The sequence below is a fragment of the Nocardioides sp. dk884 genome (genome assembly GCF_009557055.1).
Taxonomy (GTDB): domain Bacteria; phylum Actinomycetota; class Actinomycetes; order Propionibacteriales; family Nocardioidaceae; genus Nocardioides.
In genome coordinates, this window is the sequence record NZ_CP045649.1 from 563343 (window position 1) to 618940 (window position 55598).

Here is a 55598-nt window from a genome sequence, read left to right on the forward strand (position 1 = left end):
TCCCTGGACCACATCCGCCACATCATGGGCGAGTCGATGGAGGCCCTCATCCACCACTTCAAGCTGGTCACCGAGGGCTTCCGGGTCCCCGCCGGACAGGCCTACGTCCCGATCGAAGGGCCCCGCGGCGAGCTCGGCGCCCACGTGGTCTCCGACGGCGGCACCCGGCCGGCCCGGGTGCACTTCCGCGACCCGTCGTTCACCAACCTGCAGGCCACGAGCGTGATGAGCGAGGGCGGCATGGTCGCCGACATCATCGTCGCCGTCGCCTCCATCGACCCCGTCATGGGAGGAGTCGACCGGTGAGCGCCACCCACGAGATCGACGACGCGACGTACGCCGAGCTGGAGCAGATCGCGGCGCGCTACCCGGAGGCGCGCTCCGGGCTGCTGCCGATGCTTCACCTGGTGCAGTCGGTGACCGGGCGGATCACCCCGGAGGGCATCGAGGCCTGCGCCGACGTGCTCGGCATCTCCGCCGCCGAGGTCAGCGGCGTCGCAACGTTCTACACGATGTACAAGCGCAAGCCGGTGGGCGACTACCTCGTCGGCGTCTGCACCAACACCCTGTGCGCGGTGATGGGCGGCGACCTGATCTTCGAGCGGCTCCAGGAGCACCTCGACGTCGGCAACGACGAGACCACCGCGGACGGCTCGGTCACCTTGGAGCACATCGAGTGCAACGCGGCCTGCGACTACGCGCCGGTGATGATGGTGAACTGGGAGTTCCTGGACAACCAGACCCCCGAGTCTGCCGTCGGCATCGTCGACGACCTGCGCAGCGGGGTCGAGGTCCGCTCCACCCGCGGCCCGCGGATCTGCACCTGGCGCGAGGCCGAGCGGGTGCTCGCGGGCTTCCCCGACGACCGCGCCGACGAGGGCCCCGCGGCCGGCCCGGCGTCGCTGGCCGGCCTGGGCATCGCCCGCGAGCGTGGCTGGCGCGCGCCGCAGACCGGGTCCCCGGAGCTCGACGGGCACGACGTACCCGAGGAGCCGGCGCAGAAGGAGGCCGCGGCCTCCGAGGCCGACACCTCCCGTGCGGAGTCCGAGACGATCCAGGAGGAGACCCACGATGCCTGACGTGCTCACCCCGGTGCTCACCGACAACTGGGACCAGGAGCGCTCCTGGACCCTCGAGGCCTACGAACGCCGCGGCGGGTACGCCGCCGTCGACCGGGCCTTCGAGATGGGCCCGGACGCGGTGATCGCCGCGGTCAAGGACTCCGGGCTGCGCGGCCGCGGCGGGGCGGGCTTCCCGACCGGCATGAAGTGGTCGTTCATCCCGCAGGACAACCCGCGCCCGAAGTACCTCGTGGTCAACGCCGACGAGTCCGAGCCGGGCACCTGCAAGGACATCCCGCTGATGATGGCCAGCCCGCACACGCTGGTCGAGGGCGTGATCATCAGCTCCTACGCCATCCGCGCCCACCAGGCGTTCATCTACATCCGCGGCGAGGTCCTGCACGTGATCCGCCGGGTGCAGCGCGCCGTGCAGGAGGCCTACCTCGCCGGCCACCTCGGCACCGACATCCACGGCTCGGGCTACGACCTCGACGTGGTCGTCCACGCCGGCGCCGGGGCCTACATCTGCGGCGAGGAGACCGCGCTGCTCGAGGGCCTGGAGGGCAAGCGCGGCCAACCGCGCCTGCGCCCGCCGTTCCCCGCGGTCGCCGGGCTCTACGCCAGCCCGACGGTGATCAACAACGTCGAGTCGATCTCCTCGGTGCCCAGCATCGTCGGCAACGGCCCGGGCTGGTTCTCCTCGATGGGCACCGAGAAGTCCGCCGGCTTCGGGATCTTCTCCCTCTCCGGGCACGTCGAGCGCCCCGGGCAGTACGAGGCGCCGCTCGGCATCACCCTGCGCCAGCTGCTCGACCTCGCCGGCGGCGTGCGCGCCGGGCACGAGCTGAAGTTCTGGACACCCGGCGGCTCCAGCACCCCGCTGCTGACCGCCGAGCACCTCGACGTACCCCTCGACTTCGAGGGGGTCGCCGGCGCCGGGTCGATGCTCGGCACCCGCGCGCTGCAGATCTTCGACGAGACGGTCTGCGTGGTGCGCGCGGTGCTGCGCTGGACGGAGTTCTACAAGCACGAGTCGTGCGGCAAGTGCACCCCGTGCCGCGAGGGCACCTGGTGGCTGGTCCAGACGCTGGCCGCGCTCGAGCGCGGCGAGGGCTCCGAGGCCGACCTGGACCTGCTGCTGGACCAGTGCGACAACATCCTGGGTCGCGCGTTCTGCGCCCTGGGCGACGGTGCCACCAGCCCGATCACCAGCTCGGTGCAGCACTTCCGCGAGGAGTACCTCGCCCACCTCAGCCACGGGGGCTGCCCGTTCGACCCCGTGGCCTCCACCGTCTTCGCGACCGAGGGGGTCTCGTGACGACCACACCGGACAAGGTCCAGGCCGACGCCGACCTGGTCACGCTCACCATCGACGGCGTCGAGGTCAGCGTCCCGCGCGACACCCTGGTGATCCGGGCCGCGGAGCAGGTCGGGGTGCAGATCCCGCGCTTCTGCGACCACCCGCTGCTCGAGCCGGTCGGGGCGTGCCGCCAGTGCCTGGTCGACGTCCCCGACGCCGGCAACGGCCGCGGGTTCCCCAAGCCGCAGGCCTCCTGCACGCTCCCGGTCGCCGACGGCATGGTGGTCAGCACCCAGGCCACCAGCCCGGTCGCCGACAAGGCGCAGCAGGGGATCATGGAGTTCCTGCTGGTCAACCACCCGCTCGACTGCCCGGTCTGCGACAAGGGCGGGGAGTGCCCGCTGCAGAACCAGGCGATGAGCAACGGGCGCGGCGAGTCCCGCTTCGAGGGCGTCAAGCGCACCTACCCCAAGCCGATCAACCTCTCCGCCAACGTCCTGCTCGACCGCGAGCGGTGCGTGCTGTGCGCGCGCTGCACCCGCTTCTCCGAGCAGATCGCCGGCGACCCGTTCATCGCCCTGGTCGAGCGCGGCGCGCTCCAGCAGGTCGGGATCTATGAGAAGGAGCCGCTGCAGAGCTACTTCTCGGGCAACACCATCCAGATCTGCCCGGTCGGCGCGCTCACCTCGGCGGAGTACCGCTTCCGCGCCCGCCCCTTCGACCTGGTCTCCACTCCCTCGGTCGCGGAGCACGACGCCTGCGGCGCCGCGATCCGCGTGGACCACCGCCGCGGCCGGGTGATGCGCCGCCTGGCCGGCAACGACCCCGAGGTCAACGAGGAGTGGATCACCGACAAGGACCGCTTCGCGTTCACCTACGCCACGCGGCCCGACCGGCTCGCCCACCCGCTGGTCCGCGACCGGGTCGAGGACGGTGGCGACGGCGCGCTGCGTCCCGCCTCGTGGACCGAGGCGTTCGCGGTGGCCGCGCGCGGCCTCGCGGCCGCCGGCCCCGCCGCGGTGCTGCCCGGCGGCCGGGTCAGCGCCGAGGACGCCTTCGCCTACGCCACCTTCGCCCGTCTCGCGCTCGGCACCAACGACGTCGACTTCCGCGCCCGGCCGCTCTCGGCGGAGGAGGCGGACTTCCTCGCCGCCGAGGTCGTGCTCACCGCGCCCGGCAACGGCGGGGTCACCTACGCCGACCTGGAGACGGCGCGCAGCGTCGTGCTGCTCGGCCTGGAGCCCGAGGAGGAGGCCGGCACGCTCTTCCTGCGGCTGCGCAAGGCCGCCCGGGCCGGCACCCGGGTGCTCGCCGTGGCGCCGTACCGCAGCCGCGGCCTGCGCAAGATGCGCGGCCGGGTGCTCGTCGCCGGTCCGGGCGACGAGGCCGCGGTCATCGAGTCCCTCGCCGAGCACGCCGACCACGGCGTCGACAGCGACACCGTGCTGCTGGTGGGGGAGCGGCTGGCGAGCTCGCCCGGCGCCCTCACCGCCGCCTCGGCCCTCGCCCGTCGTACCGGTGCCCGGCTGGCCTGGGTGCCGCGTCGGGCCGGGGACCGCGGCGCGGTCGAGGCCGGCTGCCTGCCCAACCTGCTGCCCGGTGGCCGACCGGTCGCCAACGCCGCCGCCCGGGTCGACGCCGCTGCCGCCTGGAACGTCGACCAGGTGCCCGAGACCCCGGGCCGCGACGCCGACGCGATCGTGGCCGCGCTGCTCACCGGCGAGCTCGGCGGCCTGGTGATCGGCGGGGTGGACCCCGACGACACCGCCGACCCGGCCGCCACCCGCGCGGCCATCGACGCGGCGCGCTTCGTCGTGGCGCTGGAGCTGCGCGAGACCGACGTGACCCGTGCCGCCGACGTCGTGTTCCCGGTGGCGCCGGTGATCGACAAGGCCGGCACGTTCGTGACCTGGGAGGGACGCCCGCGCCCCTTCGAGGCGGTCTTCACCAACCCCGCCTCGCTGCCCGACCTGCGCATCCTCGCCGGCATCGCCGAGGAGCTCGCCGCCCTGGGCGTCGGTACGCCGCTGGGGTTCCGCACCGTGCAGGAGGCGCGCGCCCGGATGGCCGAGATGGGCCCCTGGGACGGCACCCGCCCGGTGCTAGACACCGCGCCGGACACCCCGCCGTACCCCGGGCTGCCCGCCGACGCCGGCCCGACCGAGGGACTGCGGCTGGCGACCTGGAAGCAGCTGATCGACAACGCCTCGCTGCTCGACGGCGAGGACCACCTGCGCGCGACGGCGCGGATCCCGGTCGCCCGGGTGCCGCGCGCGGTCTATGACCAGGTCGGCGACCTGATGACGGTCATCGGCGACCGCGGTCGCGCGACGCTGCCGACGGTGATCAACCGCGAGCTGCCCGACGACGTGGTCTGGGTGCCCGCCAACTCCTTCGGCCGCGGCGTCCTGGCCGGTCTCGCCTCACCCGGGTCCCGGGTCCGCGTCACGGGAGGGCACGCATGATGCTCGGCACCCAGCTGGTCTCCAGCGAGATCCCCAGTCAAATTCCCAGCGACGTCGGCCTCGGCGCCTTCGGGGGCGACCCGTGGTGGGTCATCACGATCAAGGCCGTGCTGATCTTCGTGGTCCTGGTGCTGCTGACGCTGTTCAACATCTGGTGGGAGCGCCGGGTCGTGGCCCGGATGCAGCACCGCATCGGCCCCAACGTCAACGGACCCTTCGGCCTGCTGCAGTCGCTCGCCGACGGCGCCAAGCTGATGTTCAAGGAGGACCTGATCCCGGCGGCCGCCGACAAGGTGGTCTTCCTGCTCGCCCCGGTGATCGCCGCGGTCGCGGCGTTCGCGACCTTCGCGGTGGTGCCGTTCGGGCCCGAGGTCACGATCCCGTTCACCGACACCGTCACCCCGCTGCAGCTCACCGACATGCCGGTCGCGGTGCTCTTCGTGCTCGCGATGGCCTCGATCGGCATCTACGGCATCGTGCTCGGCGGCTGGTCCAGCGGCTCGACGTACTCGCTGCTCGGCGGCCTGCGCTCCAGCGCCCAGATGATCTCCTATGAGGTCGCGATGGGCCTGGCGCTGGTCGCGGTGTTCCTCTACGCCGGCTCGATGTCGACCTCGGAGATCGTCGCCGCCCAGGACGACCTCTGGTTCGGCCTGGTGCTGCTGCCCTCCTTCGTGATCTACCTGATCTCGATGGTCGGGGAGACCAACCGGGCGCCGTTCGACCTGCCCGAGGCCGAGGGCGAGCTCGTCGGCGGCTTCCACACCGAGTACTCCTCGATCAAGTTCGCGCTGTTCTTCCTCGCCGAGTACATCAACATGGCCACGGTCTCGGCCCTGGCCACGACGCTGTTCCTCGGCGGCTGGCACGCGCCGTTCTGGATCGATGAGCTGTACGCCGGGTTCAACGAGGGCTGGTGGCCGGTGCTGTGGTTCTTCGGCAAGGTGCTGTTCTTCATCTTCTTGTTCATCTGGCTGCGTGGCTCGCTGCCGCGGCTGCGCTACGACCAGTTCATGGCCTTCGGCTGGAAGCGGCTGATCCCCGCCGCGCTGGTGTGGACCATCGCCGTCGCCACCGTCCGCGCCCTCGAGGACCGCATCGACCTGCGCTGGGCCGCGATCGGGGCCGGCGTGCTGCTGGTCATCTCGCTGGCGCTCTTCTTCTTCGGTGAGGACGAGGAGGAGGAGACCGGCCCGGCGCCGGTCGCCGCGCCGCCGCGGGCGGGAGCCTTCCCGGTTCCGCCGATGCCGAGCGGCGGGGCCGTCCGCGGCGCCGCCGTACCCCTGACCTTCGACCAGCGATCCACCGTCCCGGCCGGTGACACCGGCACGGCCGGACAAGGAGGCACAGCCTGATGGCCACGCTCAAGGAGCAGTTCTGGGACCCGGTCGCCGGGTTCGGGGTCACCTTCCGCACGATGTTCAAGAAGGTGGTCACCGAGCAGTACCCCTTCGAGAAGCAGCCCACGGCTCCGCGCTTCCACGGCCGCCACCAGCTCAACCGCTGGCCCGACGGGCTGGAGAAGTGCATCGGCTGCGAGCTGTGCGCGTGGGCCTGCCCGGCGGACGCGATCTACGTCGAGGGCGGCTCCAACACCGAGGCCGAGCGCTACAGCCCCGGCGAGCGCTACGGCCGCGTCTACCAGATCAACTACCTGCGCTGCATCCTGTGCGGGCTGTGCATCGAGGCCTGCCCGACCCGGGCGCTGACGATGACCAACGAGTACGAGCTGGCCGACGACAACCGCGCCGACCTGATCTATGAGAAGTCCGACCTGCTGGCGCCGCTGCTGCCCGGCATGGAGCAGCCGCCGCACCCGATGCGCCTCGGCGACGACGAGGGCGACTACTACCGGGGCACGTACGCCGCGCGCGACGCCGCCCCCCGCGGGGAGGGCGGCGCATGACCGCGTTCTGGATCCTGGCCCCGGTGATGGTGGTCGCGGCGACCGGCATCCTCTTCGTGCGCAAGGCGGTGCACGCCGCGCTCCTGCTGGCCGTGGTGATGATCAGCCTCGCGGTGCTCTACGCCGTGCTCGAGGCGCCGTTCCTCTTCGCGGTGCAGATCATCGTCTACACCGGCGCGATCATGATGCTGTTCCTCTTCGTGCTGATGCTGGTCGGCGTCGACGCCTCGGACTCGGTGGTCGAGACGATCCCCGGGCAGCGGGTCACCGCCGGTGTCTTCGGCGTCCTGCTCGGCGCGCTGCTGCTGGTGGGCATCGCCCAGATCTCCCTGGGCACCGTCGTCGGTCTCGAGGCGGCCAACAGCGGCGGCAACATCCAAGGCATCGCCAACGTGCTGTTCTCCCACTACATCTTCGCCTTCGAGGTGACCAGCGCGCTGCTGATCACCGCGGCCATGGGCGCGATGGTGCTGGCGCACCGCGAGCGGTTAACCCCGAAGCAGACCCAGGCCGACCGTGCCGCCCAGCGGCTGCGTGAGTACGCCGAGAGCGGTGCGCCGCTCGGCCCGCTGCCGGCGCCGGGCGTCTACGCCCGCCACAACGCCGTCGACACCCCGGCGCTGCTGCCCGACGGCTCGCCGCTGCCCTCGTCGGTCTCCCGGGTGCTCATCGCGCGCGGGACGGTGCGCTCGGCGCCGGACCTGGCCGACGACATCGAGGAGGTCCAGCGCTCGCTCGGCGTCCCCGCAGCGGGCCAGGGACCTGTGCCCGCCACGACCGAGGAGGAGCAGCCGTGAACGACCCGGTCCCGTTCATCGCGCTCTCCGCGATCCTCTTCACGATCGGCGCGGTCGGCGTGCTGGTGCGCCGCAACGCGATCGTGGTCTTCATGTGCGTGGAGCTGATGCTCAACGCGTGCAACCTGGCGCTGGTCACCTTCGCCAAGCAGCACGGCAACCTCGACGGCCAGGTCGCCGCGTTCTTCGTGATGGTCGTCGCCGCCGCCGAGGTGGTGGTCGGGCTCGCGATCATCATGACCATCTTCCGGACCCGTCGCTCGGCCTCGGTCGACGACGCGAGCCTGCTGAAGTACTAGGAGCCCGCCTCGATGTATGCCCTCGCAGAGAGCGTCCCCCTGGTCGACCCGGCCGCCGCGGACGGCGTCCAGTCGCTGATCTGGCTGGTCGTCGCGCTGCCGCTCGCCGGCGCCGTCGTCCTGCTGCTCGGCGGTCGCGCCACCGACCGCTGGGGGCACTGGCTCGGCACCGCGACCATCACCGGCTCCTTCGCCCTGAGCGTGGCGCTCTTCGTCGACCTGCTCGGTCGTCCCGACGACGACCGTCAGGTGGTGCGCCACCTCTACGACTGGATCCAGGTCGGCGGGCTGGACGTCGGGATGGACCTGCTCTACGACCCGCTGTCGGCGCTGTTCCTGCTGCTGATCACCGGCGTCGGCGCGCTGATCCACGTGTACTCGATCGGCTACATGAGCCACGACCCGCGGCGCCGGCGCTTCTTCGCCTACCTCAACCTCTTCGTCGCGGCGATGCTGGTGCTGGTCCTGGCGGAGAACTACCTGGTGCTGTTCCTCGGCTGGGAGGGCGTCGGCCTCGCGTCGTACCTGCTGATCGGCTTCTGGCAGCACAAGCCGAGCGCGGCCGCGGCGGCGAAGAAGGCGTTCGTCATCAACCGTGTCGGCGACATCGGGATGGCGCTGGCGATCGCGCTGCTCTTCGTCACCTTCGGCACCACCAGCTTCAGCGGCGTGAGCGCCCTGGCCGGCGGCGCGTCGGAGTCCACGCTGACCGCGATCGGGCTGCTGCTCCTGCTCGCCGCCTGCGGCAAGTCCGCCCAGGTGCCGCTCCAGGCCTGGCTCCTGGACGCGATGGAGGGCCCGACCCCGGTCTCGGCCCTGATCCACGCCGCCACCATGGTCACCGCCGGCGTCTACCTGGTGGTCCGCTCCAACTTCGTCTTCGAGCGCGCCCCCGACGCACAGACGGCGGTCGTGGCGGTCGCCGTGGTCACGCTGCTGTGGGGCGCGATCATCGGTTGCGCCAAGGACGACATCAAGAAGGTGCTGGCCGGCTCGACGATGAGCCAGATCGGCTACATGATGCTGGGCGCCGGCCTGGGCGCCGCGGGCTACGCCTTCGCGATCTTCCACCTGCTGGTCCACGGCTTCTTCAAGGCCAACATGTTCCTCGGCGCCGGCTCGGTCATGCACGGCATGAACGACGAGGTGGACATGCGGCGCTACGGGGCCCTGCGCCACGCGATGCCGATCACGTTCCTCACCTTCTCGATGGGCTACCTCGCGATCATCGGGTTCCCCGGCTTCTCCGGGTTCTGGTCCAAGGACAAGCTGATCGAGACCGCGCTCGCCGACAGCTGGCTGGTCGGCCTGCTCGCCCTCCTCGGCGCGGGCATCACCGCCTTCTACATGACCCGGCTGATGCTGCTCACCTTCTTCACCTCCAAGCGCTGGCGCGACGACGCGCACCCGCACGAGTCACCCGCCGTGATGACGGTGCCGCTGATCGTGCTGGCCGCGCTCTCGGTCCTCGGCGGCGTGCTGCTGCTGGGCGACTGGATCGTCGACTGGCTCGCCCCCGTGGTCGGGACCGCCGAGCACCACTCGCCGCCGATCCCGGTGCTGGCCGTGACCGCGCTGGCGGTGGCCGTCGTCGCGGTCGGCGTCGCCCTGGCCTGGTTCCTCGTCGGGCGGCACGAGGTGCCGGTGGCCCCGCCGCAGCGGGTCTCGCTCGCCACCCGGGCCGCGCGCGCCGACCTGTACGGCGACGCGATCAACGACACCCTCGTGGTGCGCCCCGGCGGCGCGCTCACCCGCGGGCTCACCACCGCCGACCGCCGCGTCGTCGACGGCCTCTTCACCGGGACCGCGGCCGCGATCGGCGGCCTCGGCCGCGGGCTGCGGCGGGCCCAGAACGGCTACGTCCGCTCCTATGCCCTGTCCGTGCTCGGCGGCGGCCTGCTGGTCGTCGTCGCCCTCCTGGCGGTGACGATCTGATGTCCGACCTTCCCTGGCTCACCGTCCTCTTCGCGGTCCCGCTGCTCGGCGCGCTGGCGGTGGCGCTGATGCCGCGCAGCTCCGCCACCCTGCTCAAGCAGGTGGGCATCGGGGTCGCGCTGCTGACCGCGGCGGTCGCGGTGGCGATCGCCGCGCAGTTCGACGTCGACGGCGGCATGCAGCTCACCGAGACCCACACCTGGATCGAGGCGTTCGGCGTCCACTATGCCCTCGGCATCGACGGCCTCGGGCTGCTGCTGGTGCTGCTGACAGTGGTGCTCGTCCCGGTGGTGCTCCTCGGTGCCTGGGACGACGGCGCGGAGGACCCGCGTGCCTTCGTCGCCTGGACCCTGGCCCTCGAGGGCCTCTCGCTGGCGGTGTTCACCGCCACCGACGTGTTCTTGTTCTACGTGGTCTTCGAGGCCACGCTGATCCCCGCCTACTTCCTGATCGGCGGCTTCGGCCGGGTCGGTCGCTCGGCCGCCGCGGTGAAGTTCTTGATGTTCCAGCTCGTCGGCGGCCTCGTGCTCCTCGCCGCCGTCATCGGGCTGTACGTCGTCTCCGCCGACGCCGGCACCCCGTCGTACCTCCTGAGCGACCTGATGGCGCTGGACATCGACACCACCGCGGGCCGCTGGCTGTTCGCCGGGTTCTTCATCGCCTTCGCGATCAAGGCGCCGCTGTTCCCGGTGCACACCTGGCTGGCCGACACCACCGAGAAGGCGACCCCCGGCACCTCGATCCTGCTGGTCTGCGTGCTCGACAAGATCGGCACCTTCGGCATGCTGCGCTTCTGCCTCGGCATCTTCCCCGAGGCCTCGCAGTGGGCCACCCCGCTGGTGGTGGTGATCGCGCTGATCTCGATCGTCTACGGCGCGCTCGTGGCGATCGGCCAGGACGACCTGCTGCGCCTGATCGGCCTGACCTCGCTGAGCCACTTCGGCTTCATCACCCTGGGCATCTTCGCGATGAGCACCCTGGGCGGCAGCGGCGCCGTGCTCTACATGGTCAACCACGGTCTCGGCACCGCCGCGCTGTTCCTGGTGGCGGGCTACCTGATCCGGCGCCGCGGCACCACGCTGATCAGCGAGATGGGCGGCTACGAGCGCACCATGCCGGTGCTCGCCGGGCTCTTCCTCGTCGCGGGTCTGGCCACCTTGAGCCTGCCCGGCCTGAGCCCGTTCGTCTCGGAGTTCCTGGTCATCGTGGCCGCGTTCGACTACCACTGGCTCGCCGGTGCGGTCGCGGTCACCGGCATCGTGCTCGCGGCGATCTACGTGCTGTGGGCCTACCAGCGGATCATGACCGGCCCGGGCCGGGTGGAGGTCGAGACCGACCCCAGCACCGAGCCCGGCACCCCCGTCCCGGTCGGCGCCCCCGTCGGCGGACCGGCCGGTGCCCCCGAGCCCGGCGCGGCACCCGCCGTCACGCTGAGCCCGGCCCCGGCCGCGCTCACCACCCGCGACCTCGGCGTCCGCGAGGTCGTCGCCGCGGCGCCGCTGGTCGTCGGCCTGGTGCTGTTCGGCTTCTGGCCGATGCCGCTGCTCGACGTCAGCAACCCGACGGTCGAGTCCCTGCTCAGCCACGTCGGGGTCAGTGACGACCCGCCGCAGGTCGACGAGAGCGCCGCCATCGTCGGCGAGACCGAGGAAGGCCACTGATGGAGTTCGTCAAGCCCACCGTCGAGTACGCCGAGCTGGCGCCGCTGCTGATCGTCTTCGGCGTGGCCGTCGTCGGGGTGCTCGTGGAGGCCTTCGCGCCGCGCCCGCTGCGCCGACCGATCCAGCTCGCGCTGTCCGGCGTCGGCCTGGTCGCCGCCTTCGCCACCACCGTCTGGGTCGCCACCGACCTCGACGTGGTCGCCGACGGGGCCGCGCGTGGCCTGGTCGCCGCGGGCGGCACGATCGTGGTCGACGGGCCGAGCGTGTTCTTGTGGGGCCTGATCCTGCTGTTCGCCGCCGGCGGGCTGATGCTGTTCTCCGAGCGCCGCCTCGAGGGCGGGCTCTCGGCGTTCGCCGGCCAGGCCGCGGCGCTGCCCGGCACCGAGGCCGAGCGGCGCGCGTCCAGCCAGGGCCTGGACCACACCGAGGTCTACCCGCTGATGATGTTCGCCGTCGGCGGCATGATGCTGTTCCCCGCCTCCGGCGACCTGCTGACGATGTTCGTCGCCCTCGAGGTGCTCTCGCTGCCGCTGTACCTGCTGTGCGGGCTGGCGCGGCGTCGCCGCCTGCTGAGCCAGGAGGCCGCGCTGAAGTACTTCCTGCTCGGCGCGTTCTCCTCGGCCTTCTTCCTCTACGGCGTGGCGATGACCTACGGCTTCGCCGGGTCGATGCAGCTGGAGCGGATCGCCGAGGCCGTGCGCAACGGGGGCGGCAGCTCGCCGCTGCTGCTGATCGGCATCGGCATGCTGGCCGTCGGCCTGCTGTTCAAGGTGGGCGCCGCGCCGTTCCACGCCTGGACCCCCGACGTCTACCAGGGCGCGCCCACGGCCGTCACCGCGTTCATGGCCGCGTGCACCAAGATCGCGGCGTTCGGCGCGCTGATGCGGCTGTTCCAGGTCGCGTTCGGTGCGAACCGGTGGGACTGGCAGCCGATGCTGTGGGTGGTCGCCATCCTCACCATGCTCGTCGGCGCCGTGCTCGCCGTCGCCCAGCGCGACGTGAAGCGGATGCTGGCCTACTCCTCGATCGCGCACACCGGGTTCCTGCTCACCGGCGTGCTCGGCGTCCAGGCGACCTCCGACCTCGCGGACGGCGAGGTCACCTCGATGCAGGCGGTGCTGTTCTACCTGGCGACGTACGGCTTCGCGATGGTCGCGGCGTTCGGCATCGTCACCCTGGTGCGCGACGCCGGCGGCGAGGCGACGTCGTTCGAGCGGTGGGCGGGCCTCGGGCGGCGCTCGCCGCTGGTCGCCGGCGCGTTCGCGCTGCTGCTGCTCTCGATGGCCGGGATCCCGCTCACCGCCGGGTTCGTCGGCAAGTGGGCGGTCTTCACCGTGGCCATGTCGGCGGGGGCCTGGCCGGTCGTCGCGGTGGCCATCGCCGCGAGTGCGATCGCGATCTTCTTCTACGTCCGCCAGATCCGGCTGATGTTCTTCACCGAGCCGGAGGGGGAGGTGGCCAGCGTGGTCACCCCGTCGCTGGCGACCTCGGCGGTGATCGCGGTCGGCGTGCTGGGGACGCTCGTACTGGGCCTGGTGCCCGGCCCCGTGCTCGACCTCGCGGCCCATGCGGGACAATTCCTCAGGTGAGCTCCACACTGGCCCTGCCCGTCACCGATCCGGCTCTGGAAGCGCGCCTGCGCGAACGCCTCGCCGTGGTCGAGAAGGCCCTCTACGCCCACGTCCAGAGCCGCTACCCCTACGTCACGGAGGCGGCCAGCCACCTCCTCGACGCGGGCGGCAAGCGCTTCCGCCCGTTCCTCGTGCTGCTCGCGGCCGAGACCGGCCCGCGCCCGGCGGACGACGCCGTGGTCACCGCGGCCTGCGTCGTGGAGATCACCCACGTCGGGTCGCTCTACCACGACGACGTCATGGACGAGGCGGCCCTGCGCCGCGGCGCCGACTCGGCCAACGCCCGCTGGGACAACCTGGTCGCGATCCTGACCGGCGACTTCTTGTTCGCGAAGTCCTCCGAGCTCACCGCCACCCTCGGCTCGGAGGCGGTGCGCATCCAGGCGGAGACCTTCACCCGCCTGGTCGAGGGCCAGATCCTCGAGACCGTCGCGCCCGGCCCCGACGAGGACCCGCTCGAGCACTACCTCGAGGTCGTCGCCGGCAAGACCGGCTCGCTGATCGCCACCTCGGCGCGCTACGGCGCCCGCTTCGGCGGCGCGCCGCGCGAGGTGGAGGAGGCGCTCGCCGAGTACGGCGAGATCGTCGGCAGCGCCTTCCAGCTCTCCGACGACATCCTCGACATCGCCTCGGAGACCGCGGAGTCGGGCAAGACCCCCGGCACCGACCTGCGCGAGGGCGTGCCGACGCTGCCGGTGCTGATGGCCAAGGCCTCCACCGACCCCGCGGACGCCCGCCTGCTCGAGCTGCTCGACGCCGACCTCAGCGACGACGCCCTGCACGCCGAGGCGCTGGAGCTGCTGCGCCGCCACCCGGCGATGGAGCAGGCCCGGGCCTACGTCGTCGCGCGCGCCCAGGAGGCCAAGGCGCGCCTGGCCGCCGTCCCCGAGGGGCCGGTGCGCGACGCGCTCGAGGCGTTCGCCGACGCGGTCGCGATCCGCGGCGCCTGACGTCAGGGCCGTCAGGCGGCGGTGCTGGCGTCCACGGCCAGGCGCAGCTGGCGCCGGCGGTGGCGCAGCGCCTCGACGGTGAACACCGCGAGGGCGAGCCAGACGAGCGCGAAGCCGGCCCAGCGCGCGGGCGGCATCTGCTCATCGAAGATCAGCACGCCGCAGGCGAACTGCAGCACCGGCGTGAGGTACTGCAACAGCCCCAGGGTGACCATCGGGATCCGGGTGGCCGCCCCGCCGAAGCACAGCAGCGGCACCGCGGTCACGACCCCGGCGCTCATGAAGAGCAGCGCGTGCCCGATCCCGTGCTGGCCGAACTGCGCGGTGCCGCCCACCCCGAGCACGACCAGGTACGCCGTCGCCAGGGGCGCCAGGAGGGCCGTCTCCACGGTCAGGCTCTCGATCGCGCCGACCCCCACGGTCTTCTTGATCAGGCCGTAGCTGCCGAAGGAGAAGGCCAGCACCAGCGCGACGTACGGCGGGTGCCCGTAGTCCCAGGTCAGCACCGCCACCGCGGCGGCCGCGACGCCGATCGCTCCCCACTGCAGCGGGCGCAGTCGCTCGCCGAGGAGCAGCACGCCCATCAGGACCGTCACCAGCGGGTTGATGAAGTAGCCCAGCGACGCCTCGACCACCCGGTCGTTGTTGACGCCCCAGATGTAGGTCACCCAGTTCACGCTGATCACGATCGCGGCGAGCCCCAGCAGCAGCGCGCTGCGCCGGTCGGCCAGCACCGCGCGCACGGCGCCACCGCGTCGCATCACCAGCACGATCACGCCCATCGTGACCGCCGACCACACCACCCGGTGGGCGAGGATCTCCACGGCGCCGGCGGGCTCGAGCAGCGGGAAGTAGAGCGGGAACGCGCCCCACATGAGGTACGCCGCGGCGCCGAACAGCAGACCCCGACGATGCTCCAGCATCCGAGCAGGATAGGCGGCGACTACGTGTCGTACTCCAGGCCGTCCCACGGAGCGTAGTAGGCGATGAAGTCGCCGGGCTCGATGCGGATGAACCAGGTGCCGTCGTCGTAGCGATCGACCGGCCATCCGAACGTGACGCCGTCGATCTCTCGGGTGAACGGCTCGACCTCGACGGGCTCGAGGACGTGACCGCCCAGCTCCGCCAGCCGGGAGGCGACCAGCCGCTCGGCGTCGTCGTCCGGCCCGACCTCGTCGACCCGGATCTCCTCGAAGACCCCGCTGCTGTCCCACAGGAAGAGCCCGACGTAGGCCGACCGGCCGGGGACGAAGAGCTCGTCGCTGAGGAAGAACCTGCGACCGTCGGCCGCGGTCCCCGCCCAGGGCACGTGGTAGTCGTCGGGGACGAGGGTGAACCGGGTGGGCCGGTGCTCCGTCGTGGGGGCCGGTGAGGCGTCCGGTGGGGTCATCGCAGGGAGCCTAGGGGAGCGCGGCCTCCGCGGACACCCCCTTCGCTGAGCGCGGACAGCCTGCCCGGGACGCACGAGGGCCCCCGCCGGTCGGCGGGGGCCCTCGTGGCTGTGCTGCGGGTCAGGTGACGCTCAGACGACTGTCCAGGTGTCGCCGCCGCCGATGAGGGCGGCGAGGCGGTTGCTGGGGTCGTCGTCCTGGTCGCCCTTGGCCGTGGTGATCTGGGCGCGGGCCTGGTCGTCGTAGGTGGGGCGCTCGACCTGGCGGAAGATCCCGATGGGGGTCTGGTTGAGGTAGCCCATCTCGGTGAGCCGCGAGATCGCGAAGGCGATCGAGGGGTCGGGGTTGTGGGCGTCGTGGACGAGGACCGCCTCGGTGCCGACCTCGGAGACCTCGGCGACGGTGACGCCGCCGGTGGCGGGGTCACGGATCAGGCCCTTGTGGCCCAGGCCGTCCTCGAGGGTGGCGCCGAAGCGGATCGCCTCACCGTGCACGAGCGGGATGATCGCGTCGTGCTTGGTGTCGTTGTTCTTGATCGCATCGAACGCGCCGTCGTTGAAGATCGGGCAGTTCTGGTAGATCTCGACCAGGCTGGTGCCGCGGTGCGCGGCGGCGGCGGCGAGCACCGAGGTGAGGTGCTTGCGGTCGGAGTCGATCGTGCGGGCCACGAACGACGCCTCGGCGCCCAGGGCCAGGGAGACCGGGTTGAACGGGTGGTCCACCGAGCCCATCGGGGTGGACTTGGTGACCTTGCCGGTCTCGGAGGTGGGGGAGTACTGACCCTTGGTGAGGCCGTAGATCCGGTTGTTGAACAGCAGGATCGTCATGTTGACGTTGCGGCGCAGGGCATGGATGAGGTGGTTGCCGCCGATGGACAGCGCGTCGCCGTCGCCGGTGACGACCCACACCGAGAGGTCCTCGCGCGCGGTGGCCAGGCCGGTCGCGATCGAGGGCGCACGGCCGTGGATGGAGTGCATCCCGAAGGTGTCGAGGTAGTACGGGAAGCGGCTGGAGCAGCCGATGCCGGAGACGAACACGATGTTCTCGCGGCGCAGCCCGAGGCCGGGCAGGAAGCCCTGGACGGCCTTGAGGACGGCGTAGTCGCCGCAGCCGGGGCACCAGCGGACCTCCTGGTCGGAGGTGTAGTCCTTGCCGGTCTGCGCGGCGTCGGTGCTGGGGACCAGCTCGGTGCCGGTGCGCAGCGCGGGCAGCCCGAGGTCGGTGCCGGGATCGGTGGTCGTCACTTCTTCGCCTCCGCGATCTGAGCGGTGTGGGTGCTGACGGGGTTGGCGTCGGTGTCGTCGGTGTCGGTGTTGGACAGGTCGACCGGGACGCCCTCGGCCTTCGCCACGAGCTCGGCGATGGCCTCGGCGAGCTCGGCGGCCTTCAGCGGGAGGCCGCGGACCTGGTTGTAGCCGATCGCATCGACCAGGTATTCCGCACGCAGCAGCAGCGAGAGCTGGCCGAGGTTCATCTCGGGGACCAGCACCTTGTCGTAGCGCTTGAGGATCTCCCCGAGGTCCTTCGGGAACGGGTTGATGTGGCGCAGGTGGACCTGGGCGACGTTGAACCCGGCCTTGCGGACGCGGCGGATGCCGGCGCCGATGGGGCCGTAGGTGGAGCCCCACCCGATGACCAGGACCTTCGCGGCACCGGAGGGGTCGTCGACGACCAGCGGGGGCAGGGAGTCGGCGATCCGGTCGATCTTGGCCTGGCGCAGCCGGGTCATCTTGTCGTGGTTGTCGGTGTCGTAGGAGATGTTGCCGTGCCCGTCGGCCTTCTCCAGGCCGCCGATGCGGTGCTCGATGCCGGCCGTGCCGGGCACCGCCCACGGACGCGCGAGGGTGTCGGCGTCACGCAGGTAGGGCCAGAACTCGTCGGGCTCGGCGTCGGGGCCGTTCTCCTTGGCGTTCTTGGCCGAGACGTGGTTGGGGCCGGTGGCGAAGCCGGGCTCGATGCGGGGCAGCTCGGCGACCTCCGGGACTCGCCAGGGCTCCGAGCCGTTGGCCAGCATGCCGTCGGAGAGCAGCATCACCGGGGTGCGGTAGGTGATCGCGATCCGGGCGGCCTCGATCGCGGCGGCGAAGCAGTCGCCGGGCGACTGCGGCGCGATCACCGGGACCGGGGACTCACCGTTGCGCCCGAACATCGCCTGCAGCAGGTCCGACTGCTCGGTCTTGGTCGGCAGGCCCGTGGACGGGCCGCCGCGCTGGACGTTGACCACCACCAGCGGCAGCTCGGTCATCACCGCCAGGCCGATCGCCTCGGACTTCAGCGCCACACCGGGCCCCGAGGTCGAGGTGACACCCAGTGCGCCACCGAAGGACGCCCCGATCGCGGCACCGATGCCGGCGATCTCGTCCTCGGCCTGGAAGGTGGTGATCCCGAACGACTTGTGCTTGCTCAGCTCGTGCAGGATGTCGGAGGCCGGGGTGATGGGGTAGGTGCCCAGGAACACCGGCAGGTCGGCCTGCACACCGGCCGCGACCAGGCCGTAGGCCAGCGCGAGGTTGCCGGTGATGTTGCGGTAGGTGCCTGCGGCCACCGGGGCCGGCTTGACCTCGTAGGAGACCGCGAACGCCTCGGTGGTCTCACCGAAGTACCAGCCGGCCTTGAACGCGGTGATGTTCGCATCCCTGATCGCGGGGACCTTCGCGAAGCGGCGCGTCAGGAACGCGATCGTGGAGTCGGTGGGCCGCCCGTACATCCAGGAGACCAGGCCGAGGGCGAACATGTTCTTGGCCCGCGCGGCGTCCTTGCGCGAGAGCCCGAACTCCTTGACCGCCTCGATCGTCATCCCGGTGAGGTCGACCGGCTGCACGGCGAACTCCGCGAGCGTGTCGTTGTCCTCGTCGAGGGGGTTGACGGTGTAGCCGGCCTTGTCCAGGTTGCGCTTGGTGAAGTCGTGGGTGTCCACGATGATCGTCGCGCCCTTGGGCAGGTCGCCCAGGTTCGCGCGCAGCGCGGCCGGGTTCATCGCGACCAGCACGTCGGGGGCGTCGCCCGGGGTCAGGATGTCGTGGTCGGCGAAGTGCACCTGGAACGACGACACCCCCGGGATCGTGCCCTGAGGGGCCCGGATCTCGGCCGGGAAGTTCGGCAGCGTCGCCAGGTCGTTGCCGAACGACGCCGACTCCTGAGTGAACCGGTCACCCGTCAGCTGCATCCCGTCGCCGGAGTCACCGGCAAAACGGATGATCACCCGGTCGAGCTGCTTGACCGGCTTGGTGGTCTCGCTGGACACCTCGCGCCCACTTCCCTTGCTGTTTCAGTCGCCTGCTGGCCGCCGACACCTCGGTCGGCCAGACGTCCAGCCGATCGTACTAGGAGTAGGTCGTATCGAATATACGATCCCGCGCTCCGGTCGATGCGGCCGTCTCCACGATAGTTCGCCGGCGCCTGCCGACCGATTCGTCTCACCTGTCCGGACGGCTCCGCGACGACGGTGCGCCGTGCTGCCCGCAGCTGCGGTCCAGACCAAATCGACCCCCTTCGGCGATTCGATGTGCATCAGATCCACAAACATGACTAATCTGGCCGAGTTAGTTGTTGAGCCTCGGTTACGCCGTGGCGACGAAAGGGTGCAGATCATGAAGCGGAACCTGAAGACGTGGGTGGCCGGCGGCCTTGCCGGCGGCCTGGCGCTGTCGCTCGCGGCGTGCGGTGGGGACGCCGACGGCGGCGACAGCGACACGCTGAGCATCGTCGGCTTCGCCGTCCCCGAGGCGGCCAACAAGGCGATCGGCGAGGAGTTCAACAAGACCGAGGAGGGGGAGGGCATTCGGTTCAAGACCTCCTACGGCGCCTCCGGCGACCAGAGCCGCGCGGTCGAGAGCGGACTGGACGCCGACTACGTCCACTTCTCCGTCGCCAGCGACGTGACCCGCCTCGTCGACGCCGGCCTGGTCGAGGACGACTGGGACGCGGGGGACAACAAGGGCGTGGTGTCGCGCTCGGTGGTGGTCTTCGGTGTCCGCGACGGCAACCCCGAGGACATCCAGGACTGGGACGACCTGATCAAGCCGGGCGTCGAGATCGTCACCCCGAACCCCGCCTCCTCCGGCGCGGCCCGCTGGAACGCGCTCGCTGCCTGGGGCCAGGTCGTGGCCAACGGCGGCACCGAGGCCGAGGCCAAGACCTACGTCGACAAGTTCTTCGCCAACGTCGTGTCGCTGCCCGGCAGCGGTCGCGACGCGACCACCAGCTTCCTCGGCGGCACCGGTGACGTGCTGATGGCCTACGAGAACGAGGCGATCCTGGCCGCGCAGAACGACGAGGGCTTCGAGTACATCATCCCGGAGACCACGCTGCTCATCGAGAACCCGGGCGCCGTGCTCAAGGACGCCGACCCGGTCGCCCAGGACTGGCTGGACTTCGTGCTCAGCGACGAGGGCCAGCGCCAGTTCGCGCTGACCGGCTTCCGCCCGATCCGCGACGACGTCGACTTCGGCGGCACGGTGGAGGGTGCGAAGGACCCCAGCGACCCGTTCCCGACCGTGCCCAACCTGCTGACGGTCGAGAAGGACTTCGGTGACTGGGACACGGTCTCCACGAAGTTCTTCGACGAGGAGGACGGCCTGATCACCAAGGCCATCGCTGCCTCCGGCAAGGCGGACTGACCAGTCCCTCGGCTGGCGTTCGTCATGGCCACGACCACTATCGCGAGTGGCCGACCGGCGGGGAAGCGTCCCCGCCGGTCGTCCACGCCCACCAACCTGACCAGGGCCTCCGGCCTGGGCCTGGGTGTGGCGATGATCTGGTTCAGCCTGCTCGTCCTCATCCCTCTCTGCGCGGTGATCATCACCGCCGCCGAGGGTGGCTGGGGCAGCTTCTGGGCCACCATCACCAACGAGCAGACCGCCTCGGCGATCCGGCTGACCGTCCTGACCTCAGCCCTCGTCACCCTGGTCAACGTCTTCATGGGAACGCTCATCGCCTGGGTGCTGGTCCGTGACCGGTTCCCCGGCAAGGCGGCCCTCGAAGTCCTCATCGACATCCCGTTCGCGCTGCCCACGATCGTGGCCGGCCTCGTGCTGCTCTCCCTCTACGGCACCGACAGCCCCCTGGGCGTCGACGTCGCCAACCAGCGCTCCTCGGTGTTCTTGGCGTTCCTGTTCGTGACGCTGCCGTTCGTGGTGCGCATGGTGCAGCCGGTGCTCGAGGAGCTGGAGAAGGACGTCGAGGACGCCGCGGCCTCGCTCGGCGCCAGCAGGCTCACGACGTTTCGCCGCATCATCCTGCCCAGCCTCACCCCGGCCATCGCGGCCGGCGCCGCGCTCTCCTTCGCGCGCGGGGTGAGCGAGTACGGCTCGCTCGTGCTGCTCTCGGGCAACCTGCCGTTCAAGACCGAGGTCGTCTCGGTGCGCATCCTCGGCAGCGTCGAGAACGACAACCTGGCCGGCGCGGCCTCGGTGGCCACCGTGCTGCTGGTGATCTCGCTCGCCGTGATCGTCGCCCTCGACATCATCCAGCGGAAGGTGGCGTCCCGTGGCTGACATCGACGTCGCCGAGCGTCCGGTCCGCGCGGCCCCGCCCGCACGCGCGCCGCGGCGACGCTGGCGCCCGAAGAGCCCCGCGACGTACCTGATGCGGCTCGTCGTCGTGACCTACCTGGTGCTGCTGGTCGCCTGGCCGGTGGTGCTGGTCGGCACCAACACCTTCGACGACGGGCTCACCTCGGTGCGCGAGATCCTCGAGGACCCCGACGTCACGACCGCGCTGCGGCTGACCGCGCTGGTCGCGGTCTGCTCGGTGGTCATCAACACCGTCTTCGGGGTGGGGATGTCCCTGCTCCTGGTGCGCTACCAGTTCCCCGGCAAGCGGCTCCTGAGCGCGCTGATCGACCTGCCGCTGTCGGTGTCCCCGATCGTGGTCGGCGTCTCGCTCGTGCTGGTGTACGGCGGGCGCGACGGGTGGTTCGGTCCGGCGCTGGAGAGCGCGGGGTTCCAGGTCATCTTCGCCACGCCGGGCCTCGTGATGGCGACCGCCTTCGTGGCGCTGCCGCTGGTGATCCGCGAGGTCGTGCCGGTGCTGGAGGAGATCGGCACCGAGCAGGAGCAGGCCGCCCGCAGCCTCGGGGCGAGCTCGATGCAGACCTTCTGGCGCGTCACCCTGCCGGCGATCAAGTGGGCGGTCGTCTACGGCGTCGTCCTCAGCATGGCCCGGTCCCTGGGCGAGTTCGGCGCGGTGAAGGTCGTGTCCGGCAACGTCCTCGGCGAGACCCGGACCGCCACCCTCGTGGTCGAGGAGAAGTACCTCAACTTCGACCAGCAGGGCGCCTACGCGGTGGCCTTCCTGCTCGCGATGGTCTCCGTCGCCTGCATCGTCATCGTCGCGATCATCCGTCCCAAGGAGGAGAAGAGGTGAGCGGCGTGAGGAGCACCCGGCCCGGCCCCGCCCCCTCTCTTGCGGGCTACCCCGAAAGGTTCGTGAACCCATGAGCATCGAAGTCAAGGGAGTGAGCAAGCGGTTCGGTGACTTCGTCGCGCTCGACGACGTCAGCGTGTCGATCCCCAGCGGTCAGCTGACCGCCCTGCTCGGCCCCAGTGGTGGCGGCAAGTCCACCCTGCTGCGGATCATCGCCGGCCTCGAGTCGGCCGACACCGGCAGCATCCTCATCGAGGGCGTCGAGGCGACCAACCTGCCCGCGCAGAAGCGCAACGTCGGCTTCGTCTTCCAGCACTACGCGGCGTTCAAGCACATGAGCGTCGCCAAGAACGTCGCGTTCGGCCTGGAGATCCGCAAGCGGCCCAAGGCCGACGTGGCCCGCCGGGTCGAGGAGCTCCTCGACCTGGTGCACCTCTCGCAGTTCGCCCACCGGCTGCCCGCGCAGCTCTCCGGCGGCCAGCGCCAGCGCATGGCCCTGGCGCGGGCCCTGGCGGTCGAGCCGAGCGTGCTGCTGCTCGACGAGCCGTTCGGTGCGCTGGACGCCAAGGTCCGCAAGGAGCTGCGCGACTGGCTGCGGCGCCTGCACGACGAGGTGCACGTGACGACGGTCTTCGTGACCCACGACCAGGAGGAGGCCCTCGAGGTCTCCGACGAGATCGTGGTGATCAACGAGGGGCGCGTGGAGCAGATCGGCACCCCCGACCAGCTCTACGACGAGCCGGCCAACGAGTTCGTGATGGGCTTCCTCGGTGAGGTGACGGTGCTGGACAACCTCCGGCTGCGCCCGCACGACATCGACGTCTCGCTGGTGCCCGGGGACCCGTTGTCCACGTCGGGCACGATCACCCGCCTGCTGCGGGTGGGCTTCGAGGTCCGCATCACCGTCACCACCGCCCAGGGCGACGTCACCGTGCTCATGACCCGCACCGGCGTACGTCAGCTCGGCCTGGCCGAGGGCCAGCAGGTCTGGCTGGCTCCTGCCGCCGGGGCCACCACGGCCCCGGTCCCGGTGGCGGGCTGACGCCCGCCACCCCCCGAACGCCGCCCGCCTGAGGAGACTGCACCCCTTCTCAGGCGGGCGGTCCTGTTCTCGGCCCGGGGGAAGCCCCCGTGCCCCCGGCGTACGGCTCAGCGGTAGTTGGTGAACTGCACCGCGAAGTCGAGGTCCTGACCCTTGACGAGGGAGATGACGGCCTGGAGGTCGTCGCGCTTCTTGGAGCTGACCCGCAGCTCGTCGCCCTGGATCTGCGCCTTGACGCCCTTGGGGCCCTCGTCGCGGATCAGCTTGGAGATCTTCTTGGCGTCCTCGGAGGAGATGCCCTCCTTGAGCGTGATCGAGATCTTGGACAGCTGCCCCGACGGACGCGGCTCGGAGGCGTCCAGGATCTTGAGGCTCACGTCGCGCTTGACGAGCTTGCCCTTGAAGACGTCGAGGACCGCGTTGGCGCGGTCGTCGGCGGAGGCGGAGATCTCGATCGCCTGCTCGCCGGCCCACTCGATGGTGGCGCCGGTGCCCTTGAAGTCGAAGCGGGTGGCGATCTCGCGCGCGGTCTGGCCCAGCGCGTTGTCGACCTCCTGGCGGTCGATCTTGCTCACGATGTCGAACGACGAGTCGGCCATGACTGCTCCTCGGTTGGGCCGGGGCCGTCCCGACCGGGACGGACACCCCGGCATTTTTCATCTGCGGTTGTGCCTACGCTATTGTTTCGTCTCGTTGTCGTCCCGCCAAGCCGGGCCGGCAGCACCATGAGGCAGGTTGCCCGAGCGGCCAATGGGAGCGGACTGTAAATCCGTCGGCTTACGCCTTCGAAGGTTCGAATCCTTCACCTGCCACAGCAGCGCCCCCGGTCCACCAGGACCGGGGGCGCTTGTGGTTTTCGGGGTACACCGCGCTCGCGGAGCGCCCCGCAGGGCGGTGACGAAACGAACAACCGCCCGGACTGCACAACAGTCCACATGGTCGGTTAGCGTCCATCGCATGACTCAGGAGACCGCCGCTCCGGCATCCGAGGCGCCAGCGCGCGCCGGGCGACGCGAGTGGGCAGCGCTCGGCGTGCTGGTGCTCGTGGTGATGCTGCTGGCGATCGACGGCACCGTGCTCTACCTCGCGGTCCCGTCGCTGAGCGCCGACCTCGCCCCGTCCTCGAGCCAGCTGCTGTGGATCGGCGACATCTACTCCTTCGTGCTGGCCGGGCTGTTGATCACGATGGGCAACGTCGCCGACCGGATCGGGCGCAAGCGACTGCTGCTCATCGGTAGCGCGGCGTTCGGCACCGCCTCGGTGCTGGCGGCGTTCTCGCCCGATGCCGGCACCCTGATCGCGGCACGCGCGCTGCTCGGCGTCGCCGGGGCGACCCTGATGCCCTCGACCCTGTCGATCGTGCGCTCGATGTTCGCCGACGCTGCGCAGCGCACCCGCGCGATCGCGCTCTGGTCGGTGGGCGCGACGGCGGGCGCCGCCCTCGGACCGCTGGTCGGCGGCGTGCTGCTGGAGCACTTCTGGTGGGGATCGGTGTTCCTCATCAACGTGCCGGTGATGATCGTCGCGCTGGTCGCCGGCTGGTTCCTGCTGCCGGAGTCGCGCGGCCGCGCCGGGCAGCGCATCGACCTGGCCTCCTCGGTGCTGTCGATCCTGGCGATCGTGCCGCTCGTGTACGCCGTCAAGCACTGGATCGCCAGCGGCTTCGACGCCGTGGTCGTCGCGGCCCTCGTCCTCGGGCTGGTGGCGGGGTGGGTCTTCCTGCGGCGTCAGGCGCGGCTCGCCGTACCGCTGCTCGACGTCTCGCTGTTCCGGGTCCCCGCCTTCAGCGGAGCGGTCGCTGCCAACCTGCTCTCGATCTTCGCCTTCCTGGGTCTGCTGTTCTTCTTCTCCCAGTACCTGCAGCTGGTGCGCGGCCTCGGGCCGCTCCAGGCCGGCCTGGCCGAGCTGCCCGCGACATTGGCCTCGATCGTCGTGATCGCCCTGATCGGCGTGCTGCTCGCACGACTGGGTGCGGGGCGTGCCATCAGCACGGGCCTCGCGGTGGCGGCGGTGGGCCTGGCCGGCATCAGTGCCACGGCCACCTGGGACACCTTCTGGGGCCTCGGGCTGGCCCTTGCGGTCATGGGTCTGGGCGTCGGGATCGCGATGACCCTGTCGACCGACGCCGTGGTCAGCGCGGTGCCGAAGGACCGGGCCGGCGCAGCGTCGGCCATCGCCGAGACCGCCTACGAGCTGGGCGCGGCGCTCGGCATCGCGCTGCTGGGGTCGTTGCAGATGGCGATGTACCGCGCCCGCCTCGACCTGCCGGCGGACCTGGAGCCGGCGGCCATCGACACGGTGAGCGACTCGCTGGCGACGACTGTCGTCACCATCGAGGACGCAGCGGTGGTCATGGCCGCGCAGGAGGCCTTCACCTCCGCGATGCAGACGACGGCGATGGTGGCGGCCGCGATCCTCCTGCTCGCCGCGGTGGTCGCGTGGCGCATGATTCCGTCCGTGATCACGGTGGGGAGGAAGGTGGGCCACGGCGATGGGTGAGCGAGAGCTGGTCCGCGACCGGGAGCGCACCCGCCGCGCGATCCTCGAGGCCGCGGAGCGGGCGATCGTGCACAAGGGGACGAAGGTCAGCCTGGCGGAGATCGCCGCGCTCGCCGGGGTGACCAAGAGCGGGCTGATGCACCACTTCGCGACCCGCGACGACCTGACCGCTCACCTCGTCGAGCACATCTGCGCGCGCATGTGGCAGGAGGTCCGCGCGCACGTCGACCTCAGCGAGAACCGGCCGGGCAAGTTCACCCGCGGCTACGTCCGCGCCCTCACCGGCGGCAGCGAGTACGTCACGCGCATCTTCAGCCCCAGTGGCCTGCTCGCCACGCTGGGCTCGCTCGACGCCGAGCTCACCGCGCCGTTCGAGGAGGAGGACGCCCGCGCCTGGAACGCGGCGTTCGACGCCGACGGGCTGCCCGCCGGGCGCGCACTCGCCGTGCGGTACGCCGCGGAGGGGCTGGCGGCCGCCGTCAACACGCCGTACCTCACGGCCGATCAGCTGGCCGACGCCCGAGCGGAGCTCCTGGCGCTCACGGAGGTCGACGCGGCGCCTTGATGCGTCAGACATCCTCGGGTTCACTGGCGCTCCCCGGGCGAGCGACGCCCCCGCTCCTGTGAGGTGAGGATGTCCCTGTCCGGCGACACGACCGCCCTGCTCGTGGTCGACATGCAGAACGGCTTCCTCGACCCCGCCGGGTCCATGGCCAGGATGGGCATGCCCCACGAGAGCCTGCTGCCCGCGATCGTGGGGTGCGAGCGGCTCGTCGCGGGCGCCCGTGCGGCCGGGATTCCGGTCATCTTCACGCGCTACGTGTACCTGCCCGGCCACCTCGACGGTGGGCTCCTGCCCACCGAGCTCCTCCCGCAGATGCGGGAGGTCGACGCGCTGGTCACCGGCACCTGGGACGCCGAGATCATCCCGGCCCTGACACCGCGGGCGGGGGAGGTCGTCATCGACAAGTCACGTCCCAGCTCGTTCTACGGCACCCAGCTCGAGCCGGTGCTCACCAGCCAGGGGATCCGGCAGCTGGTGATCGCGGGCGTGACCACCAACATCTGCGTGGAGACCACCGCACGCGACGCGGGGCAGCGCGACTACCGGGTGCACGTGCCCGCCGACGCCTGCGCGGAGTACGACAAGGCGCGCCACGACCACGCGCTGACCACGATCGGCTTCACCTTCGGGTGGGTGACTTCCGTCGAGGACGTGCTGGCGCACTGGTCCTGACGCCCCCGGTACGTCCGCTGCGACGACTGCCGTCTCGGGCTCAGCCCAGCCACATGTCGCAGTGGTGCTCGGCGACGAACGCGTCTCCCGCGATCACCCGGGTACGCCCGCCGGCGAGGAACAGCAGCCGCTGCTCGCCGGACCCGGTGCGGAACCGGGGCCAGGCGCCGACGTCCCTGCCGGTCGGGCGCCCGGTGTGGGCCAGTCGTGACCAGTGGCCGATCATCACTCCGCTGAGCCGGAGCTGCGCCCGATTGAGCGAGCCGACGATCTCGGACTGCCACAGGTAGGGCAGCTCGGCCGAGTGCCCGGAGCCGATCCGGTACGACGGCGGGATGGTCATGTACGGGCGCAGCGGCGCCGTCTCGTCGCGGAACTCATAGGTCCAGGTCGGGGTGAACCGCGAGATCGACCGGGTGACGGGCAGCGCCGTGCAGACCCGGTCGTCGGTCTGCACCTTGGCCCGCGCCACACCCGGAGTGCGGTAGTCCGAGAGCGGGTACTCCGCGAGGATCTCCGCCGCCCGCTCGCCGTACGCCTTCTCGATCTGGGCGACGTACGACGCGGGGGTCACCGGCTGGCGGACCATGTCGTTGGCCTCGTAGACGAAGGCGCGGCCCTCGTTGCGGACGTTGCCGATGATCACCGGCACCCGGTTGAACCGTCCGCTGGCGAACGCGTCCTTCGGCAGCAGCGGCAGGTCGCTGCCGCCGGCGACGGTGCTCGATCCGGTGCCGGTCGCGGCCTGGGCGTCGAGGAGGTCCGCGACGCTCGTGGCGCGCAGGCAGGCCAGCGCCGTGTCGGCGTCGGGACACCCGGCGGCCTCGGCGAACCGCAGTCCGGCAGCGTGCGACTCCTCGCGCGTCAGGGCGTTCCCGCAGGACCCGGCGCTCTGGACCACGGCGGCGGAGAAGAGCCCGGCGGCCGAGGGCGAGGCGAGCAGCCAGCACACCGCTCCGGCGCCCGCCGACTGGCCGGCGATCGTCACGCGCCGGCGGTCACCGCCGAACGCGGCGATGTTGCGCTGGACCCAGCGCAGCGCCTCGACCTTGTCGAGGTTGGCGTAGTTGCCGCCGGATCGGCCGTCGGCAGTCTCGACGTCGAGCCCGGGGAGGTTGAGGCCGCCCAGCACGCCGAGGCGGTAGTTGACGGTGACGACCACGGAGTCGCCCTGGTCGGCCATCCGGACCGGTGCGGCGTCGGTCGCGGCGCCGTTGATCCCGCCGCCGCCGTGGAAGAACACCTGGACCGGGCGCTTCCCGGTGGCCCTGCGGGGCGTGTAGACGTTGAGGAACAGGCAGTCCTCGGCACGGCTGGCCGCATGTCCCGGTCGCCAGAAGACGGCCAGCTGGGCGCACTCGGCCCCCGGCCTCAACGCCGTGCGCGTGCCGGTCCACGGCCGCTGCGGCCTCGGTGCTCCCCAACGGGCGGCCGGGACGGCGTACCGGATGCCGCTGAAGACGCGGTGGTTCTGCTTCACGGCTCCGCGCAGGCGTCCGTCGCGGGTGCGCACGGTGGCGCCGGCGTAGACCTTGTCCGTCGTTGCCGTGCTCGTCGCCGCCCGGCCGACGGCCGGCTCGTCGGGAGCCGTGGACGCGAGGGCGCTCGCAGGTACGGCGAGGGCGGCTGCGAGGCCGACCCCCAGTCCGATGTGGAGGGTGTGGCGGGCGAACGCCCGCGGGATCCTGAGCCGATCTGTTCTCAACGTGCTTCTCCTCCGTTGTGCCGCGCGGGGCGCGGGCGTGGATGACCGGACGGGCCGCGCGGGCCCGGGCGACGAGGCCCGGGCCCGCGCGGTCGCGGCTCAGGGCGCCGGTGCGACCTCGTCCCACAGGGCGCAGCCGTGCTGCGCGTCGATCGCCGCGTGGGTCACGACCCGTGCCGTGGGGGCGGTGAACTGCAGCATCCGACCCTGGGGGCGGTAGCGCGGCCATTGCGGCGCGTAGCGCGGGTCGGGGCTGCCGTCGCGGGCGAACTCGCCCCAGTAGCTGATCATCTGGTCGGAGAGCGCGAGCTGGTCGGTGGACAGCGGCAGCGAGGTGCCGAGGTAGTCCCACAGGTAGCCCAGCTCGTTCACGTGGGTCGCGCCGAAGGGGTAGTCGGTGTCGAGCAGCCAGATCGAGGTGAACGGCGGCCCGTCCTGCTCGGCGAACTCGTAGGCGTAGGTCCTGGTGTCCGCGCCCAACCGGTCGCGCAGGGTCTGATCGCGGCACGCCCGCTGGTCGCTCTGGACGTCGCCCCACGCGACGGTGGGGGAGAAGTAGTCCTCCACCTGGTACGCCGCGCGGACGCGGTCGGCCTGCTCGCCGTACGTCGTGGTGACGAGCTCGTCGAACATCTCAGGGGTGATCGGGTTGCCGACGTAGTCGTAGGCGCCGAAGACGCTCTGCTGGGACTCATCGGAGTTCGCGCCCACGATGACCGGGAGATCGGTGAGCCGGCGGGCCTTCATCAGCTCGACCGGGTCCCGCGGCAGCACCCGGGTGCCGGCCACGGGTCCGGACTGGCGCACGGTGGTCTGCGCGGCCAGGACCTCGGCGGGCGAGGCAGCGCGCAGGCAGGCGACCTGGGTGGCGGGATCGGTGCAGCCCAGCTCGGCAGCGAACCGCTCGCCACTGGTCCGGGCGGCCTCGAGGGTCCGCGCCGGGTTGCCACCGCCGCTGTGGAGCGCGGCGCGGTCGAAGAGGCCACGGGCGCCGGGCGAGGCCAGCTGCGCCACCGTGTTGCTGGCGCCGGCGGACTGCCCGGCGAGGGTGACGTTGTTCGGGTCGCCGCCGAAGGACCGGATGTTGCGCTGGACCCAGCGCAGCGCGGCCTGCTGGTCGAGCAGCCCGAAGTTGCCGGTCGAGCCGTCCCGGTTGTCGGCCTCCAGCGCCGGCGTGTCCAGCCAGCCCATCGCGCCGATGCGGTAGTTGATGGTCACGTAGACGACGTCTCGACGGGTCACGAACTTCGACGGATCGGTGTCGCGCCCGGCCCCGCCCACGTTGCCGCCGCCGTGGTTCCACACGAACACCGGCAGGTTCTTCGAGCGGCTCCCGCTGGGCCGGTAGACGTTGAGGTAGAGGCAGTCCTCGGTCAGGGTGGGCTGGTCGTAGCCGGGGTCCCAGCCGGTGCCCTGCACGCAGGACCCGCCGAACTCGGTGGCGTCGCGGACCCCCGACCAGGCCCGCGCCGGCCGGGGCGCCCGCCAGCGCAGGTCGCGCACCGGCGGAGCGGCGTACGGGATGCCCTTGAACGAGGTCACCATCGCTGCCGCCTCACCCCGGACCAGACCCTTGTCCGTGCGGACGACGGGGTGTTGGCCCCGGAACGCCTCGCGACCAGGCGACGACGAGGAGCTTCGCTGCTCGCCGGGGGCACCGCTGACGAGCGCGCTCGCCGGCACCGTGACGGCCGTCGCGAGCGCCGCGCTGAGCACGGCCACCCGCCAGGTCTTCCATCGTTGTGCTCTCACCCTGGTCTCCTCCGAGAAAGGCGTTCCCGGTGGAGCGCTGCGGAGCCCGAGAACCGACGTATGGGTCCCGACGACTCCGCCGTCGAGGTGACGCACGTCACAGGCGGAGGCTAAGAGGTGGTAGCAGGGGTGTCAAGGAACGTCAGATCGCGCACAGAATCTTCAACCCATGAACGTTTTTCGGGGACGTGCGGCGAGGTGTACGGAATTGCTGTCGACTCTTGACGCCGGTTCGCGCTCGCTGGCACCGTCGGGCCACGGCTCCCGCTGCCCGGCTGGTGGCGCTCGGCCGGTCCGGTCTCGGTGTTCCCCGGTCTCGGGGAAGGAAGCAAGGGAGCTGTCCTCATGACCCGTCCACCCGTGGTGCGCGCACGCACCGGCCGCTCGAGGCGGCGCTCCTGGGTCACGGCGTTGGCGCTCGGCGCCGTCGTCGCGACCACCTTCTCCGCGCTGGCCGGACCCGCGTCCGGCGAGCGCAGCAGCGCCACGAGCGCGGCGGCCGCCGACCTCGTCGTCCGCACGCCGTACGGCGCGGTGCGGGGCAGGTCCGTCGGGGGCGCCCAGGCGTTCCTCGGGCTGCCGTTCGCCAAGCCCCCGGTCTACGGGCGCATGTGGAAGGCGCCGGTCGAGCCTGCTGCGTGGCGCGGGGTCCGCGACGCCACCGAGCAGGAGGCCGCCTGCCTGCAGTTCGAGCCCACCGGGGTCAAGAACAGCCAGCCGACCAGCCTGGACTGTCTCTATCTCGACGTCTACCGCCCCTCGCGCGTCCCGGCGGGCCGGCGGCTGCCGGTGATGGTGTTCTTCCACGGCGGGGCCGGGACCCAGGGATCGGGCGTCCTCTACGGCGGGCAGACCCTGGCCGAGCGCAACGACGTGATCGTGGTCAGCACGAACTACCGGCTCGGCGCGTCCGGCAACCTCGCGCTGCCGGGTCTCGACGCCGAGAATCCGGCCACCGGCGGAAACTTCGCCCTGCTCGACCAGGTCCAGACGCTGCGCTGGGTGCGCAAGTCGATCGGCGCCTTCGGTGGCGACCGTCGCAACGTGACCATCTTCGGCCAGTCCGCCGGGTCGCGCGCGGTCTGCAACCTCCTGGCGACGCCGCTGACTCGCGGGATGTTCCACCGGGCCGTCATGCAGAGCTCACCCTGCCTGGGCGGCGGCACCACGGCGGAGGAGGCGCACCAGCGCAGCGAGGCGTACGCCGCAGCGCTGGGCTGCCCGGCCGGCCCGGACCAGCTGCGGTGCCTGCGCCACGCCTGGCCGGCCGCGATGGTCCAGCAGTTCGCCACGAACCGCCCGGCGGCGTACGTCGGCGCGGCGGCGCTCCCGGCAGCCCCGGGGGATGCGATCGCCGGCGGTCGCTGGCACAAGGTGCCGGTGCTGATGGGCAACACCCGCTGGGAGCAGAAGCTGCAGAACCAGCAGTACGCCGCGATCGGCGCCGAGGAGTACGAGGCGATGGTGATCGCGCAGTTCGGCGAGCAGGCCGGGCGGATGGTGCTCGAGGAGTACCCCGCCGAGGACTACGAGAAGCCGTTCTACGCCCTGGCCGCCGTGCGCACCGACGCCGGCGCCGGCTGCACGATGGACACCAACGCGCGGCTGTTCGCCGGCCAGCGGGTCCCGGTCTACCGCTACGAGTTCGACGACCCGACCAGCCCGACCCTGTTCGGGTTCCAGCCAGCCGGCACCGACATGTCCAGCGCGCACAGCGCCGAGCTGGCCTACCTGTTCGACTTCACCCTCGGCGACCGGCCGCTGAGCGCTCGCGAGCGGCGCCTGGCGCACTCGATGCAGGACTACTGGGCGGCGTTCGCGCGCACGGGACGACCGAACGCGCGAGGCGAGGTTCGCTGGCCGCGCTACACCGTGGCCGGCGACCGGGCGCTCAAGCTGGCGCCCAGGATCCGGGTGGTCACGGGGCTGCGGGAGGAGCACAACTGCGACTTCTTCGACAGCCTCCCTGACGCCTGAGGAGGCGGGACGGGGGTCCGGCGCTCAGCCGGGCCCCTGCCCCGTGGTCGCCGAAGACAGCTCGACGAGGGGCACTCCCTGCGCCCAGCTGTCCAGGTGCTCGCGCAGCAACGGCGGGATCGCCCGGGCCGAACCCTCGGGGGTGACGGTCACGATCGTGATCAGGGCGCGGGCGACCACGACGTCGTCACGGGTGCGCACCATCTGGTGGACCATGTCGAAGGAGCCCCGACCGACCCGCCCCAGCCGCAGCTCGACACGGATCTCCTCGAACAACCCGACGGCGACGAGGTAGTCACACTCGGTGTGGCAGGTGACCGTCCAGAAGCCGTGCCGGTCCTTGAGCTGGTCCTGGCGCAGGCCGTTGAGCAGGAACCACTCGCTCTGCACCCGCTCCATCCAGGGGAACCACGCCGCGAAGTAGAGGATCCCCGCCGGGTCGGTGTCGGCGTAGCTCAGCCGGAAGGTCAGCGAGTGCAGGGCCGGGGTGCTGGTCGGCGTGCTGGTCGGCGAGGTGATGGCGCTCTCCTGGTCGTACGGCGCGGGCAGCGGATCCGCCTCGCGAGGCGCCAACCTAGCAATTGCTCGGGAGCCCTGCTTCCACGTCACGCTGCGCGGCTCGCATGGCGCGAGGCGTCGGCCAGGGCGACGGCGAGGGCGGCGCAGAGGGTCAGGGTGGCCGAGCGGTCGCCCGACCCGCGGGCGGCCACCTCGCGCAGGGCGTTGCCGCAGCTGCGGTACTCCGGCGCGAGGTCCGGGCCAAGGGCGCCGTCGCCCAGCTGGCGCAGGCGGCGGGCGCCGGCATCGAGGAGGACCGTGACCTCCATGCGTCGCGCCGGCGTCAGCGGCACCGTGTCCCCGCCGCCGACCACGTGCCGCGCCAGCAGGTCGACGAGGTCGCCGACCCGGCCGAGGTCAGCGACGAACTGCAGCTCGTCCAGGAGACGGGGCATCGGCACGCGCGGCTGGGCGCGCACGAGGTCGGTGACGACGGCACGCGTCCGGCGCCGTCCGGGCGACCCCCGCAGCACCTGGCGCGCCGCGGGCTTGTCCCCGTCGAGCACCGCGTGCAGCGTCTTCTCGAAGGCGCGGGTCGTGGAGCTGAGCAGGTCATGGAGCTCGACATCGGTCATGCGCCGATGCTGCGGCGCCGCGCGAGGCGGCGATAGGGCGCGAACCGAACCTTGACGGCGAACTGACGCGCCTTGGCGACATCTTGGCGCCTCGACCACTACCGGCCGCCCGCCGGCCTCGGCAGGGTGAGGGACGTGAACAGCTCTCCTCGCTCGGTCCTGCTCGTCCCGGTCCACCACGCGGCATCGGGGGTGGCCACCCTGGTGCTGGCGCGCCGACCCGACGGCGTACGCACCGGGGTGGCGTTCGCCTCCGTGGCCGCGCTCGAGCGGGCCCTGGGTGTCGGGCAGCCGCGCCTCGCGATGGGCCTGTCCGCGCTCCGGGGCATGCTCGCCGAGGTCGGCGTGCACGGCGTACAGGTCGATCCCGAGGCGATGGCGCGTCCCGCGTCGGCGCTCCCCGCCGTGTCCTGAGCGCGGTGGGCGTCAGCTCCCGACGCGGTCCGGGGCGGGGCGCAGCGAGGCCTGGCGGCGCAGGTCCAGCGGCGAGGGGCGGCGGTCCAGCCGCTCGTGCAGGATCCGGGCGGCGTCGGCGGCGCGGCCGTCGTTGACCAGGCAGAGCAGCAGCGTCTCCTCGACCACCTCGCGCTGAGCGGCGGAGCCGCCGACGCGGACCAGTGCGGGCAGCACGTCCTCGATCAGCTGCGCGGCCCGACCCCACTGCGCCTCGGCGGCGGCGCCGAGGGCGTCGCAGACGGTCGCGACGGTGCCGCGCAGCACCGCGTCGGAGGAGCGGCGGCACTGGCGCGCGAGCGCGTCGAGCCGGGCGGTCTCGCCGGCGGCGGCCAGACCGATGGCGGCGTGCAGGGCCACGAACGGCGTCTGCGGGCGGGTCAGGAGTGCCGCGTCGACGGCCGCCAGCACCGGCTCGACCGGCGGGGGCGCGGTCTCGCCGGCGAACACCGCCGGCGCGCCCGGCAGCGCCGCAGCCACGGCGCCGTCCCAGTCGGTGGTGGTCACCCGCCAGCGCCACAGCAGCGAGGCGGAGTCGATCAGCGCCCGGACACCGCAGACCTCCGGCGGCGCGAGCTGGGAGTAGTAGCGACGGCGCACCGCCTCGGTGTCGCCGATCGCGAGCTCGTGCAGCGCGGCGTGCCAGGAGAAGTGCGCCCGGTGGCTGGCGCCGCGGCCGCTCTCCGCGACCCAGTGGTCCAGCCAGACCCGGCCGGGCTCGTGCTGGCCGGTCTCGTAGAGCACGTGGGTCTGGGCGTGCACGGCGTGCCCGGAGGACGGCTCGCACGAGAGTGCGGACTCCGCCAGCAGCCCGGCCTCCTCGAAGCGACCCTGGTCCTGGCGGGTGAAGGCGAGCAGCGAGATGTACCACCAGTGGTCGCCGTACGCCGGGGCCAGGCCCTCGACGAGGTCCCACGCCTCCTGCTGCACGTCGGTGACCCCGGAGAACGCGATGGTCGGGACGGCGGCGGAGACCGCGAGCACGTCGCGGGGGTGGGCGGCGATGTGGTTCATCAGCGCCTCGGCGCCGGTGCGCCGCACGTCCTTGACACGCAGCCCGACCACGTCGACGAGGCTGCGCTCGCGCTCGTCGCCGCGCTGGCGCACGGCCTTGCGGGCGGCGTCCAGCGAGGCCTTCACGTCGGCGTCGGCGCCGGCCTCGTGGCCGAGCATCGCCAGCGCCGCGTGGCCCAGCGCGAACCCGGGGTCGAGCTCGGTGGCCTGGCGCAGCAGGGCCTCGGCGCCGTCCTGCAGGCGCATCACCCGCTCCAGCCCGGCGTTGTACGCCGCAGCCGCCTCGGTGGTGGTCGACAGCGGCAGGCCCAGCGGGTCGCGCGGACGGGCCACCGGGTGGTGCCCGCCGACCAGGCGCCCGTCGGCCAACCGGCGGGGGAGCGGGGCGACGGCGTCGAGCACGTCGCGGGCGACCGCGGCCGCCTGGACCCGGATCTCCGGCACCGCCGTGGTCTCCCACAGCTCGCCGCGCCGCAGCGCGCCCAGCGTCCACAACGGGGCGTCGACCTCACCGTCCGAGGCGAGCAGGCGACCCTCGCGGGTGCGCACGCCGAGCCCGCCGACGTCGGCGGTGGCCAGCGACGCGCCCCCGCGCTCGCGCAGCAGGTCGTCGATGACGGGGTTGCCCAGCAGCCGCAGGTCGGTCTGCGGCCCGGTGCAGTTGACCACCCAGCCGACCTCGCGGCAGGTGCCGTCGGACAGCGTCACCCGCAACCCGCCGGCGGGCAGCGGCTCGGCGTCGACGACCCGCGCGCTGGCCAGCTGCAGGCGCCGGTCCTCGCGCAGGCCGGCGATCCGGGCGGTGCTGGTGGGGGCCATGCGGTGGCGGTGGATGTTCCAGCGTCCGGCGTCCTCGGCGAGGAAGCGCAGCTTGTCCTCGTCGCTGAAGCGGCTCCACAGCTCCTGCACGCGGAAGCGCAGGCCGTCGATCGCGGGGCGCCAGTCACCGGTGGTGGCCGCGACCTCCGCGACGTGGCGCTCGACCTCGACGCGGACCTCCTCGAGGGTGCTGCCCCAGTCGGAGATGTCCGGGATCGCCGCGAGCAGCGGGCGCGGCGCGTGCGGGCGGGGGAGCTCGCCGCTGCGCGAGATCGCGTGCACGACCCGGTCCGGGCGGTTGCGCTCGTCGGTCAGGGAGAACGCGACGTCGACCATGGTCAGCCCGGCGCCCACCAGCAGCACCTCGGGCAGGCCCGCGCGGTCGCGGCGTACGACGTCGAGCGCGCCGGGCGCCCACGGATCGGGGACGAAGAAGGCGGACGCCGCCAGGGAGGGCGGCGCCCAGGAGTGGCCGGCCGCGGGCAGGCCGGGCGCGATCACCGCGGCGTCGGCGGCGACCTCCGCGCCGTCCGCAGTGCGCAGCGCGACCCCGGTCCCGGTGCGGCGCACGCCGACGACCTGCTTGCGCACGTGGCGTACGCCGACCTCGCCCAGCGCGCCCCGCAGCGCCTCCTCCAGGGTGTCGTCCAGGTAGCGCGACCACTGACGCCGCGGCGCGAAGTCGTAGGGGTCGGTGGTGGCGTCGGGGTCCTCGCGGTGGCGCCAGGCCACGAAGTGGCCGGGGTCCTCCGGCAGCGCCGTCATGCCGGAGGCGGGCACGTTGAGCAGGTGCTGGTCGTCGGTCGTGCCGAAGGCGACGCCGCGCGCACGGTGGTCGGCCGGGTCGATCAGGACGATGTCGACGCCGGTGCTGCGCCGCGCGGCGGTGCGGGTGAGGTGGAGGGCGACGAGCGACCCGGCGGCACCGGCGCCCACGATCGCGACGGTCGGTCGGTGGGTGCGGGAGCGGCGCGGGTCAGCCATGTCGCGTAGTCCGTTCTAGTCGATTAATCTGCAAGACATTGGACAGATTAGCCGGACCGGCGACGCGCACGGCATCTCCGGGGCCTGTGTCTCCTGACGCATCTGGGCAGTGTGGCACCGGGCGGGCGCCGTCGACAGGGGCTCGGGCCAGGCGCCGGAGAGCCTCACCGAGACGGGGTGTGGTCCTCCCACTCGGCGTTGAAGGGGGAGTCCTTGCGGGAGAGCAGCTCGCGCCGCTCCTGAGACGTCAGCGCCGCGAGCTGCTCCGCGGCGTCGGGGGCATAGCCGGTCACCTCGGGCGCCTCGGCCAGCGGGACGACCGTCTGCACCAGGCGGTCGGCGTACACGTGCACCATCGTGAAGGCCTGATTGCCGTCGACGCCGGAGACGAAGCGGCCGGTCGGGGCGGGGTCGGAGGTGTAGCAGCTCGCCGAGGCCACCGACACCGGCACGCCGGCGAAGGTGGAGAACGTCGTGAAGTGCAGGTGCCCGCCGAGGATGCCGCGCACGTCGGTGCCGGCGATCACCTCGGCGAGCCGGTGCTGGTCGGCGAGCTCGATGATCGCGGCCGCCGCCATCATCGGGACCGGGACCGGCGGGTGGTGCAGGGCGAGCAGGGTGCCGTGCTCCGCGGGCGTGGCCAGCACCTCGGCGAGCCAGCCCAGCTGCTCCTCGTCCAGCTCGCCGTGGTGGTAGCCGGGCACGCTCGTGTCCAGCGCGACCACCCGCAGGCCGGCCACGTCGTGCACCCGGTCCTGGGGCCGCGAGCACTCGGCGTCGTAGAGCCCGCGGGAGTACGCCGCCCGCTCGTCGTGGTTGCCCATCACCCAGACCACCTCGGCGCCGCGCCCGTCGGGCCCGACCAGCTCCGCGGCGACCGGCTCGACCAGCTCGCGCAGGCGGGCGTACGCCGCGGGCTCGCCCCGGTCGGCGAGGTCGCCGGTGAACACCAGTGCCTGCGGGACCGGGTCGAGGAGGCGCAGGCGCTCCAGGGAACGCGACAGCCCGGCCTCGGTGTCGACCACGCCGTACTGCCGCACGCCGCCGGTGAGCAGGTGCGGGTCGCTCAAGTGCGCCACGGTGTGCGTGGGGGCGGGGTGCTGGCCGAGCTGCATCCGCGCAGGCTACGGGCGCGGCCCCGGGCGGGTGACGCTTTCGGGCGGCTTCTCCCGAGCCTGGTCGTCGCCGATCCGCCGGTCGGTGGCCACCGTGCGTTCACCGCGGTGTCGGTGCCGGCGCCTAGCGTCACGGCTGTGCCCACGTGGGGAGTCCGCCACCGGGTGCCGGCCCTGGTGGGCCCGCATCCGCTGGCCGGCGCGCGGTGTCCGGACGCCGCCTCGTGGCGCCTGCCGTCCCGCTCACGCAGCGGTTGCGGCCCGGGTCATGGCCAGCCCGGTCAGGCTCGCTCGAGCAGCCCGAGCCCGCGCAGGTCCTCGCGCACGGCGGCGAGGTCGGCGGACTCCACGGACGTGCACCACCGACGGGCCCGGGCCAGCTCGTCGAGGTCCAGGTCGGCGAGTGCGGGGTCAGCGAGCAGCGCGACCACCTCGCCGCGCGCCGCGCCGTCGAAGGCAGCCAGGGTCGCGCGCAGCAGTGCCAGGACGCCTCGCCCGCTGTCGCCGTACGCCGTGCCGGCGCCGGCCACCGCGAACGCCGTCTCCCGGTCCAGCGCCGCGTCGATCCAGGCGGCGAGCGTGGCGGGGGCGACCGGGGGACGCTCCGGCCCGCCGACCGGCAGGCGCAGGCCGAGCTCGGCGCCGGCGACCTCGTCGGCGGCCGCCAGCCAGGCGTACGTCGGGTCCTCGGCGGGCAGCACGACCTGCACGGTCGCGTCGTCGGCCAGCGCCCCCTCCGCGCGGGCCGCGTCCACGGCCGCCACCACCCGGCGCGCGTTGCCGGCCAGGTCGCCGGGGTCGCGCAGGGTGATGACCAGGGCGCTCAGCGCCAGCCCGTTCCGCGTGCAGTACGCCGCCGGGCCGGCCACCTGACCGGCGCCGCCGGTCAGCACCACGCTGACCGGCACGCCGCCGTCCTCGCGCGACACCGACGGCAGGTCGAGGTCGCTGACGAGCAGCGACCGGGCGAGCGGGTCGTCGAGCACCGCGGGCGCGGCAGCTGTGGCGACGTCGAGCAGGGACTCCAGGGCGGCGGGCACGCGTTCGAGCACCGGTCTACGGTAGCCGTGCCACGATGGGCCGGTGACCAACCAGGAGCGTGATCCCGACCTGGTGACCTGCGCCAGCACCGGAGTCGGGGACCAGACGATCGAGGTGCTCGCGCCGCGCGAGGTGCCGCTCGGCGGGCCGCGCGCGATGCGCGTGCGGCGCACCCTGCCCTCGCGCAGCCGCTCGCTGATCGGTGCCTGGTGCTTCCTGGACCACTACGGCCCCGACGACGTCCCGCTGAGCGGCGGGATGAAGGTCGCCCCGCACCCGCACACCGGTCTGCAGACGGTGAGCTGGCTGTTCACCGGCGAGATCGAGCACCGCGACAGCGCCGGCCACCACGCGATGGTGCGTCCCGGCGAGCTCAACTTGATGACCTCGGGGCGCGGCATCAGCCACTCCGAGGTCTCCACGGCGGGGACCAGCACCCTGCACGGCGCGCAGCTGTGGGTGGCGCTGCCCGCCGAGCACCGCGACACCGCTCCTGGGTTCGTCCACCACGTCCCCCAGCCGGTGCGCGGCGAGGGGCACGAGGCGCGGGTGTTCCTGGGCTCGCTGCTCGGCTCGACCTCGCCGGTGCCGACGTTCACGCCGCTGCTCGGCGCGGAGCTGCTCCTCGGCCCCGGTGCCCGTCTCGAGCTGGACGTCGACCCCGCCTTCGAGCACGGCATCCTCGTCGACACCGGCGCGGTGCGGGTGGACGACCACGGGGTCGAGCGCGGCGAGCTCGCGCACGTGCCCACCGGGCGCGACCGGCTGACGCTCGTCGCCGGGGACGCCCCCACCCGGCTGCTGCTGCTCGGCGGCACGCCGTTCGGGGAGCGGATCGTGATGTGGTGGAACTTCGTGGGTCGCTCCCACGAGGAGATCGCCGCCCACCGTGAGGAGTGGCAGGCCCAAGTGCGGGCGGGCGACGGGGTGGTCACGGACGCCCAACGGGTGCGCCCGGGGCGCTTCGGCGTGGTCGTCGGCGACCGGTTGCCCCCGATCCCCGCGCCGCCGCTGCCCAACGCGCGGCTGCGCGAGCGGGGCTGAGCCGTGGCGGGACCTGCGGGCGCGGACACCTCGGGGACCGGCCCGGTCGTCGGTGAGGACGGCGTCGCGCGGTGCCCGTGGGCGGGACGCCCGGGGACGATGCGCGACTACCACGACACCGAGTGGGGCCGCCCGGTGCACGGCGAGGCCGCGCACCTGGAGCGACTGACGCTCGAGGCGTTCCAGTCGGGGCTGTCGTGGTCGACGATCCTGGCCAAGCGCCCGGCGTTCCGGGCGGCGTTCTGCGGCTTCGACGCCGACGCGATCGCCCGGTTCGGGGAGGGCGACGTGACCCGGCTGATGGGCGACGCGGGCATCGTGCGCAACCGCCGCAAGATCGACGCCGCGATCCTCAACGCGCGTGCCACCGTGGCGCTGCGCGCGCAGGAGGGGCTGGCGGCGCTGATCGCCTCGTTCGCCCCCGAGCGCGCACCGGCGCCGGCCACCGTCGAGGAGGTCGCCACCACCTCACCGGAGTCGCTGGCGCTGTCGAAGGAGCTCAAGCGGCGCGGCTTCGTGTTCGTCGGGCCGACCACGATGCACGCGCTGATGGAGGCGATCGGGATCTTCGACCCGCACCTGCTCGGCTGCCACCGCCGCGGTGGCGCGCACCTCGGCTGACGCTCAGCGCGGGCGGCGTACCTGAACCGGCTCGGGCGGCAGGCCCCACTGCGAGCCGCCGAGACGGGAGAGCGGCTCGAGCAGCGCGATCGAGGGCCGGTCGTCGACCAGCACGTCCTCGCGCACGGTGATCCGCACGACCCGGCCCAGCACCACCGTGGAGTCGCCGAGGCCGATCGTGGAGTGCAGCACGCACTCGATCGAGGCGGGGGAGGCGGCGACCCGGGGCGGGGCGACGCACTCGCTGGGCTCGGTGCGGATCTCGAGCTCGTCGGCCTCGTCCACGTCGTGGGGGTACGACGCGCTGCTGGCGTTGGCCGCCTCGAGCAGCGGCCGGCTGACGAGGTTGACGACGAACTCGCCGGTGGCGCGCACGTTGCGCAGCGTGTCCTTGTCGCCCACGGAGGTGAACTGCACGATCGGCGGCTGCGCGCACGCGACCGTGAAGAACGAGTGCGGCGCGAGGTTGCCGATCCCGTCGGCCGACAGCGACGAGACCCAGGCGATCGGGCGCGGCACGACCAGGTCGGTCAGCCACCGGTAGGCGTCGACGTCGGGGGAGCCGGGGTCCAGGACGCGGCGCGCGGAGGGGGAGGGCACGGCCCCACCGTAGGCACCCGGTGCGGTGCGCGACGTGACCCGCGCCGTGGTCGGGCCGTCCTCGGCCCGTGCTTGGATGGGCGGCGATGGTGAACGGACTGATGTGGCTGCTGGGCTGCCAGCTGGTGGGGGAGGTCGTCGTCCGCCTCACCGACCTGCCCGTGCCGGGACCGGTCGTCGGGATGGCGGTGCTCCTGGCGCTCCTGGTCCTCCGCCGCGCCGGCGACGACGCGACGGTGGTGCGCGCGGCCGACGGGCTGCTGCGCCATCTGCAGCTGCTGTTCGTGCCCGCGGGCGTCGGGGTGGTCGCCTACGTCGCGGTGATCCGCGAGGACGCGCTGCCGATCGCCGTCGCGATGCTCGGCTCCTGGCTGGCCGGACTGCTGGCCGTGGGATGGACCGCGAAGCTGCTGACCCGCGAGCACCGGGGTGAGGGGACCGCGCCGTGAGGGAGGTCCTCGAGTCCCCGGTCTTCCTGCTGCTGCTCACGCTCGCGGCGTACCGGCTGGGCCGCGAGCTGCGCGACCGCACCGGTGGTCACGCGCTGGCCCAGCCGGCGCTGGTCGCGATCATCACGGTCGCGGCCGCCATCACGGCCCTGGACATCGACTACGCGACCTACCTGGACGGCACCCAGGTGCTGGTCTTCCTGCTCGGGCCGGCGACGGTCGCGCTCGCCGTACCGCTGTATCGCCAGCTCTCGCGCCTGCGCGGCTTCGTCGTCCCCCTGCTGGTGGCGATCCCGGTGGGCGTCGTGGTCTCGGTGACGACCGGCGTGCTGCTGGTCCGGGCGCTGGGCGGCGGCGAGGTGCTCGAGCGCACGATGGCGCCGAAGGCCGCCACCACACCGGTCTCGCTCGCGCTGTCGGAGAGCCTGGGCGGGATCGCGCCGCTGACCGCGGTGCTGGCGATCCTGATCGGCATCGTCGGCGCGGTGCTGGGTCCTGCGGTGCTGACCCTGGCTCGGGTGCGGGAGCGCCGGGCTCGCGGCCTGGCCCTCGGTGCGGTCTCCCACGGCATCGGCACCTCGCGCGCGCTCGCCGAGAACGAGACCGAGGGCGCGTTCGCCGGGCTCTCGATGGGACTCACCGCGCTCGCCACCAGCCTGGCGCTCCCGGTGCTGGCGGCGTTCCTGCTCTGATCCGCGGTCGTCGCCGCCGTCGCGCTGGTGCTGGGGCTCGTGGCTGGGCATGCGGTCGGTCACGCGCGCTCGCACCTGCATGAGGCGGACCTCGCATGCCTGTCAGCACCGTGCAGGTGGGGGTGCCCTGGACCGAGGTCGAAACCGGAGGAGCCTCGTGGAAGCAGGTCGTGGGCGTCCATTGCTGACCGAGCCCTCCCGGTCGTTCCAGCCGGAGGCCAGTCTGGCGACGCTCAGCGTGCGAGGGTGACCGGCATGGACGCCCCCGACCTGCTGGCCCGGTTGTGCGGGCTCATCGACGCCCGCCGGTGGCCGGAGCTGGTCCCGCTGCTCACCGACGACTTCGAGTGCCGCTACGTGCACACCGGGGAGACCTTCGGCCGCGAGTCGTGGGTGCGGCTCAACGCCGAGTACCCGGGCTTCGACCGCCTGCTCCTCGAGGACCTGGTCGGCGTCGGCGACCGGGCCGCCGCCCGCTGCCACGTGACGGGGTACGCCGAGGACCGGCTGCTCCGCTTCGAGGTGGCGAGCTTCGTCACCGCCCGCGACGGTCGGATCTCGCGGATGACGGAAGTCTGGGCCGACGTCGCGCAGACGCCGCCGACCGCGGCTCGCCCCGTCTGAGGGGTCGCCGCGATCCGCGGGCGCCCACCCCATCGAGGTGGGAGAGTGGCCCGCGTGAACGCTCCCGACGCCCGTGCTCAGCAGGCCCCCGTGACCGACCCCGACTCGGCTCCCGCCCCGCCCGTCTCGGTGGGCCTGCCGGGTGCAGTGCTGCTGTTCGCGGGGCTGTGGATGGTGACCGACCCCGGCGGCCCGCTCGTCATCGGCTGGGCGTGCTTCACGGTCGGGCTCGCCCTCCTGCTCGTCGGCGTGATCGCCGCCGGCGTGGCCTGGGGCCTCCGCCTCGACGCGCACCGCCGCGGCTGAGGTCCGACCGCCGAGGACCTGCTCGACCGGTGTGCCCCTAGGTTGGCCCCATGACGCGGGTCCACGCCTTCTCTGACGACGCCCTCGGTGAGCTCGACGCGGTAGGGCTGGTCGCCGCTCTCCAGGCGAGGCGGGTGTCGGTGCCGGAGGTCGTGGAGGCGGCCATCGCCCGCACCGAGGCGGTCGACGCACAGCTCGGGGCGGTCGCGTACGCCGCGTACGACGGGGCCCGGGCGCAGGCGCGGGAGCCGCGCGGCGGGTTCTTCGCCGGGGTGCCGACGTTCCTCAAGGACAACATCGACGTGGCGGGCATGCCCACCCAGCACGGCTCCGACGCGTTCACCGCGGCGCCGGGCACGACCGACGGCGACGTCGCGCGGGCGCTGCTGGCGACCGGGCTGCTGCCGCTGGGCAAGACGCGCATGTCGGAGTACGGCTTCAGCGCCGTCGCCGAGCATCCCCGGCAGGGGCCGGTGCGCTCCCCGTGGTCCACCGACCACGTCGCGGGTGCCTCGTCGGCCGGCTCGGCGGCCCTGGTGGCGGCGGGCGCGGTGCCGCTCGCGCACGCCAACGACGGCGGCGGCTCGATCCGCATCCCGGCCTCGGTCAACGGCCTGGTCGGGCTCAAGCCGAGCCGCGGCCGGCTGCCCAGCGAGCGGCTGAACCGGCAGATGCCGATCCGCATCGTCGCCGACGGGGTGGTGACCCGCTCGGTGCGTGACACCGCGGCGCTGTTCCGCGAGACCGAGAAGGTCTACCGCGCCCTCGAGCTCCCGCCCGTGGGCGACATCACACGCCCGGTCCGGCGTCGGCTCCGGGTGGCCGTCCACACCACCGGCGTCGCTCGCGACGCGGACCCCGAGATGACCGATCTCACACGTCAGACGGCCAAGCTGCTCGCCGACCTCGGCCACCACGTGGAGGAGGTGGCGGTCCCCGCGCCCGCGACCTTCCCCGACGACTTCGTCCTCTACTGGGCGCTGCTCGCAGGCGCGATCGTGCGCACCGGCCGGCTGACCCACGGCCGCCAGTGGGACCCCACCCGCCTGGACAACCTCACCCTCGGCCTGGAGCGACACCTGCGCCGCCACCTGCACCGTCTCCCCGGCGCGATCCGGCGCCTGCGCGCCGCCCGGGAGGTCTCCCGCGCCTTCCACGAGCAGTACGACGTGGCGCTCTCGCCCGTCGTGGCCACCCCCACACCCCTGGTGGGGCACCTCGACCCCACCCAGGACTACGACGTGGTGATGGGCCGTCTCCTCGACTGGGTGGCGTTCACCCCGTGGCACAACGTGACCGGCGACCCGGCCGTCTCCCTGCCGCTTTCGACCACCTCCGCGGGCCTGCCCCAGGGCATGATGATCGGCGCCGGGCTGGGTCGCGAGGGGCTGCTGCTGGCCCTCGGCCTCGAGCTCGAACAGGCCCTCCCACCTGCGGTTTTGTCCAAGTGAGACCCCCGATTTCACGTCCTGCGGGGACGTGTGTAATCTTTTCCGTCGTTGCCCCTTTAGCTCAGTCGGCAGAGCGTCTCCATGGTAAGGAGAAGGTCTACGGTTCGATTCCGTAAAGGGGCTCTGGGTGAGGGTTGCGCCGCGGTCGTAGGATGGTGGCGCAACCCGACCTATGTGGCGGGGTAGCTCAGGTGGTTAGAGCACACGGCTCATAATCGTGGTGTCGCGGGTTCGAGTCCCGCCCCCGCTACCAGGCAAGACCACCGAGCAGCAGCTTTCTCGACGACCTACAAGGACTTCCCGTGGCCAGCAAGAGCTCCGACGTTCGCCCCAAGATCACGCTCGCGTGCGTGGACTGCAAGGACCGCAACTACATCACCAAGAAGAACCGCCGCAACGACCCCGACCGCATGGAGCTGGCGAAGTTCTGCCCCCGCTGCCGGACGCACACGGCGCACCGCGAGACCCGCTGACCACAGCGCAGACGTCTTCCACGACGACCCCGTCCGAGCGATCGGACGGGGTCGTCGTCGTTGGTGGGCGCGGCACTAGGGTGGAGGCCATGCCCGTCGACGCCGCCCTGGTCGGGAAGACCTTCCCCCCGACCCGTCCGTACGCCGTCTCCGCGGAGAAGGTCCGCGAGTTCGCCACCGCCACCGGTACGACGTACGACGGGGGCCCGGCTCCCGCGACGTTCCCGATCGTGCTGGCCTTCGACGCGATGAACGCCTTCTTGGCGGCCGAGGAGATCGACCTGTTCCGCATCGTGCACGGCGAGCAGAAGTTCGCCTACGCGCGCCCCGTCGTCCCGGGCGACGTGCTGACCGCGACCCTGACGGTCGCGAGCCTGCGCCAGATCGGCGGCAACGACATCATCGGCACCGCCAGCGAGGTCCGCGACGCCGACGGCGCGCTGGTCTGCTCGACCACTGCCACGCTCGTGCACCGGGCCGCCGCATGAGCGCGCTGAGCGCGGGCGACGCCCTCGCCCCCCAGGAGTACGCCGTGACGCGCGCCGACCTGGTCCGCTACGCCGGCGCCAGCGGCGACTTCAACCCGATCCACTGGTCCGACCGGGTCGCCACCTCGGTGGGCCTGCCCGGCGTCATCGCCCACGGCATGTTCACGATGGCCCTGGCCGCGCGCGCGGTCGCGTCCTGGACCGACGGCGCCGAGGTGCTGGAGCTGGGCTGCAAGTTCACCAACCCCGTCGTGGTCCCCGACGACGACACCGGTGTCGTGGTGCGCGTCGCCGGCACCGTGAAGTCGGTCGAGGACGGTCGGGTGGCGATCGCCCTCGAGGTCACCTGCGGGGGCACGAAGGTGCTGGGCATGCCGAAGGCAGTCGTCCGTGCCTGAGTCGCTCCACCTGCTGCGCGACCACACCACGCTCCGCGTCGGCGGCCCGGCCGCCCGCTGGGTCCGCGCCAGCACCGAGGACGAGGCGGTGGCAGCGGTCTCGGCCGCCGACGACCGCGGCGAGCCGGTGCTGGTCCTCGGCGGTGGCTCCAACCTGCTCGTGGCCGACGAGGGCTTCCCCGGCACCGTGGTGGAGCTCGCGATGGACGACGTGAGCGTCGAGGGCGACGACGACGGCCCGGCCTGCGGCGGCGTGAGCGTCACCGCCGGCGCCGGCACCGGCTGGGACGACCTGGTCGCCCTGGCCTGCGAGCGCGGCTGGGTCGGCGTCGAGGCGCTCTCCGGCATCCCGGGCACTGTCGGTGCCACCCCGGTGCAGAACGTCGGCGCCTACGGCCAGGAGGTCGCCCAGACCATCGCGCGGGTCCGCACCTGGGACCGCGTCGAGCGCCGGGTGCGCAGCTTCGCCGCCGCCGACTGCGGGTTCGGCTACCGCAGCAGCCGGTTCAAGTCCGACCCCGCGCGCCACGTCGTACTGACGGTCACCTTCCAGCTGCGCACCGGGGACCTCTCCGCGCCGGTCGCCTACGCCGAGCTCGCCCGCACCCTCGGGGTCGAGAGCGGCCAGCGCGCCCCGCTCGCCGACGTGCGCGCCGCCGTGCTCGGCCTGCGCGCCGGCAAGGGCATGGTGCTCGACCCCGACGACCACGACACCTGGAGTGCCGGCTCGTTCTTCACCAACCCGATCCTGCCGGCGGACCGCATCCCTGAGGGGGCGCCCGCCTGGCCGCTCGCCGACGGGCAGGTCAAGACCAGTGCCGCCTGGCTGATCGAGCACGCGGGCTTCACCAAGGGGTACGGCGGGCCGGCCGCGTCGCTGTCGACCAAGCACACGCTGGCGCTCACCAACCGCGGCGGCGCGAGCGCCGCCGACGTGCTGGCGCTGGCCCGCGAGGTCCGCGACGGTGTCGAGGCGCGCTTCGGGATCCGGCTGGTCAACGAGCCCGTGCTCGTCGGCTGCGGGCTCTGAGCCGGGTCGACGCGGTCCGCGCGACCCGCCTCGATCAGCCCAGGCCGGCCAGCGCGGCGAGCGCGTTGACGTCGACGCCCGTGTCGCTCTCCCAGCCGTCGAAGGCACCGAACGCGACGACGGCCACGATCATCGCCGCGATCGCCAGCACGCTGAGCACCAGCAGCACGGTGCCGATGATGCCCATGATCCGACCCGCGTTGGCGCGGTCGCGCCCCTGCCAGCGTCCCGGGGCGGCGTCGATCTCCTGACACGCCCGCGAGCCCATCACCCACGCGACCGGGCCCAGCACGAGCAGCAGCTGGCAGGTGACCAGGCCGGCCAGGGAGGCGATGCCGAGCACCATCGCCGTGGTCGCCTGCGGGTGCATCGGCGGCGGGGCGGCGGCGTAGGCCGGCGCGGCGCCGTAGGGCTGCTGGTACGGCGACTGCTGGTGCGGCGGCGGAGGGGACCACGGCTGCTCCCCGGGGCGCGGCGGGGGAGGGGGCTCCTGCCCGTAGGGCTGGTGCGTCGGCGGCAGCTCCTCGGAGCGGTCGTCGTCGCGCGGTTCGTCGGGGCCGGTCATGACTCCCATGATGGCACCCTCTGATCGCAGCCCTGTGGTGTGCGCCTCACCGGCCGGCCAGAGCCCCCGGGGGCACTGGTCAGGAGTCAGCCGGGGCCGCGAGCCAGGCGTCGACCTCGGCGAGCACGCCGGCCTTCACCTGATCGGGGGCGCGCGAGGCACGCACCGACATCCGCGCCAGCTCGGCCAGCTGGGCGTCGCTCAGGTCGTGGGCGGCGCGCATGGTGGCGTACTGCCCGGCCAGGCGGGAGCCGAAGAGCAGCGGGTCGTCGGCGCCGAGGGCGACGGTGGCGCCGGCCGCGAGCAGCGTGGGCAGCGGCACCGAGGTCAGGTCGGAGTAGACGCCGAGCGCGACGTTGGACACCGGGCAGACCTCGAGGGCGACCCCGGCCTGCACGATCCGGTCCAGCAGCTCGGGGTCCTCCGCGGCCCGGATCCCGTGCCCGAGCCGGTCGGCGTGCAGGTGGTCCAGGCAGGTGCGCACGTGGTCGGGGCCGCGCAGCTCGCCGCCGTGCGGCACCAGCGCGAGACCCGCGTGCTCCGCGATCGCGAAGGCGGGGGCGAAGTCGGTGGTGGTGCCGCGGCGCTCGTCGTTGGACAGCCCGAAGCCGACGACGCCGCGCCCGGCGTACTGGGTGGCCAGGCGCGCGAGCGTGCGCGCGTCGAGGGGGTGGCGGGTCCGGTTGGCGGCGATCACGACCGCGATGCCCAGACCGGTGGAGGCGGAGGCGTCGCGCACGGCGTCCAGGACGAGGTCGGTGAACGCGGTGATCCCGCCGAACCGGGCGGCGTAGCCGCTGGGGTCCACCTGGATCTCCAGCCAGCGTCCGCCGTCGGCGACGTCGTCCTCGGCCGCCTCCCGCACCAGCCGTCGTACGTCGTCCTCGGTGCGCAGCACCGAGCGCGCGACGTCGTAGAGCCGCTGGAAGCGGAACCAGCCCTTCTCGTCGGCCGCCGACAAGCGCGGCGGCCACTCCTCCACGAGCTGGTCGGGCAGCACGATGCCGTCGCGCTCGGCCAGCTCCAGCAGCGTGGTGTGGCGCATCGAGCCGGTGAAGTGCAGGTGCAGATGGGCCTTGGGCAGGCGGTGGAGGTCGCGGGCCGGATCCCGCACGCCGCTCATGCGCGGGCGCCGACGGCGGGTGTGGAGATCATGTTCGCCATCGTAGGGATGCCGTGAGTTTGGACGAGTCGGCGGTCGTGCACGTAGACTCCCTGATCGGTGGTTTCCCCACAGGCTTCGGCATGCCCGAGGCGGTGGGGGTGGCGCCGTGAAGGGCACTAGCTCAACTGGCAGAGCATCGGTCTCCAAAACCGAAGGTTGGGGGTTCAAGTCCCTCGTGCCCTGCGAGACGAACCGGTCGCACGACCGGCGGACGAACTACGAGAGGTGACGGCGTGTCGGACAGCAATGCAGTCCGCGGGCCCCGCGACGGCGAGCCGGCCAAGCGCACCGGTCCGGCGACGTTCTACCGCCAGGTGGTCGCGGAGCTGCGCAAGGTCGTCTGGCCGACCCGCGAGCAGCTCTCGTCGTACTTCGTCGTCGTGCTGGTCTTCGTCCTGATCATGATGGCGATCGTGACGCTGCTCGACCTGGCCTTCGGTCGGCTCGCCTTCTCGATCTTCACCGGCCCGAACGACTAAGGCCTCGCCCCGGCGGCGACCGCGACGAGGTCCATGACTTCCCGGCGCAGCCGGACGTCCCAGACGACCACAGCGAACTGATGGAGCACCACGTGTCGGAGCAGCAGGACCCCTTCGAGGTCGACGAGAACCCCGAGGCGAGCCTCGAGGACGAGTTCGGCGAGCCCGACGAGGGTGACAGCGAGCTCGACGAGGCCGCCCTCGACACCGAGGTCACCGACGAGGACACCGACGACGCGCTCGGCCTCGACGACACCGACGCCGACGACGCCACCTCCGCCGGCCTCAGCGCAGCCGAGGGCGACGAGGGCCCCGACAGCGCCGACGAGGACGACGAGGCCGAGGCCGAGGCCGAGGACCCGCTCGAGGCGTTCCGCCGCGAGCTGTGGGCCAAGCCCGGTGACTGGTTCGTCGTGCACACCTACTCCGGCATGGAGAACCGGGTGAAGTCGAACCTGGAGAACCGCATCATCTCCCTCAACATGGAGGACTACATCCACGAGATCGTGGTCCCCACCGAGGAGGTCGCGGAGATCAAGAACGGTCAGCGCAAGATGGTCAAGCGCACCGTCCTCCCCGGTTACGTCCTGGTCCGCATGGACCTCACCGACGAGTCCTGGGCCGCTGTGCGGCACACGCCGTCGGTCACCGGCTTCGTGGGCCACAGCCACCAGCCGGTGCCGCTGAGCATGTCCGAGGTCGAGTCGATGCTGGCTCCCGCGGTCGTCGCGCAGGCCGAGGCCGAGGCAGCTGCCGCCGCGGCGTCCGGTTCCGGTCGCGGCACGGGCGGGACCGCCACGGCCCGCAAGCCGGTCGAGGTCGCCGACTTCGACGTCTCCGACTCCGTCATGGTGGTCGATGGTCCGTTCGCCACGCTGCACGCGACGATCACCGAGATCAACGCGGAGTCCCAGCGGGTCAAGGCCCTCGTCGAGATCTTCGGCCGGGAGACCCCGGTCGAGCTGAGCTTCAGCCAGATCCAGAAGGTCTGAGAAGCTCCACCGGGCCTCGCGGCGCTTGCGCCGCGCGACCCAGGTAGTACCCAGGTGGCAGAAGGCTCCGCGCCTTCGTCAAGACCACGAACGAGAAAGAGAAGCTGACATGCCTCCCAAGAAGAAGATCGCTGCCCTGGTCAAGGTGCAGCTCCAGGCTGGCGCCGCGACCCCGGCCCCGCCGGTCGGTACCGCGCTCGGTCCGCACGGCGTCAACATCATGGAGTTCTGCAAGGCGTACAACGCCCAGACGGAGTCCATGCGCGGCAACGTGATCCCCGTCGAGATCACCATCTACGAGGACCGCTCCTTCACCTTCGTCACGAAGACGCCGCCGGCCGCCGAGCTGATCAAGAAGGCCGCCGGCCTCCAGAAGGGCTCGGGCGTCCCGCACACGCAGAAGGTCGGCAAGCTGACCAAGGACCAGGTCCGCGAGATCGCGCAGACCAAGCTCCCCGACCTCAACGCCAACGACATCGACGCCGCGATGAAGATCGTCGAGGGCACCGCCCGCTCCATGGGCGTCACCACCGACTGATCAGACCGCACCCACCTGTGGCAGGGCCGCGCTGGCCCACCTTCAGACCACACCTGGACAGAGAAGAGAACCAGACATGCAGCGCAGCAAGACCTACCGCGCGGCGGCTGAGGCGTTCGACAAGGACGAGCTCTACGCCCCGCTGACCGCGATCAAGATCGCGAAGAGCACCAGCAAGAAGAAGTTCGACGAGACCGTGGACGTCGTCATGCGTCTCGGCGTCGACCCCCGCAAGGCCGACCAGATGGTGCGCGGCACCGTCAACCTGCCCCACGGCACCGGCAAGACCGCCCGCGTCCTCGTGTTCGCGAACGCGGACAAGGCCGAGGCCGCCCGTGAGGCCGGCGCCGACATCGTCGGTGGCGACGAGCTGATCGAGAAGGTGAACGGCGGCTGGCTCGACTTCGACGCCGTCGTCGCGACCCCGGACATGATGGGCAAGGTCGGCCGCCTCGGCCGCGTGCTCGGCCCCCGCGGCCTCATGCCGAACCCGAAGACCGGCACGGTCACCCCCGACGTGGCCAAGGCCGTCACGGACATCAAGGGCGGCAAGATCGAGTTCCGTGTCGACCGCCACGCCAACCTGCACTTCATCATCGGCAAGGCGTCCTTCTCGGAGCTCCAGCTCGCGGAGAACTACGCCTCGGCGCTGGAGGAGGTCCTGCGACTGAAGCCGGCCAGCTCGAAGGGCCGCTACATCAAGAAGGTCACCGTCTCCACGACGATGGGCCCCGGCATCCAGGTCGACCCGAACCGCACCCGCAACGTCGCGGCCGAGGACGAGGCCACCGCCTGATCACGTCCCACCGCACAGCACGAGGCCCCGACCACCGCCAGGTGGTCGGGGCCTCGTCGTGTGTGCGGGGCCGGTACGGCGGCTCAGCTGCCGGCGAGCTTCTCCGCGGCCGCCAGTGCCACGCAGGTCGCGACCCCGGCCATGGCGGTCTCGACCTCGGGCAGCTCGGGGAAGGTCGGTGCCAGGCGGATGTTGCGGTCGCGCGGGTCCTGGCCCAGCGGGAACGACGACCCGGCCGGTGTCAGCGCGATGCCCGCCTCGCGCGCGAGCTCGACCACCCGGGAAGCGGTGCCGTCGAGCACGTCGAGGTTCACGAAGTAGCCGCCGGTGGGGTGGCTCCACTCGGCGATCTCCAGGCCCTCCAGCTCGGCGCGCAGCGCGGCGTCGACGGCCGCGAACTTCGGCGCGATGAGCTCGCGGTGGCGACGCATCAGCGCGCGGACGCCCTCGGCGTCGCCGAAGAACTCCACGTGGCGCAGCTGGTTGACCTTGTCGGGGCCGATCGAGGCCATGCCGAGGTGCTGGAGGTACCAGGCCCGGGTGGTTGCCGACGCGGCCAGCACGGCCACGCCGGCGCCCGCCCAGGTGATCTTGGAGGTCGAGGCGAACAGGACCGGCCGGTCCGGGTTGCCGGCCTCGGCGGCCAGGCTGAGGATGTCGGCGCTGGTCGCCTCGTCGTCGGTGAGGTGGTGCAGTGCGTAGGCGTTGTCCCACATGATCCGGAAGTCCGGCGCGGCCGTCGGCATCGACACCAGGGCGCGGGCGACCTCGGGGCTGCAGATGGCCCCGGAGGGGTTCGCGTACGTCGGCACCACCCAGATGCCCTTGACCGCGGGGTCGGAGACGAGCTCCGCGACGGCGTCGACGTCCGGGCCGTCGGCGTTCATCGGGACCGTCACCATCTCGATCCCGAGGTCGGCGAGGAGGGAGAAGTGGCGGTCGTAGCCGGGCACCGGGCAGATGAACTTCACGACCGGCTCGTCCTTCCACGGCCGCTCGGAGCCGGGGGCGCCGTGCAGCATCGAGAAGCTGATCACCTGGTGCATCAGCGTGAGGCTGGAGTTGCCGCCACAGACGACCTGGGCCACGTCGACCTCGAGCAGCTCGGCGAAGATCTCGCGCAGCTCGACCAGGCCGTCGAGCCCGCCGTAGTTGCGCACGTCGGTGCCGGCGCGGTCACGGGTGCCGGTGGGCAGGCGCAGCAGGTCGTCGGAGAGGTCGAGCTGGGCGGAGGAGGGCTTGCCGCGGGTCAGGTCGAGACGGAGCCCGCGTGCCTTCAGCTCGGCGTAGTCGGACTCCCTCGCCGTGCGGTACGCGGCGAGCTCGTCGGCGGACAGGGTCGCGAGAGGGGCACGGTCACTCATACTGCGATCCTGCCAGCCGCCGGGGCGTGGGCCCCACGTGATCCCCCTTCGCGGACGCGAGGAGGGGCCGGCGTCACGATTTGGACCGTACGCCGCCCGCCTCGTAGAGTTTGGCTCGAAACCAGAGACCGCCGGTTGTCGTGGCGCACCAGCGCTGCGGCCGAAGGCTCCGCGAGAGCGGGCGACCCGCGCAGGTGTCGAAGAGCAAGACCCGGGCCTCGGCCCGCAGTCCACGCCCTGAGCACCTGTGCTCGGGGCGTTCGTCTTTCTCCGGGATTGGGCGGTGGTCTCGCCAGTCCGGAAGGAGACCCATGGCGCGGGCAGACAAGCAGGCAGCCGTCGCGGACATCGTTGAGTCGTTCAACGGTTCCGCCGGTGCTGTGCTGACCGAGTACCGCGGTCTCACCGTGAAGCAGCTGCAGGACCTGCGGCGCTCCCTCGGCGAGAACGCCAACTACGCCGTGGTCAAGAACACGCTGGCCAAGATCGCCGCCAACGAGGTGGGCATCTCCGGCTTCGACGACCTGCTGACCGGTCCGACCGCCATCGCCTTCATCAACGGCGACGTGGTCGAGGCGGCCAAGGGTCTGCGTGACTTTGCCAAGGCCAACCCCACCCTGGTCATCAAGGGTGGCGTCCTGGACGGCAACATCCTCGACGCGAGCGAGATCGCCAAGCTGGCCGATCTCGAGTCGCGCGAGGTCCTGTTGGGCAAGCTGGCCGGCGCGATGCTCGCGTCGCTCAGCCAGGCCGTCTACCTGCTCAACGCTCCGCTCTCGCAGGCTGCCCGGCTCGCCGGCGCCCTGCAGGCGAAGCTCGAAGAGTCTGGGCAGGACTCCGCTGAAATCCTCGCAGGTGGTGCCGGTGCGCCGGCCGCCGCCGAGGGCGACACCGCCGAGGCCTGAGCACCCGCTCAGATCACGGCAGCACACCACCTGAAACCCCGGCCGGCCCGCACTGCGGAGCCGGTCACCGAATGGAAGGAACCGCCACCATGGCGAAGCTCACCACCGTCGAGCTGCTCGACGCGTTCAAGGAGATGACCCTCATCGAGCTCTCCGAGTTCGTGAAGGAGTTCGAGGAGACCTTCGGCGTCACCGCCGCTGCCCCCGTTGCCGTTGCTGCCGCCCCGGCCGCCGGTGGCGCCGCTGGCGGCGAGGAGGCTGCTGTTCAGGACGAGTTCGACGTCATCCTCGAGTCGGCCGGCGAGAAGAAGATCAACGTCATCAAGGAGGTGCGCGCCCTGACCTCCCTCGGTCTGAAGGAGGCCAAGGAGCTCGTCGAGGCCGCCCCGAAGGCGATCCTGGAGAAGGTTGCCAAGGACGCCGCGGAGAAGGCCAAGGAGGCGCTCGAGGGCGCCGGCGCCACCGTCACCCTCAAGTGACACCCCGCCACCGGGCGCTCGCGCCCGGTGGCACCTGCACCACCGCCGAAGGGCGGCCACCCCAGGGTGGCCGCCCTTCGCCGCATTTCGGATGGTCCGCGTTTCCGCAGGTCGGAGGCTGGGTAGGTCGCACCGCGGAAGGGGCGGGCGGGGACCGCCGGGGGAGTGCGTGCGGCCGACGGCATCGGGGCGTGGCCATGCGTAACCTCGCGCCGGTCACCGCGTTGTTACCGACGAGTGGGGCGTGCGTCACATTCGCGGGAGCGGGTTCCGGCCGACGGGAGTGGCCGGAACGAGAGGGAGTCGCGGCATGGGTGTGGAGATCAGGGTCGAGGGACTCACGAAGTCCTTCGGCAAGCAGCTGATCTGGGGCGACGTGTCGCTGACCGTCCCCGCTGGGGAGATCTGCGTGATGCTCGGCCCGTCAGGCACCGGAAAGTCGGTCTTCCTCAAGACGCTGATCGGGTTGATCAAGCCCGACCGCGGCTCGATCCTCATCGAGGGCACCGACATCGCGTCCTGCTCGGAGAAGGACCTCTACGAGATCCGCAAGCTCTTCGGGGTGCTGTTCCAGGACGGCGCGATGTTCGGCTCGATGAACCTCTACGACAACGTCGCGTTCCCGCTGCGCGAGCACACCCGCCTGACCGAGTCGCAGGTGCGCGACGTGGTCATGGAGAAGATGGAGCTCGTCGGCCTGGTGGGCTCCGAGGACAAGCTGCCCGGGGAGATCTCCGGCGGCATGCGCAAGCGCGCGGGGCTGGCTCGGGCGCTGGTGCTGGACCCCGAGATCGTGCTGTTCGACGAGCCCGACTCCGGCCTGGACCCGGTGCGCACCGCGTTCCTCAACCAGCTCATCGTCGACCTCAACGCCCAGATCGACGCGACGTTCCTCATCGTCACCCACGACATCAACACCGCGCGCACGGTGCCCGACAACATCGGGCTGCTCTACCACCGCCACCTCGCGATGTTCGGTCCCCGCGAGATGCTGCTGAGCTCCGAGGAGCCGGTGGTGCGTCAGTTCCTCAACGCCCAGCGGGTCGGCCCGATCGGCATGTCGGAGGAGAAGGACGCCGACGAGCTCGCCGCCGAGAAGGACCAGGAGCTCCCCGCGCTGCCGCCGATCCCGCTGCAGCTCGAGCCGTCCAACGGGATCCCACGCCGCTCCCAGCGCGAGCCCGGCGCCTGGTGCCGCGAGCACGGGATCGTGCCGCCGCCCGGCTCCTTCGACGGCGCCATGTCCATGGTCACCGGCGGCTGAGGGACGACGTGGCCTCCCTGACCACCTCCCGGGCGCTACGACCGATCGGGACTGCGGGCAAGCTGTTCGCCTTCGCCCTCGACGTCGGCCGTGCGCTGTTCCAGCGACCCTTCCAGCTGCGTGAGTTCCTCCAGCAGGCCTGGTTCATCGCCTCGGTCACGATCATCCCGACCGCGCTGGTCGCGATCCCGTTCGGCGCGGTCATCGCGCTGCAGGTGGGTGGGCTGATCAAGCAGTTCGGCGCCCAGTCCTTCACCGGCTCGGCCTCGGTGCTGGCGGTCGTCCAGCAGGCGGCCCCGATCGGCACCGCGCTGCTGATCGCCGGCGCGGGCGGTTCTGCGA

At 72.2% G+C, this 55598-nt stretch carries 56 protein-coding genes and 4 tRNA genes (2 of these 60 cut by a window edge); 44 read left to right on the forward strand and 16 right to left on the reverse strand.

Annotated elements, in window-relative coordinates; genetic code table 11:
* The 12 genes in view from GFH29_RS02730 to GFH29_RS02785 are tightly spaced (at most 12 nt apart) and all read left to right on the forward strand, a layout consistent with a single transcriptional unit that may run on beyond the window.
* Nucleotides 1-306, forward strand: partial view of an NADH-quinone oxidoreductase subunit D gene (locus GFH29_RS02730; protein ID WP_153321940.1) — the 3' end only. 1041 nt of this gene lie to the left of the window's left edge; 306 of the gene's 1347 nt are visible here — the last part of the coding sequence; its start codon lies beyond the left edge, outside the window; the stop codon is at nt 304-306.
* Entirely contained in the window at nt 303-1079 is a 777-nt protein-coding gene (gene nuoE / locus GFH29_RS02735) for an NADH-quinone oxidoreductase subunit NuoE (RefSeq protein WP_153321941.1), read from the forward strand. The genes GFH29_RS02730 and nuoE overlap by 4 nt, the downstream gene beginning before the upstream one ends.
* On the forward strand, nt 1072-2379 hold the full coding sequence (gene nuoF, locus GFH29_RS02740) for an NADH-quinone oxidoreductase subunit NuoF (RefSeq protein WP_153321942.1): 1308 nt from the start codon (nt 1072-1074) through the stop codon (nt 2377-2379). Before nuoE ends, nuoF begins: the two co-directional genes overlap by 8 nt.
* Nucleotides 2376-4826 (forward strand): NADH-quinone oxidoreductase subunit G, encoded by a 2451-nt coding sequence (locus GFH29_RS02745; RefSeq protein ID WP_153321943.1) that lies wholly within the window; start codon nt 2376-2378, stop codon nt 4824-4826. Before nuoF ends, GFH29_RS02745 begins: the two co-directional genes overlap by 4 nt.
* A complete protein-coding gene (gene nuoH / locus GFH29_RS02750; protein WP_153325595.1) occupies nt 4826-6181 on the forward strand; it encodes an NADH-quinone oxidoreductase subunit NuoH in 1356 nt (451 codons plus the stop codon). Before GFH29_RS02745 ends, nuoH begins: the two co-directional genes overlap by 1 nt.
* Nucleotides 6181-6732 carry an NADH-quinone oxidoreductase subunit NuoI gene (nuoI, locus tag GFH29_RS02755; RefSeq protein ID WP_153321944.1) on the forward strand — a complete coding sequence of 184 codons (552 nt, stop codon included), beginning with the start codon at nt 6181-6183 and terminating at the stop codon, nt 6730-6732. The genes nuoH and nuoI overlap by 1 nt, the downstream gene beginning before the upstream one ends.
* Nucleotides 6729-7529 carry an NADH-quinone oxidoreductase subunit J gene (locus GFH29_RS02760; RefSeq protein ID WP_153321945.1) on the forward strand — a complete coding sequence of 267 codons (801 nt, stop codon included), beginning with the start codon at nt 6729-6731 and terminating at the stop codon, nt 7527-7529. Before nuoI ends, GFH29_RS02760 begins: the two co-directional genes overlap by 4 nt.
* Nucleotides 7526-7828 carry an NADH-quinone oxidoreductase subunit NuoK gene (nuoK, locus tag GFH29_RS02765; RefSeq protein ID WP_153321946.1) on the forward strand — a complete coding sequence of 101 codons (303 nt, stop codon included), beginning with the start codon at nt 7526-7528 and terminating at the stop codon, nt 7826-7828. The genes GFH29_RS02760 and nuoK overlap by 4 nt, the downstream gene beginning before the upstream one ends.
* Before the next feature lie 12 nt (nt 7829-7840).
* Complete coding sequence (gene nuoL, locus GFH29_RS02770) at nt 7841-9763, forward strand: NADH-quinone oxidoreductase subunit L (protein ID WP_153321947.1); 1923 nt, start codon at nt 7841-7843, stop codon at nt 9761-9763.
* Nucleotides 9763-11424 (forward strand): NADH-quinone oxidoreductase subunit M, encoded by a 1662-nt coding sequence (locus GFH29_RS02775; protein WP_153321948.1) that lies wholly within the window; start codon nt 9763-9765, stop codon nt 11422-11424. The genes nuoL and GFH29_RS02775 overlap by 1 nt, the downstream gene beginning before the upstream one ends.
* On the forward strand, nt 11424-13013 hold the full coding sequence (gene nuoN, locus GFH29_RS02780; RefSeq protein WP_153321949.1) for an NADH-quinone oxidoreductase subunit NuoN: 1590 nt from the start codon (nt 11424-11426) through the stop codon (nt 13011-13013). Before GFH29_RS02775 ends, nuoN begins: the two co-directional genes overlap by 1 nt.
* Nucleotides 13010-14005, forward strand: coding sequence for a polyprenyl synthetase family protein (locus GFH29_RS02785; protein ID WP_416224760.1), 996 nt, complete (start codon nt 13010-13012; stop codon nt 14003-14005). Before nuoN ends, GFH29_RS02785 begins: the two co-directional genes overlap by 4 nt.
* Nucleotides 14006-14016: 11 nt before the next feature.
* Here GFH29_RS02785 and rarD read toward each other — a convergent pair whose 3' ends face one another.
* The 4 genes from rarD to GFH29_RS02805 all read right to left on the reverse strand — a co-directional run bounded on the left by rarD (nt 14017) and on the right by GFH29_RS02805 (nt 18640).
* Entirely contained in the window at nt 14017-14928 is a 912-nt protein-coding gene (rarD, locus tag GFH29_RS02790; RefSeq protein ID WP_153321950.1) for an EamA family transporter RarD, read from the reverse strand.
* 20 nt (nt 14929-14948) lie between these two features.
* On the reverse strand, nt 14949-15395 hold the full coding sequence (locus GFH29_RS02795; protein ID WP_153321951.1) for a hypothetical protein: 447 nt from the start codon (nt 15393-15395) through the stop codon (nt 14949-14951).
* A gap of 132 nt (nt 15396-15527) precedes the next feature.
* Nucleotides 15528-16640 carry a 2-oxoacid:ferredoxin oxidoreductase subunit beta gene (locus tag GFH29_RS02800; protein WP_194289574.1) on the reverse strand — a complete coding sequence of 371 codons (1113 nt, stop codon included), beginning with the start codon at nt 16638-16640 and terminating at the stop codon, nt 15528-15530.
* The gene (locus tag GFH29_RS02805) at nt 16637-18640 is read right to left on the reverse strand and encodes a 2-oxoacid:acceptor oxidoreductase subunit alpha (protein WP_153321952.1); all 2004 of its coding nucleotides are present in this window, start codon (nt 18638-18640) and stop codon (nt 16637-16639) included. Before GFH29_RS02805 ends, GFH29_RS02800 begins: the two co-directional genes overlap by 4 nt.
* Nucleotides 18641-18986: 346 nt before the next feature.
* On the opposite strand from GFH29_RS02805, the gene GFH29_RS02810 reads away from it, so the two are divergent.
* The 4 genes from GFH29_RS02810 (at nt 18987) to GFH29_RS02825 (ending at nt 22804) form a co-directional block, all read left to right on the forward strand.
* Nucleotides 18987-20015, forward strand: coding sequence for a sulfate ABC transporter substrate-binding protein (locus tag GFH29_RS02810; RefSeq protein ID WP_153321953.1), 1029 nt, complete (start codon nt 18987-18989; stop codon nt 20013-20015).
* Nucleotides 20016-20039: 24 nt separating this feature from the next.
* Nucleotides 20040-20891, forward strand: coding sequence for a sulfate ABC transporter permease subunit CysT (gene cysT / locus GFH29_RS02815; protein WP_153321954.1), 852 nt, complete (start codon nt 20040-20042; stop codon nt 20889-20891).
* Nucleotides 20884-21762 carry a sulfate ABC transporter permease gene (locus GFH29_RS02820; RefSeq protein WP_228387725.1) on the forward strand — a complete coding sequence of 293 codons (879 nt, stop codon included), beginning with the start codon at nt 20884-20886 and terminating at the stop codon, nt 21760-21762. The genes cysT and GFH29_RS02820 overlap by 8 nt, the downstream gene beginning before the upstream one ends.
* Nucleotides 21763-21832: 70 nt before the next feature.
* Nucleotides 21833-22804: a sulfate/molybdate ABC transporter ATP-binding protein gene (locus GFH29_RS02825; RefSeq protein WP_153321955.1), complete on the forward strand. Its 972-nt coding sequence runs from the start codon at nt 21833-21835 to the stop codon at nt 22802-22804.
* Nucleotides 22805-22911: 107 nt separating this feature from the next.
* Here GFH29_RS02825 and GFH29_RS02830 read toward each other — a convergent pair whose 3' ends face one another.
* Nucleotides 22912-23403, reverse strand: a complete 492-nt coding sequence (locus GFH29_RS02830; protein WP_153321956.1) for a YajQ family cyclic di-GMP-binding protein — start codon at nt 23401-23403, stop codon at nt 22912-22914.
* 130 nt (nt 23404-23533) lie between these two features.
* Between GFH29_RS02830 and GFH29_RS02835 the strand changes: the two genes are divergently transcribed.
* From GFH29_RS02835 to GFH29_RS02850, 4 genes are all read left to right on the forward strand, one after another.
* Nucleotides 23534-23616 (forward strand) — tRNA-Tyr (locus GFH29_RS02835).
* A gap of 145 nt (nt 23617-23761) precedes the next feature.
* Nucleotides 23762-25303, forward strand: coding sequence for an MFS transporter (locus GFH29_RS02840; protein WP_153321957.1), 1542 nt, complete (start codon nt 23762-23764; stop codon nt 25301-25303).
* Entirely contained in the window at nt 25296-25868 is a 573-nt protein-coding gene (locus tag GFH29_RS02845; RefSeq protein WP_153321958.1) for a TetR/AcrR family transcriptional regulator, read from the forward strand. The genes GFH29_RS02840 and GFH29_RS02845 overlap by 8 nt, the downstream gene beginning before the upstream one ends.
* 69 nt (nt 25869-25937) lie before the next feature.
* Entirely contained in the window at nt 25938-26540 is a 603-nt protein-coding gene (locus GFH29_RS02850) for a cysteine hydrolase family protein (protein ID WP_153321959.1), read from the forward strand.
* A 40-nt stretch (nt 26541-26580) separates the two neighbouring features.
* Here GFH29_RS02850 and GFH29_RS02855 read toward each other — a convergent pair whose 3' ends face one another.
* Nucleotides 26581-28245: a carboxylesterase/lipase family protein gene (locus GFH29_RS02855; RefSeq protein ID WP_153321960.1), complete on the reverse strand. Its 1665-nt coding sequence runs from the start codon at nt 28243-28245 to the stop codon at nt 26581-26583.
* Between the two features lie 99 nt (nt 28246-28344).
* Nucleotides 28345-29997, reverse strand: coding sequence for a carboxylesterase/lipase family protein (locus tag GFH29_RS02860; protein ID WP_153337086.1), 1653 nt, complete (start codon nt 29995-29997; stop codon nt 28345-28347).
* Between the two features lie 345 nt (nt 29998-30342).
* Here GFH29_RS02860 and GFH29_RS02865 point away from each other — a divergent pair, with 345 nt between their 5' ends.
* Nucleotides 30343-31974 (forward strand): carboxylesterase/lipase family protein, encoded by a 1632-nt coding sequence (locus tag GFH29_RS02865; RefSeq protein WP_153321962.1) that lies wholly within the window; start codon nt 30343-30345, stop codon nt 31972-31974.
* Nucleotides 31975-31998: 24 nt separating this feature from the next.
* On the opposite strand, the gene GFH29_RS02870 is transcribed toward GFH29_RS02865, so the two are convergent.
* Complete coding sequence (locus GFH29_RS02870; protein WP_194288901.1) at nt 31999-32547, reverse strand: acyl-CoA thioesterase; 549 nt, start codon at nt 32545-32547, stop codon at nt 31999-32001.
* Between the two features lie 32 nt (nt 32548-32579).
* Nucleotides 32580-33107, reverse strand: a complete 528-nt coding sequence (locus GFH29_RS20410; RefSeq protein WP_194288902.1) for a hypothetical protein — start codon at nt 33105-33107, stop codon at nt 32580-32582.
* Between the two features lie 135 nt (nt 33108-33242).
* Here GFH29_RS20410 and GFH29_RS02875 point away from each other — a divergent pair, with 135 nt between their 5' ends.
* On the forward strand, nt 33243-33521 hold the full coding sequence (locus GFH29_RS02875; protein ID WP_153321964.1) for an SAV_915 family protein: 279 nt from the start codon (nt 33243-33245) through the stop codon (nt 33519-33521).
* A 12-nt stretch (nt 33522-33533) separates the two neighbouring features.
* Here GFH29_RS02875 and GFH29_RS02880 read toward each other — a convergent pair whose 3' ends face one another.
* From GFH29_RS02880 to GFH29_RS02890, 3 genes are all read right to left on the reverse strand, one after another.
* On the reverse strand, nt 33534-36377 hold the full coding sequence (locus GFH29_RS02880) for an FAD/NAD(P)-binding protein (RefSeq protein WP_153321965.1): 2844 nt from the start codon (nt 36375-36377) through the stop codon (nt 33534-33536).
* 164 nt (nt 36378-36541) lie between these two features.
* Nucleotides 36542-37492, reverse strand: coding sequence for a phosphodiesterase (locus tag GFH29_RS02885; RefSeq protein WP_153321966.1), 951 nt, complete (start codon nt 37490-37492; stop codon nt 36542-36544).
* 281 nt (nt 37493-37773) lie between these two features.
* A complete protein-coding gene (locus GFH29_RS02890) occupies nt 37774-38544 on the reverse strand; it encodes a hypothetical protein (protein WP_153321967.1) in 771 nt (256 codons plus the stop codon).
* Between the two features lie 31 nt (nt 38545-38575).
* On the opposite strand from GFH29_RS02890, the gene GFH29_RS02895 reads away from it, so the two are divergent.
* Entirely contained in the window at nt 38576-39577 is a 1002-nt protein-coding gene (locus GFH29_RS02895) for a pirin family protein (RefSeq protein WP_228387726.1), read from the forward strand.
* Nucleotides 39578-39676: 99 nt separating this feature from the next.
* Nucleotides 39677-40198: a DNA-3-methyladenine glycosylase I gene (locus GFH29_RS02900; RefSeq protein WP_153337159.1), complete on the forward strand. Its 522-nt coding sequence runs from the start codon at nt 39677-39679 to the stop codon at nt 40196-40198.
* A gap of 3 nt (nt 40199-40201) precedes the next feature.
* Here GFH29_RS02900 and GFH29_RS02905 read toward each other — a convergent pair whose 3' ends face one another.
* A complete protein-coding gene (locus GFH29_RS02905) occupies nt 40202-40798 on the reverse strand; it encodes a flavin reductase family protein (RefSeq protein WP_228387727.1) in 597 nt (198 codons plus the stop codon).
* 86 nt (nt 40799-40884) lie between these two features.
* On the opposite strand from GFH29_RS02905, the gene GFH29_RS02910 reads away from it, so the two are divergent.
* The 11 genes from GFH29_RS02910 (at nt 40885) to GFH29_RS02960 (ending at nt 46709) form a co-directional block, all read left to right on the forward strand.
* Nucleotides 40885-41247 carry a CidA/LrgA family protein gene (locus GFH29_RS02910; protein WP_153321969.1) on the forward strand — a complete coding sequence of 121 codons (363 nt, stop codon included), beginning with the start codon at nt 40885-40887 and terminating at the stop codon, nt 41245-41247.
* A complete protein-coding gene (locus GFH29_RS02915; protein ID WP_153321970.1) occupies nt 41244-41939 on the forward strand; it encodes an LrgB family protein in 696 nt (231 codons plus the stop codon). Before GFH29_RS02910 ends, GFH29_RS02915 begins: the two co-directional genes overlap by 4 nt.
* Before the next feature lie 255 nt (nt 41940-42194).
* The gene (locus GFH29_RS02920; protein ID WP_153321971.1) at nt 42195-42563 is read left to right on the forward strand and encodes a nuclear transport factor 2 family protein; all 369 of its coding nucleotides are present in this window, start codon (nt 42195-42197) and stop codon (nt 42561-42563) included.
* A 54-nt stretch (nt 42564-42617) separates the two neighbouring features.
* A complete protein-coding gene (locus GFH29_RS02925; protein ID WP_153321972.1) occupies nt 42618-42869 on the forward strand; it encodes a hypothetical protein in 252 nt (83 codons plus the stop codon).
* A gap of 50 nt (nt 42870-42919) precedes the next feature.
* Complete coding sequence (locus GFH29_RS02930) at nt 42920-44320, forward strand: amidase (RefSeq protein WP_153321973.1); 1401 nt, start codon at nt 42920-42922, stop codon at nt 44318-44320.
* A gap of 50 nt (nt 44321-44370) precedes the next feature.
* A tRNA-Thr gene (locus GFH29_RS02935) sits at nt 44371-44443 on the forward strand.
* Between the two features lie 53 nt (nt 44444-44496).
* Nucleotides 44497-44573 (forward strand) — tRNA-Met (locus GFH29_RS02940).
* A gap of 49 nt (nt 44574-44622) precedes the next feature.
* On the forward strand, nt 44623-44793 hold the full coding sequence (rpmG, locus tag GFH29_RS02945; protein WP_153321974.1) for a 50S ribosomal protein L33: 171 nt from the start codon (nt 44623-44625) through the stop codon (nt 44791-44793).
* Between the two features lie 89 nt (nt 44794-44882).
* Entirely contained in the window at nt 44883-45281 is a 399-nt protein-coding gene (locus tag GFH29_RS02950; protein ID WP_153321975.1) for an FAS1-like dehydratase domain-containing protein, read from the forward strand.
* Nucleotides 45278-45679, forward strand: a complete 402-nt coding sequence (locus GFH29_RS02955) for a MaoC/PaaZ C-terminal domain-containing protein (protein WP_153321976.1) — start codon at nt 45278-45280, stop codon at nt 45677-45679. The genes GFH29_RS02950 and GFH29_RS02955 overlap by 4 nt, the downstream gene beginning before the upstream one ends.
* Nucleotides 45672-46709 carry a UDP-N-acetylmuramate dehydrogenase gene (locus GFH29_RS02960; RefSeq protein WP_153321977.1) on the forward strand — a complete coding sequence of 346 codons (1038 nt, stop codon included), beginning with the start codon at nt 45672-45674 and terminating at the stop codon, nt 46707-46709. Before GFH29_RS02955 ends, GFH29_RS02960 begins: the two co-directional genes overlap by 8 nt.
* Nucleotides 46710-46743: 34 nt before the next feature.
* Here the strand turns inward: GFH29_RS02960 and GFH29_RS20415 are convergent, their stop codons facing one another.
* Both GFH29_RS20415 and GFH29_RS02970 read right to left on the reverse strand, forming a co-directional pair.
* Nucleotides 46744-47283 carry a DUF4190 domain-containing protein gene (locus GFH29_RS20415; RefSeq protein WP_194288903.1) on the reverse strand — a complete coding sequence of 180 codons (540 nt, stop codon included), beginning with the start codon at nt 47281-47283 and terminating at the stop codon, nt 46744-46746.
* Between the two features lie 70 nt (nt 47284-47353).
* Entirely contained in the window at nt 47354-48397 is a 1044-nt protein-coding gene (locus tag GFH29_RS02970; RefSeq protein ID WP_153321978.1) for an adenosine deaminase, read from the reverse strand.
* A gap of 152 nt (nt 48398-48549) precedes the next feature.
* On the opposite strand from GFH29_RS02970, the gene GFH29_RS02975 reads away from it, so the two are divergent.
* From GFH29_RS02975 to rplA, 5 genes are all read left to right on the forward strand, one after another.
* Nucleotides 48550-48622: transfer RNA gene (locus tag GFH29_RS02975), tRNA-Trp, on the forward strand.
* Nucleotides 48623-48672: 50 nt separating this feature from the next.
* Nucleotides 48673-48918, forward strand: a complete 246-nt coding sequence (gene secE / locus GFH29_RS02980; protein ID WP_153321979.1) for a preprotein translocase subunit SecE — start codon at nt 48673-48675, stop codon at nt 48916-48918.
* 80 nt (nt 48919-48998) lie between these two features.
* Nucleotides 48999-49910: a transcription termination/antitermination protein NusG gene (gene nusG, locus GFH29_RS02985; RefSeq protein ID WP_153321980.1), complete on the forward strand. Its 912-nt coding sequence runs from the start codon at nt 48999-49001 to the stop codon at nt 49908-49910.
* Nucleotides 49911-50019: 109 nt separating this feature from the next.
* Entirely contained in the window at nt 50020-50448 is a 429-nt protein-coding gene (rplK, locus tag GFH29_RS02990) for a 50S ribosomal protein L11 (RefSeq protein WP_153321981.1), read from the forward strand.
* A 76-nt stretch (nt 50449-50524) separates the two neighbouring features.
* A complete protein-coding gene (rplA, locus tag GFH29_RS02995; protein ID WP_153321982.1) occupies nt 50525-51244 on the forward strand; it encodes a 50S ribosomal protein L1 in 720 nt (239 codons plus the stop codon).
* 83 nt (nt 51245-51327) lie between these two features.
* Here the strand turns inward: rplA and GFH29_RS03000 are convergent, their stop codons facing one another.
* Complete coding sequence (locus tag GFH29_RS03000; RefSeq protein ID WP_153321983.1) at nt 51328-52608, reverse strand: aminotransferase class I/II-fold pyridoxal phosphate-dependent enzyme; 1281 nt, start codon at nt 52606-52608, stop codon at nt 51328-51330.
* Between the two features lie 311 nt (nt 52609-52919).
* Between GFH29_RS03000 and rplJ the strand changes: the two genes are divergently transcribed.
* The 4 genes from rplJ to GFH29_RS03020 form a co-directional block, all read left to right on the forward strand.
* On the forward strand, nt 52920-53513 hold the full coding sequence (gene rplJ, locus GFH29_RS03005; RefSeq protein ID WP_153321984.1) for a 50S ribosomal protein L10: 594 nt from the start codon (nt 52920-52922) through the stop codon (nt 53511-53513).
* A gap of 89 nt (nt 53514-53602) precedes the next feature.
* Nucleotides 53603-53992: a 50S ribosomal protein L7/L12 gene (gene rplL / locus GFH29_RS03010; protein WP_153321985.1), complete on the forward strand. Its 390-nt coding sequence runs from the start codon at nt 53603-53605 to the stop codon at nt 53990-53992.
* Nucleotides 53993-54302: 310 nt separating this feature from the next.
* Entirely contained in the window at nt 54303-55256 is a 954-nt protein-coding gene (locus GFH29_RS03015; protein ID WP_153321986.1) for an ABC transporter ATP-binding protein, read from the forward strand.
* Nucleotides 55257-55264: 8 nt separating this feature from the next.
* Nucleotides 55265-55598: the 5' portion of an MlaE family ABC transporter permease gene (locus GFH29_RS03020; protein WP_153321987.1), read on the forward strand. 452 nt of this gene lie beyond the right edge of the window; 334 of the gene's 786 nt are visible here — the first part of the coding sequence; its start codon is at nt 55265-55267; its stop codon lies off the right edge, out of view.

What these genes read in the sequence shown, in the direction of transcription:
- nuoF (WP_153321942.1), top strand. Translation starts at nt 1,072, where the DNA reads ATGCCTGACGTGCTCACCCCGGTGCTCACCGACAACTGGGACCAGGAG.
- nuoH (WP_153325595.1), top strand. Translation starts at nt 4,826, where the DNA reads ATGCTCGGCACCCAGCTGGTCTCCAGCGAGATCCCCAGTCAAATTCCC.
- nuoI (WP_153321944.1), top strand. Translation starts at nt 6,181, where the DNA reads ATGGCCACGCTCAAGGAGCAGTTCTGGGACCCGGTCGCCGGGTTCGGG.
- GFH29_RS02760 (WP_153321945.1), top strand. Translation starts at nt 6,729, where the DNA reads ATGACCGCGTTCTGGATCCTGGCCCCGGTGATGGTGGTCGCGGCGACC.
- nuoL (WP_153321947.1), top strand. Translation starts at nt 7,841, where the DNA reads ATGTATGCCCTCGCAGAGAGCGTCCCCCTGGTCGACCCGGCCGCCGCG.
- GFH29_RS02775 (WP_153321948.1), top strand. Translation starts at nt 9,763, where the DNA reads ATGTCCGACCTTCCCTGGCTCACCGTCCTCTTCGCGGTCCCGCTGCTC.
- nuoN (WP_153321949.1), top strand. Translation starts at nt 11,424, where the DNA reads ATGGAGTTCGTCAAGCCCACCGTCGAGTACGCCGAGCTGGCGCCGCTG.
- rarD (WP_153321950.1), bottom strand. Translation starts at nt 14,928, where the DNA reads ATGCTGGAGCATCGTCGGGGTCTGCTGTTCGGCGCCGCGGCGTACCTC.
- GFH29_RS02795 (WP_153321951.1), bottom strand. Translation starts at nt 15,395, where the DNA reads ATGACCCCACCGGACGCCTCACCGGCCCCCACGACGGAGCACCGGCCC.
- GFH29_RS02810 (WP_153321953.1), top strand. Translation starts at nt 18,987, where the DNA reads ATGAAGCGGAACCTGAAGACGTGGGTGGCCGGCGGCCTTGCCGGCGGC.
- cysT (WP_153321954.1), top strand. Translation starts at nt 20,040, where the DNA reads ATGGCCACGACCACTATCGCGAGTGGCCGACCGGCGGGGAAGCGTCCC.
- GFH29_RS02825 (WP_153321955.1), top strand. Translation starts at nt 21,833, where the DNA reads ATGAGCATCGAAGTCAAGGGAGTGAGCAAGCGGTTCGGTGACTTCGTC.
- GFH29_RS02830 (WP_153321956.1), bottom strand. Translation starts at nt 23,403, where the DNA reads ATGGCCGACTCGTCGTTCGACATCGTGAGCAAGATCGACCGCCAGGAG.
- GFH29_RS02840 (WP_153321957.1), top strand. Translation starts at nt 23,762, where the DNA reads ATGACTCAGGAGACCGCCGCTCCGGCATCCGAGGCGCCAGCGCGCGCC.
- GFH29_RS02845 (WP_153321958.1), top strand. Translation starts at nt 25,296, where the DNA reads ATGGGTGAGCGAGAGCTGGTCCGCGACCGGGAGCGCACCCGCCGCGCG.
- GFH29_RS02850 (WP_153321959.1), top strand. Translation starts at nt 25,938, where the DNA reads ATGTCCCTGTCCGGCGACACGACCGCCCTGCTCGTGGTCGACATGCAG.
- GFH29_RS02865 (WP_153321962.1), top strand. Translation starts at nt 30,343, where the DNA reads ATGACCCGTCCACCCGTGGTGCGCGCACGCACCGGCCGCTCGAGGCGG.
- GFH29_RS20410 (WP_194288902.1), bottom strand. Translation starts at nt 33,107, where the DNA reads ATGACCGATGTCGAGCTCCATGACCTGCTCAGCTCCACGACCCGCGCC.
- GFH29_RS02880 (WP_153321965.1), bottom strand. Translation starts at nt 36,377, where the DNA reads ATGGCTGACCCGCGCCGCTCCCGCACCCACCGACCGACCGTCGCGATC.
- GFH29_RS02885 (WP_153321966.1), bottom strand. Translation starts at nt 37,492, where the DNA reads ATGCAGCTCGGCCAGCACCCCGCCCCCACGCACACCGTGGCGCACTTG.
- GFH29_RS02900 (WP_153337159.1), top strand. Translation starts at nt 39,677, where the DNA reads ATGCGCGACTACCACGACACCGAGTGGGGCCGCCCGGTGCACGGCGAG.
- GFH29_RS02910 (WP_153321969.1), top strand. Translation starts at nt 40,885, where the DNA reads ATGGTGAACGGACTGATGTGGCTGCTGGGCTGCCAGCTGGTGGGGGAG.
- GFH29_RS02920 (WP_153321971.1), top strand. Translation starts at nt 42,195, where the DNA reads ATGGACGCCCCCGACCTGCTGGCCCGGTTGTGCGGGCTCATCGACGCC.
- GFH29_RS02930 (WP_153321973.1), top strand. Translation starts at nt 42,920, where the DNA reads ATGACGCGGGTCCACGCCTTCTCTGACGACGCCCTCGGTGAGCTCGAC.
- GFH29_RS02950 (WP_153321975.1), top strand. Translation starts at nt 44,883, where the DNA reads ATGCCCGTCGACGCCGCCCTGGTCGGGAAGACCTTCCCCCCGACCCGT.
- GFH29_RS02955 (WP_153321976.1), top strand. Translation starts at nt 45,278, where the DNA reads ATGAGCGCGCTGAGCGCGGGCGACGCCCTCGCCCCCCAGGAGTACGCC.
- GFH29_RS20415 (WP_194288903.1), bottom strand. Translation starts at nt 47,283, where the DNA reads ATGGGAGTCATGACCGGCCCCGACGAACCGCGCGACGACGACCGCTCC.
- GFH29_RS02970 (WP_153321978.1), bottom strand. Translation starts at nt 48,397, where the DNA reads ATGAGCGGCGTGCGGGATCCGGCCCGCGACCTCCACCGCCTGCCCAAG.
- nusG (WP_153321980.1), top strand. Translation starts at nt 48,999, where the DNA reads ATGGAGCACCACGTGTCGGAGCAGCAGGACCCCTTCGAGGTCGACGAG.
- rplK (WP_153321981.1), top strand. Translation starts at nt 50,020, where the DNA reads ATGCCTCCCAAGAAGAAGATCGCTGCCCTGGTCAAGGTGCAGCTCCAG.
- rplA (WP_153321982.1), top strand. Translation starts at nt 50,525, where the DNA reads ATGCAGCGCAGCAAGACCTACCGCGCGGCGGCTGAGGCGTTCGACAAG.
- GFH29_RS03000 (WP_153321983.1), bottom strand. Translation starts at nt 52,608, where the DNA reads ATGAGTGACCGTGCCCCTCTCGCGACCCTGTCCGCCGACGAGCTCGCC.
- rplJ (WP_153321984.1), top strand. Translation starts at nt 52,920, where the DNA reads ATGGCGCGGGCAGACAAGCAGGCAGCCGTCGCGGACATCGTTGAGTCG.
- rplL (WP_153321985.1), top strand. Translation starts at nt 53,603, where the DNA reads ATGGCGAAGCTCACCACCGTCGAGCTGCTCGACGCGTTCAAGGAGATG.
- GFH29_RS03015 (WP_153321986.1), top strand. Translation starts at nt 54,303, where the DNA reads ATGGGTGTGGAGATCAGGGTCGAGGGACTCACGAAGTCCTTCGGCAAG.